Annotated in this window: 55 protein-coding genes (2 of these 55 running past the window's edge); 27 read left to right on the top strand and 28 right to left on the bottom strand. The window is 64.4% G+C overall.

Annotation, left to right across the window (positions count from 1 at the left end):
• The 5 genes in view from AC0L20_RS05080 to AC0L20_RS05060 are tightly spaced (at most 42 nt apart) and all read right to left on the bottom strand, a layout consistent with a single transcriptional unit that may run on beyond the window.
• Window positions 1-425: the 5' portion of an aspartate/glutamate racemase family protein gene (locus tag AC0L20_RS05080; RefSeq protein WP_473287853.1), read on the bottom strand. 307 nt of this gene lie to the left of the window's left edge; 425 of the gene's 732 nt are visible here — the first part of the coding sequence; it begins with the start codon at window positions 423-425; its stop codon lies beyond the left edge, outside the window.
• 4 nt (window positions 426-429) lie between these two features.
• A complete protein-coding gene (locus tag AC0L20_RS05075) occupies window positions 430-1,308 on the bottom strand; it encodes an ABC transporter permease (RefSeq protein ID WP_027567789.1) in 879 nt (292 codons plus the stop codon).
• Window positions 1,309-1,311: 3 nt separating this feature from the next.
• Entirely contained in the window at window positions 1,312-2,271 is a 960-nt protein-coding gene (locus AC0L20_RS05070; protein WP_473287672.1) for an ABC transporter permease, read from the bottom strand.
• Window positions 2,272-2,275: 4 nt separating this feature from the next.
• A complete protein-coding gene (locus tag AC0L20_RS05065; protein WP_473287671.1) occupies window positions 2,276-3,565 on the bottom strand; it encodes an ABC transporter substrate-binding protein in 1,290 nt (429 codons plus the stop codon).
• A gap of 42 nt (window positions 3,566-3,607) precedes the next feature.
• Window positions 3,608-4,594, bottom strand: coding sequence for an ABC transporter ATP-binding protein (locus tag AC0L20_RS05060; RefSeq protein ID WP_473287670.1), 987 nt, complete (start codon window positions 4,592-4,594; stop codon window positions 3,608-3,610).
• 265 nt (window positions 4,595-4,859) lie between these two features.
• Here AC0L20_RS05060 and AC0L20_RS05055 point away from each other — a divergent pair, with 265 nt between their 5' ends.
• Window positions 4,860-5,564 (top strand): GntR family transcriptional regulator, encoded by a 705-nt coding sequence (locus AC0L20_RS05055; protein ID WP_473287669.1) that lies wholly within the window; start codon window positions 4,860-4,862, stop codon window positions 5,562-5,564.
• A gap of 40 nt (window positions 5,565-5,604) precedes the next feature.
• On the opposite strand, the gene AC0L20_RS05050 is transcribed toward AC0L20_RS05055, so the two are convergent.
• A complete protein-coding gene (locus tag AC0L20_RS05050; protein WP_473287668.1) occupies window positions 5,605-6,582 on the bottom strand; it encodes a Bug family tripartite tricarboxylate transporter substrate binding protein in 978 nt (325 codons plus the stop codon).
• Window positions 6,583-6,698: 116 nt separating this feature from the next.
• On the bottom strand, window positions 6,699-7,511 hold the full coding sequence (locus AC0L20_RS05045; protein ID WP_473287667.1) for a helix-turn-helix domain-containing protein: 813 nt from the start codon (window positions 7,509-7,511) through the stop codon (window positions 6,699-6,701).
• Window positions 7,512-7,828: 317 nt separating this feature from the next.
• Here AC0L20_RS05045 and AC0L20_RS05040 point away from each other — a divergent pair, with 317 nt between their 5' ends.
• On the top strand, window positions 7,829-9,580 hold the full coding sequence (locus AC0L20_RS05040) for a CYTH and CHAD domain-containing protein (protein ID WP_473287666.1): 1,752 nt from the start codon (window positions 7,829-7,831) through the stop codon (window positions 9,578-9,580).
• Between the two features lie 133 nt (window positions 9,581-9,713).
• Here AC0L20_RS05040 and AC0L20_RS05035 read toward each other — a convergent pair whose 3' ends face one another.
• The 4 genes from AC0L20_RS05035 to AC0L20_RS05020 form a co-directional block, all read right to left on the bottom strand.
• Window positions 9,714-10,340 carry a transglutaminase-like cysteine peptidase gene (locus tag AC0L20_RS05035; protein ID WP_473287665.1) on the bottom strand — a complete coding sequence of 209 codons (627 nt, stop codon included), beginning with the start codon at window positions 10,338-10,340 and terminating at the stop codon, window positions 9,714-9,716.
• Window positions 10,341-10,671: 331 nt separating this feature from the next.
• A complete protein-coding gene (locus AC0L20_RS05030; protein WP_007602573.1) occupies window positions 10,672-11,283 on the bottom strand; it encodes a PilZ domain-containing protein in 612 nt (203 codons plus the stop codon).
• 68 nt (window positions 11,284-11,351) lie between these two features.
• Window positions 11,352-12,518 carry an MFS transporter gene (locus AC0L20_RS05025; RefSeq protein WP_473287664.1) on the bottom strand — a complete coding sequence of 389 codons (1,167 nt, stop codon included), beginning with the start codon at window positions 12,516-12,518 and terminating at the stop codon, window positions 11,352-11,354.
• Window positions 12,519-12,588: 70 nt separating this feature from the next.
• Complete coding sequence (locus AC0L20_RS05020) at window positions 12,589-13,830, bottom strand: MFS transporter (RefSeq protein ID WP_473287663.1); 1,242 nt, start codon at window positions 13,828-13,830, stop codon at window positions 12,589-12,591.
• Between the two features lie 249 nt (window positions 13,831-14,079).
• Here AC0L20_RS05020 and AC0L20_RS05015 point away from each other — a divergent pair, with 249 nt between their 5' ends.
• The 4 genes from AC0L20_RS05015 (at window position 14,080) to AC0L20_RS05000 (ending at window position 18,113) form a co-directional block, all read left to right on the top strand.
• Window positions 14,080-15,231 (top strand): zinc-binding dehydrogenase, encoded by a 1,152-nt coding sequence (locus tag AC0L20_RS05015; protein WP_473287662.1) that lies wholly within the window; start codon window positions 14,080-14,082, stop codon window positions 15,229-15,231.
• Between the two features lie 90 nt (window positions 15,232-15,321).
• Window positions 15,322-17,061, top strand: coding sequence for a serine hydrolase (locus AC0L20_RS05010; RefSeq protein ID WP_473287661.1), 1,740 nt, complete (start codon window positions 15,322-15,324; stop codon window positions 17,059-17,061).
• A gap of 10 nt (window positions 17,062-17,071) precedes the next feature.
• The gene (locus AC0L20_RS05005; protein ID WP_473287660.1) at window positions 17,072-17,485 is read left to right on the top strand and encodes a VOC family protein; all 414 of its coding nucleotides are present in this window, start codon (window positions 17,072-17,074) and stop codon (window positions 17,483-17,485) included.
• A 115-nt stretch (window positions 17,486-17,600) separates the two neighbouring features.
• Complete coding sequence (locus AC0L20_RS05000) at window positions 17,601-18,113, top strand: hypothetical protein (protein ID WP_473287659.1); 513 nt, start codon at window positions 17,601-17,603, stop codon at window positions 18,111-18,113.
• 17 nt (window positions 18,114-18,130) lie between these two features.
• On the opposite strand, the gene AC0L20_RS04995 is transcribed toward AC0L20_RS05000, so the two are convergent.
• Window positions 18,131-18,484, bottom strand: a complete 354-nt coding sequence (locus AC0L20_RS04995; protein WP_473287658.1) for a cupin domain-containing protein — start codon at window positions 18,482-18,484, stop codon at window positions 18,131-18,133.
• Between the two features lie 439 nt (window positions 18,485-18,923).
• On the opposite strand from AC0L20_RS04995, the gene AC0L20_RS04990 reads away from it, so the two are divergent.
• Window positions 18,924-20,909, top strand: a complete 1,986-nt coding sequence (locus AC0L20_RS04990) for a DEAD/DEAH box helicase (protein WP_473287852.1) — start codon at window positions 18,924-18,926, stop codon at window positions 20,907-20,909.
• Window positions 20,910-20,941: 32 nt separating this feature from the next.
• On the opposite strand, the gene AC0L20_RS04985 is transcribed toward AC0L20_RS04990, so the two are convergent.
• Entirely contained in the window at window positions 20,942-21,448 is a 507-nt protein-coding gene (locus tag AC0L20_RS04985) for a GNAT family N-acetyltransferase (RefSeq protein ID WP_473287851.1), read from the bottom strand.
• A gap of 147 nt (window positions 21,449-21,595) precedes the next feature.
• Between AC0L20_RS04985 and AC0L20_RS04980 the strand changes: the two genes are divergently transcribed.
• Entirely contained in the window at window positions 21,596-21,985 is a 390-nt protein-coding gene (locus AC0L20_RS04980; RefSeq protein ID WP_473287656.1) for a COG4315 family predicted lipoprotein, read from the top strand.
• Window positions 21,986-21,998: 13 nt separating this feature from the next.
• On the opposite strand, the gene AC0L20_RS04975 is transcribed toward AC0L20_RS04980, so the two are convergent.
• Window positions 21,999-22,553: a PAS domain-containing protein gene (locus AC0L20_RS04975; RefSeq protein WP_473287655.1), complete on the bottom strand. Its 555-nt coding sequence runs from the start codon at window positions 22,551-22,553 to the stop codon at window positions 21,999-22,001.
• Window positions 22,554-23,018: 465 nt separating this feature from the next.
• Here AC0L20_RS04975 and AC0L20_RS04970 point away from each other — a divergent pair, with 465 nt between their 5' ends.
• Both AC0L20_RS04970 and AC0L20_RS04965 read left to right on the top strand, forming a co-directional pair.
• On the top strand, window positions 23,019-23,855 hold the full coding sequence (locus AC0L20_RS04970) for a rhomboid family intramembrane serine protease (protein WP_473287654.1): 837 nt from the start codon (window positions 23,019-23,021) through the stop codon (window positions 23,853-23,855).
• Window positions 23,856-24,044: 189 nt separating this feature from the next.
• The gene (locus AC0L20_RS04965) at window positions 24,045-24,473 is read left to right on the top strand and encodes a CBS domain-containing protein (RefSeq protein ID WP_007611784.1); all 429 of its coding nucleotides are present in this window, start codon (window positions 24,045-24,047) and stop codon (window positions 24,471-24,473) included.
• 17 nt (window positions 24,474-24,490) lie between these two features.
• Here AC0L20_RS04965 and AC0L20_RS04960 read toward each other — a convergent pair whose 3' ends face one another.
• Window positions 24,491-25,534, bottom strand: coding sequence for a patatin-like phospholipase family protein (locus tag AC0L20_RS04960; protein WP_473287653.1), 1,044 nt, complete (start codon window positions 25,532-25,534; stop codon window positions 24,491-24,493).
• Between the two features lie 240 nt (window positions 25,535-25,774).
• Between AC0L20_RS04960 and AC0L20_RS04955 the strand changes: the two genes are divergently transcribed.
• From AC0L20_RS04955 to AC0L20_RS04940, 4 genes are all read left to right on the top strand, one after another.
• Window positions 25,775-26,848: a hypothetical protein gene (locus AC0L20_RS04955; protein ID WP_473287652.1), complete on the top strand. Its 1,074-nt coding sequence runs from the start codon at window positions 25,775-25,777 to the stop codon at window positions 26,846-26,848.
• Window positions 26,849-27,192: 344 nt separating this feature from the next.
• Entirely contained in the window at window positions 27,193-27,432 is a 240-nt protein-coding gene (locus tag AC0L20_RS04950; protein ID WP_456769343.1) for a hypothetical protein, read from the top strand.
• Window positions 27,433-27,516: 84 nt separating this feature from the next.
• Window positions 27,517-27,939 carry a hypothetical protein gene (locus tag AC0L20_RS04945; RefSeq protein WP_473287651.1) on the top strand — a complete coding sequence of 141 codons (423 nt, stop codon included), beginning with the start codon at window positions 27,517-27,519 and terminating at the stop codon, window positions 27,937-27,939.
• Window positions 27,940-28,475: 536 nt separating this feature from the next.
• Window positions 28,476-30,938 (top strand): putative bifunctional diguanylate cyclase/phosphodiesterase, encoded by a 2,463-nt coding sequence (locus AC0L20_RS04940; RefSeq protein ID WP_473287650.1) that lies wholly within the window; start codon window positions 28,476-28,478, stop codon window positions 30,936-30,938.
• Here AC0L20_RS04940 and AC0L20_RS04935 read toward each other — a convergent pair.
• The 3 genes from AC0L20_RS04935 to thrS form a co-directional block, all read right to left on the bottom strand.
• Entirely contained in the window at window positions 30,924-32,192 is a 1,269-nt protein-coding gene (locus tag AC0L20_RS04935; RefSeq protein WP_473287649.1) for a serine hydrolase domain-containing protein, read from the bottom strand. The two genes, AC0L20_RS04940 and AC0L20_RS04935, sit on opposite strands and share 15 nt — an antisense overlap.
• A 63-nt stretch (window positions 32,193-32,255) precedes the next feature.
• A complete protein-coding gene (locus AC0L20_RS04930) occupies window positions 32,256-32,819 on the bottom strand; it encodes a nitroreductase family protein (protein WP_473287648.1) in 564 nt (187 codons plus the stop codon).
• Between the two features lie 93 nt (window positions 32,820-32,912).
• Window positions 32,913-34,994, bottom strand: coding sequence for a threonine--tRNA ligase (thrS, locus tag AC0L20_RS04925; protein ID WP_473287647.1), 2,082 nt, complete (start codon window positions 34,992-34,994; stop codon window positions 32,913-32,915).
• Window positions 34,995-35,180: 186 nt separating this feature from the next.
• Here thrS and AC0L20_RS04920 point away from each other — a divergent pair, with 186 nt between their 5' ends.
• Window positions 35,181-36,353: an MFS transporter gene (locus tag AC0L20_RS04920; RefSeq protein WP_473287646.1), complete on the top strand. Its 1,173-nt coding sequence runs from the start codon at window positions 35,181-35,183 to the stop codon at window positions 36,351-36,353.
• Window positions 36,354-36,445: 92 nt separating this feature from the next.
• Complete coding sequence (locus AC0L20_RS04915; protein ID WP_027567818.1) at window positions 36,446-36,835, top strand: hypothetical protein; 390 nt, start codon at window positions 36,446-36,448, stop codon at window positions 36,833-36,835.
• A gap of 45 nt (window positions 36,836-36,880) precedes the next feature.
• Here the strand turns inward: AC0L20_RS04915 and AC0L20_RS04910 are convergent, their stop codons facing one another.
• Both AC0L20_RS04910 and AC0L20_RS04905 read right to left on the bottom strand, forming a co-directional pair.
• A complete protein-coding gene (locus tag AC0L20_RS04910; protein ID WP_456769349.1) occupies window positions 36,881-37,207 on the bottom strand; it encodes a hypothetical protein in 327 nt (108 codons plus the stop codon).
• Window positions 37,208-37,374: 167 nt separating this feature from the next.
• On the bottom strand, window positions 37,375-38,718 hold the full coding sequence (locus AC0L20_RS04905) for an alpha/beta hydrolase (protein ID WP_473287645.1): 1,344 nt from the start codon (window positions 38,716-38,718) through the stop codon (window positions 37,375-37,377).
• A gap of 329 nt (window positions 38,719-39,047) precedes the next feature.
• Here AC0L20_RS04905 and AC0L20_RS04900 point away from each other — a divergent pair, with 329 nt between their 5' ends.
• A complete protein-coding gene (locus AC0L20_RS04900; RefSeq protein ID WP_473287644.1) occupies window positions 39,048-40,403 on the top strand; it encodes an APC family permease in 1,356 nt (451 codons plus the stop codon).
• Window positions 40,404-40,417: 14 nt separating this feature from the next.
• Window positions 40,418-41,632 (top strand): hypothetical protein, encoded by a 1,215-nt coding sequence (locus AC0L20_RS04895; RefSeq protein WP_473287643.1) that lies wholly within the window; start codon window positions 40,418-40,420, stop codon window positions 41,630-41,632.
• Between the two features lie 19 nt (window positions 41,633-41,651).
• Here the strand turns inward: AC0L20_RS04895 and AC0L20_RS04890 are convergent, their stop codons facing one another.
• On the bottom strand, window positions 41,652-42,215 hold the full coding sequence (locus AC0L20_RS04890; protein WP_473287642.1) for a helix-turn-helix domain-containing protein: 564 nt from the start codon (window positions 42,213-42,215) through the stop codon (window positions 41,652-41,654).
• A 356-nt stretch (window positions 42,216-42,571) separates the two neighbouring features.
• On the opposite strand from AC0L20_RS04890, the gene AC0L20_RS04885 reads away from it, so the two are divergent.
• From AC0L20_RS04885 to AC0L20_RS04875, 3 genes are read left to right on the top strand one after another with little or no spacing between them, the layout of a single operon-like run.
• The gene (locus tag AC0L20_RS04885; RefSeq protein ID WP_473287640.1) at window positions 42,572-43,885 is read left to right on the top strand and encodes an MFS transporter; all 1,314 of its coding nucleotides are present in this window, start codon (window positions 42,572-42,574) and stop codon (window positions 43,883-43,885) included.
• A gap of 55 nt (window positions 43,886-43,940) precedes the next feature.
• Window positions 43,941-44,462 carry an MOSC domain-containing protein gene (locus AC0L20_RS04880; RefSeq protein ID WP_473287639.1) on the top strand — a complete coding sequence of 174 codons (522 nt, stop codon included), beginning with the start codon at window positions 43,941-43,943 and terminating at the stop codon, window positions 44,460-44,462.
• Window positions 44,459-45,412 carry a PDR/VanB family oxidoreductase gene (locus tag AC0L20_RS04875; RefSeq protein WP_473287638.1) on the top strand — a complete coding sequence of 318 codons (954 nt, stop codon included), beginning with the start codon at window positions 44,459-44,461 and terminating at the stop codon, window positions 45,410-45,412. Before AC0L20_RS04880 ends, AC0L20_RS04875 begins: the two co-directional genes overlap by 4 nt.
• A gap of 7 nt (window positions 45,413-45,419) precedes the next feature.
• On the opposite strand, the gene AC0L20_RS04870 is transcribed toward AC0L20_RS04875, so the two are convergent.
• Both AC0L20_RS04870 and yidD read right to left on the bottom strand, forming a co-directional pair.
• A complete protein-coding gene (locus AC0L20_RS04870; RefSeq protein WP_473287637.1) occupies window positions 45,420-45,632 on the bottom strand; it encodes a hypothetical protein in 213 nt (70 codons plus the stop codon).
• Between the two features lie 79 nt (window positions 45,633-45,711).
• Window positions 45,712-46,050 (bottom strand): membrane protein insertion efficiency factor YidD, encoded by a 339-nt coding sequence (yidD, locus tag AC0L20_RS04865; protein WP_473287850.1) that lies wholly within the window; start codon window positions 46,048-46,050, stop codon window positions 45,712-45,714.
• Between the two features lie 253 nt (window positions 46,051-46,303).
• Between yidD and AC0L20_RS04860 the strand changes: the two genes are divergently transcribed.
• The gene (locus tag AC0L20_RS04860; protein ID WP_473287636.1) at window positions 46,304-47,203 is read left to right on the top strand and encodes a COG3904 family protein; all 900 of its coding nucleotides are present in this window, start codon (window positions 46,304-46,306) and stop codon (window positions 47,201-47,203) included.
• 58 nt (window positions 47,204-47,261) lie between these two features.
• Here AC0L20_RS04860 and AC0L20_RS04855 read toward each other — a convergent pair whose 3' ends face one another.
• Window positions 47,262-47,717 carry an iron-sulfur cluster assembly scaffold protein gene (locus AC0L20_RS04855; RefSeq protein ID WP_085361750.1) on the bottom strand — a complete coding sequence of 152 codons (456 nt, stop codon included), beginning with the start codon at window positions 47,715-47,717 and terminating at the stop codon, window positions 47,262-47,264.
• Window positions 47,718-47,946: 229 nt separating this feature from the next.
• Between AC0L20_RS04855 and folE the strand changes: the two genes are divergently transcribed.
• From folE to AC0L20_RS04835, 4 genes are all read left to right on the top strand, one after another.
• Window positions 47,947-48,639 carry a GTP cyclohydrolase I FolE gene (gene folE / locus AC0L20_RS04850; RefSeq protein WP_247287114.1) on the top strand — a complete coding sequence of 231 codons (693 nt, stop codon included), beginning with the start codon at window positions 47,947-47,949 and terminating at the stop codon, window positions 48,637-48,639.
• Between the two features lie 27 nt (window positions 48,640-48,666).
• Entirely contained in the window at window positions 48,667-49,089 is a 423-nt protein-coding gene (gene hisI / locus AC0L20_RS04845) for a phosphoribosyl-AMP cyclohydrolase (RefSeq protein ID WP_473287635.1), read from the top strand.
• A gap of 90 nt (window positions 49,090-49,179) precedes the next feature.
• On the top strand, window positions 49,180-50,277 hold the full coding sequence (locus AC0L20_RS04840; protein WP_473287634.1) for a lytic transglycosylase domain-containing protein: 1,098 nt from the start codon (window positions 49,180-49,182) through the stop codon (window positions 50,275-50,277).
• A 204-nt stretch (window positions 50,278-50,481) separates the two neighbouring features.
• A complete protein-coding gene (locus AC0L20_RS04835) occupies window positions 50,482-51,657 on the top strand; it encodes a DUF2336 domain-containing protein (protein WP_473287633.1) in 1,176 nt (391 codons plus the stop codon).
• A gap of 122 nt (window positions 51,658-51,779) precedes the next feature.
• Here AC0L20_RS04835 and AC0L20_RS04830 read toward each other — a convergent pair whose 3' ends face one another.
• The 3 genes from AC0L20_RS04830 to AC0L20_RS04820 all read right to left on the bottom strand — a co-directional run bounded on the left by AC0L20_RS04830 (window position 51,780) and on the right by AC0L20_RS04820 (window position 53,803).
• Window positions 51,780-52,358, bottom strand: a complete 579-nt coding sequence (locus AC0L20_RS04830) for an Hpt domain-containing protein (RefSeq protein ID WP_473287632.1) — start codon at window positions 52,356-52,358, stop codon at window positions 51,780-51,782.
• Window positions 52,359-52,389: 31 nt separating this feature from the next.
• The gene (locus tag AC0L20_RS04825; RefSeq protein ID WP_007611745.1) at window positions 52,390-52,935 is read right to left on the bottom strand and encodes a response regulator; all 546 of its coding nucleotides are present in this window, start codon (window positions 52,933-52,935) and stop codon (window positions 52,390-52,392) included.
• Window positions 52,936-53,023: 88 nt separating this feature from the next.
• The gene (locus tag AC0L20_RS04820; RefSeq protein WP_007602648.1) at window positions 53,024-53,803 is read right to left on the bottom strand and encodes an NAD kinase; all 780 of its coding nucleotides are present in this window, start codon (window positions 53,801-53,803) and stop codon (window positions 53,024-53,026) included.
• 255 nt (window positions 53,804-54,058) lie between these two features.
• Here AC0L20_RS04820 and AC0L20_RS04815 point away from each other — a divergent pair, with 255 nt between their 5' ends.
• A complete protein-coding gene (locus AC0L20_RS04815; RefSeq protein WP_473287631.1) occupies window positions 54,059-55,624 on the top strand; it encodes a S10 family peptidase in 1,566 nt (521 codons plus the stop codon).
• On the opposite strand, the gene AC0L20_RS04810 is transcribed toward AC0L20_RS04815, so the two are convergent.
• A protein-coding gene (locus AC0L20_RS04810; protein ID WP_473287630.1) for a serine hydrolase domain-containing protein crosses the window boundary here: on the bottom strand, window positions 55,611-55,705 show its final stretch. It continues 1,294 nt past the right edge of the window; the window shows 95 of its 1,389 coding nt (coding positions 1,295-1,389); its start codon lies beyond the right edge, outside the window; its stop codon occupies window positions 55,611-55,613. The genes AC0L20_RS04815 and AC0L20_RS04810 overlap by 14 nt on opposite strands.

Here is a 55,705-nt window from a genome sequence, read left to right as displayed (position 1 = left end):
GCGCGGACGCGGGCGCAGCGCTCAGCCAGGCCGTATTTTCGCAAATTATGCTCGATCGGCACGATGGAGACACCGAGCGTCGTCACCACGGCGAAGCGCGCGGCGATCAGGCTTGCCATGTGGAAGGCCGCCTCGCCAATGCCGATCACCGGTGCCTTTGCCGCGGCGCGCGCGGCGTCGAGGCCGGTGTCGTCGAAGCAGGCGATGATGTGGGCATCCGCGCCGTCGCGATCGGCCTCGCGGATGCAGCCGAGCATGCCGGGGACGGCGAAGGCCTCGTCGTAAAATCCCTCGATCGAAACCGGACCCATCGCCGGCTGGCGCGCGTCGATCAATGTGTCGAGCAGGGCGATGCTGCGCGCCGCGGCGGCGATCTTCGCCGTCATCGACGCCGTAGTGTTGGGGTTGACGACGTGGAGTCGCATCAGATCAGACAAGCCCTTTGCCGGCGTCCGAGCCTTTGGCCGCCTGCCGCCTGTTCAACACGTGGATCGTGCCGAGCGCAAGGCTGATCACCGTGAACGAGACGGCGGAGATCACGGTGCCGAGCGCATAGATGTCGGGGTTGGTCACGGTGGTGGTGAGGCCCTGGAGATCGAGCGGCAACGTGTTCACCGCACCGATCGCCTGGCTGGAGCGTGCGAGCTCGTCCCAGGAGAGGGTGAAGCCGAACAGGCCGATACCGATCACCGAAGGCAGGATGATCGGCAGCACAACATGACGGAAGGCCTGCCACGGCGTCGCGCCGAGATCGCGCGCGGCTTCCTCGAGGCGCGGGTCGAAGCGGTTGAAGATCGCGAACATGATGAGCAGGCCGAACGGCAGTGTCCAGGTCAAATGTGCACCGAGGCCCGAGGTGAGCAGCCCCATCGAGGTCTCGAAATTCTCGTTCCAATGCGCCTTGATCAGATCGTCGATGATGCGGAATTCGAGCGAGATGCCGAGCGATGTGATGATCGAGGGCACGATCAGGCTCGCGATCGCCGAATAAAACAAAATGCTCTGCGCCTTGAACTTGCGGCGAAACGCCATGCCCGCGGCGACCGACAGCACGACGGTAACGATCATCACGATAATGCCGAGCAGCAGCGAACGGCGAAAGGCCGCGCCGAGATCGACGATGCCGGTGCCCTGGAACAGTTTTGCGATCCAGAAAGTCGACACACCGTTCATCGGGAAGGTGAGGCCGCCCTGCGGCCCCTGGAACGACAGCACGTAGATCGCGATCATCGGGCCGTAGAGAAACAGCGTGTAGGCTGCGAAGAAGATCGCAAGCACGTAGAAAGAGCGCGGGCGTCCTTCCTTCATGCTCTAGAGCTCCTTCTTGATGTCGACGATGCGCGACATCATGGTGATGATCAGGAACGTGATGACGAGCAGGATCACGGCGTTGGCCGCGGCGGCCGGGAATTGCAGCGCGTTCACCCGCGTCTCGATGATCTTGCCGGCTGCCGCGATCTGCTGGCCACCCATTACGCCGATGGTGATGAAGTCGCCCATCACGATGGTGATGACGAAGATCGAGCCGATCACGATGCCGGGCTTGGCGAGCGGGATGATGACGTTGACGAGCGTCTGGAAGCCGGTCGCGCCGGCGTCATAGGCAGCCTCGATCAGCGATTTGTCGATGCGCACCATCGAGTTGAAGATCGGCACCACCATGAAGAAGGTGAAGAGGTGCACCAGCGCCAGCACCACGGAGAATTCGGAGAACAGCAGCCATTCAACGGGATGGTTGATCAGCCCCGTCTTGACCAAGCCTGAGTTGACAAGGCCATTGCGCCCGAGCAGCGGGATCCAGGCGATCATGCGGATCACGTTGGAGGTCCAGAACGGAATCGTGCAGAGCAGTGACAGTCCCATCTGCCAGGTTTTGGATTTGACGTGGAAGGCGAGGAAGTAGGCGACCCAGAAGCCGATGAAGAGTGTGATGATCCACACGAGGAAGCACAGCTTCAGCGTCTTCAGATAAGTCTTGGCGATGGTGCAGAGATCGGGGAGCTGCGCGATGCAGCCCTCGAACGTGTCGGTGTAGCCGCGGCCCGAGAAGGCCGGCAGCAACTGATATTCGTTGTAGTCCCAGAACGAGACGATGACGACGAAGACGAGCGGGATCAGGAAGAAGGCGAGGAACACCAGCATCATCGGCCCGGCCTGAAGCCAGGAGATGAAGGAGGGTGACAGCCGCGCCGCTTTGCGGCGGCGCGCCGTCTCCGATCCCCGGACCAGGTCCGGGGATGCCTGTTGCAGGATGTCCTCTGACGTGTCCATCAAATTACGCCGCGATGAACTCGTTCCACTTGCGGACCATGTAGTCGTTCTCGTCCATCACGGCGTTCCAGCACGCCACGCCACCCATGCGGTCCTCGTAGGAGCCGCCGTCGCGCACGGCGCCGGCCTTTTCGAGCAGCGAGCCGTCCGGCGCCTTGATGTCTTTCTCGGCCGCCTTGCCTTCCATCCAGTAGGCCCACTCGTAAGGCTCCATATGCGCCTTTGCGGTGGAGAGCACGGCTGAGTAGTAGCCCTGGCGGTTGAGATAGGCGCCGGCGTAGCCGGACAGGAACCAGTTGACGAACTCATAGGCCCATTCGAGCTTCGCACCCGAGACGCCCTTGGAAACGCAGAAGCCCGAGGCCCAGGAGCGATAGCCTTCCTTGAGCGGCTGGAAGGTGCAGGCAATCCCCATCGAGCGGACCTTCGTCACCGCCGGCGACCACATCGACTGGATGACGGTCTCGCCCGAGGCCATCAGGTTGACGCTCTCGTTGAAGTCTTTCCAGAAGGCGCGGAACTGGCCGGCCTTCTTGGCCTCGGTCATCACCTTCATGGTGAGATCGATCTCTTCCTTGGTCATGTTGCCCTTGTCGGCATATTTGTACTTGCCGGTGGCTTCCACGACCATCGCGGCATCCATGATGCCGATCGAGGGGATGTTGAGGATCGAGGCCTTGCCCTTGAATTCGGGATTGAGCAACTCTGCCCACGAGCTGATCGGACGCTTGATGATGTCGGGGCGGATGCCGAGCGTGTCGGCGTTGTAGACGGTCGGGATCAGGGTGACGAATTCGGTCGCGGACGTCGCGAACTTCTTGGAGTCCTTGCCTTCGAGATAGAGCACTTTCCAGGGCGCGGTGCCCTGGCCGCCGATCTTCTTGCCGCCGGGCGTCTGGCCCTTGGTGAAGACCGGCGTGATGTTGTCGAATTCCTTGATCTTCCTGGCGTCGAGGGCAAGGATGTTGCCCGAGGGCACGATCTTCTTCAGCGCGAAATATTCGGTGTCCAGCACGTCGAAGGAGTTCGGCTGGGTCATCACGCGCTTGGTGACGTCGTCGGTGGTCGCGGTGATGTATTCGATCTTGATGCCGGTGTCCTTCAGGCACTGCTTGGAGATCTCGCCGCCCTCGTTCACGGCGGTGCCGAGATAGCGCAGCACCTTCGGCTCGGCCGACATCACATAGGGAAAGCCGGTGATGGCGCCGGAGCCGGCGGCAAGGCCAGCGAGACCCGCGGTGCTCTTGAGTAGCGTGCGGCGGCTAAGGCCCTTCTTCCTGGTCGTTTCGGTCATATCACTCACTCCTCTGTTGCGCATTCCGGTGATTGATCGGCGCTATTGCAGACGTTGCGCCTTGGCGGGATCCCAGGTGGCCAGCACGCGATCGCCCGGCCGGAACTGGTGGACGTCGAAGGCAGCCTCGGGAAGGTGGGAGAACAGGGCGGTCCCGTCTTCGAGCGTGAGCGAGACGGCGATGTAGGAGCCCTGGTACTCGGTCTGGGTCAGCAGCGCCGGCGCGCCGACCGCGCCGTCGGCGATCGGCACGATGCCGAGCTGATCGGCGCGCACGGCGATGAGTTTGCCTGCGTCGCTGAGGACGTTGTGACCGCCGATGAAGCGCGCCACGAATTCGGTGCGGGGATGATGGAAGATGTCGCGGGCACTTCCCTGCTGTTCGATCCTGCCCTGGTTCATCACCACGATGTGGTCGGCGAGCGCCATCGCCTCTTCCTGGCCGTGCGTGACCTGAACGAAGCTGATGCCGAGCTCGCGCTGCAGCCGCTTCAATTCGCCCCGCATCTTCACCCGCAGGAACGGATCGAGCGCAGAGAGCGGCTCGTCGAGCAACAGGATCTGCGGCTCGGTGATCAACGCGCGGGCGAGCGCGACGCGCTGCTGCTGGCCGCCGGAGAGCTGCGCGGGGAGGCGGGCCGCGTAGGGCGTCATCGCGACCAGCTCGAGCAACTCGCCGGCGCGCTTGTGCCGCGTCGCCCGGTCGACGCCCCGCATTTTCAGGGCAAACGCCACGTTGTCGAGCACGGTGAGGTGCGGAAACAGCGCGTAAGACTGGAACATCATCGCCGTGCCGCGCTTGGCGGGTTCGAGGTCGGTGACGTTCTGCGGACCCAGGATGATGTCGCCTTCGCTGACCGCCTCGTGGCCGGCGATCATGCGCAAGGTCGAGGTCTTGCCGCAGCCGGATGGGCCGAGCAGGCAGCAATAGGTGCCGGCCGGGATCTTCAAATTGACGGTGTCGACCGCCAGCGTCGTGTCGTAGCGCTTGGTGACGGCGACCAGTTCGAGGGCGGCGGGAGTGGCCATGGCGTGTCCGGGGCGAGGGCGATGCTGCGCCTCTCTCCGCAAGGTCCATGCCAATCGTGCTTGAATCGTTCTCTGCCGGCCGAATTTCAAAACAGTGCAGCGGACTCAGATCGTTAGATCGAATCTCCTGGGTCTGGCCGGCTCGTGGCCTTCGCAGTTGTGTGCACACAAAACAGGCGCGGATTGTATAAAGTTTCGCCTGTGATTGGATACAGCTGGTCGATTAGGATTCGACGCCATCTTCGGCGATCGAGTCCTCACCCGCATGGCTGCCAAGTCCCGACCGAAATCCGACGCGCCAGATGCGAGCGATCGCGTCAGCCGCATCCGGGAAGGCGTGACTGCGGCGATCCTCGAGCATCGCCTGCTGCCCGGCACGAAACTCGGCGAGGACGAGATCGGCGAGATCTACGGCGCGAGCCGAACGCTGGTTCGCACCGCGCTGCAACAGCTCGCGCATGAGGGCATCGTCAACATCGAGAAGAACCGCGGCGCCTTCGTCGCGAGGCCGACGCCTGCGGACGCCCGCGAAGTGTTCGAGGCGCGCCGCCTGATCGAGCCGACGATCGTCGATCACGCCGTTGACGCGGTGTCGCCGGTCTGGATCGGGCGTCTCCAGCGCCATCTTGCCGAGGAACGCGAGGCGGAGCTGCGTGGCGACGCGCGTGCTTCGGTCCGCCTCTCCGGCGACTTCCATCGGCTCGTCGCCGAGATGAGTGGCCACAGCATCTATCTCGGTTTTCTCAAGGAGCTGATTGCGCGCTCCTCGCTGATCATCCTGCTCTACCGCCGGCACGACACGCCGGCCTGCGGCACCGATCATCACGCCGGAATCGTCGCCGCGATCCGCAAATGCGACAGGGAGGCCGCGCGCGCGCAGATGTTGTCGCATCTGAACGAGATCGAGGCCGAGCTGTTCCTGAAGGATCCAGCCGACGAGTTGCGGCTCGCGGACGTGCTCGGGGTCTGACCTCCAGGAGGTGTCCGCACCCGGGCGAGCGCGGCGGCGGCTATTGCGGCTCCAAGCCGAGCGTCTTGATCGACTCGAGCCAGACCGGCCCTTCCTTTTCGTAGAGTGCAAGCGAGGATGCGCGGTCCATGGCCGGCTGGTCGACGCCGAAAGCATCGAGCAGCTTCTGCACGCGCTCCGTCTTGCCGCCTTCGACCATCAGCTTGGCGAGCATGTCGATCCGGTCTGCCGGCATCGCAGCGGGCGCCACCAGCGCGGTAAAGCTGATGAGCTGGAAGACATTGCCGGTGACCCCTTGCTCGGCAAATGTCTTGGTCTCGGGCAGCTTCTTCATGCGCACCGGTGTCGGCACGGCAATCGGGCGGCCGATTCCGGTATCGAGCACCGGAAGCGCGGCCTGATAGCTGCCGACCGCCGCCTGGATGACCCCGGCTGCAAGATCCTGCCACATCGGCGCTTCGCCGCGGTAATGCACGATGGAAATGTCGAGACCGAATTGGCGGTTGAGCTCGGCGATCGCAATATGCGCGAACGAGCCGATCCCGTACGAGCCGGCCGTGACCTTGTTGCCACGCGCATAGGCGACGAACTCTTCGATCGTCTTTGCGTTGGTGGCGGAATGAACCACCAGCGGCAGATGCCCCGAAGGCGTCACCGCGACGATCGTGAAATCCTTGTCCGGATCATAGGCCAGCGATTTCAGCAGCAGCCGGTTACCGAGCAAGGTGGACGAGATCGTGTACATCAGCGTGTAACCGTCCGCCGGAGAATCCTTCACCGACTGTGCTGCCAGCGCACCGCTGGCTCCGGTTTTGTTTTCGACAATGACCGGCTGGCCGAGCTTCTGCGAGATGTAGTCGCCATAGGCGCGGGCGAAGGCATCGGTGATGCCGCCTGCCGGCGTGGAGACGACGATCTTGATTGCCCGGGTCGGCCAGGCCTCGGCCCAAGCCGTTTCAGAAGCGGCTATCGTCAGGCATGCAATCGCGGCAGCCCAAATTCTCGCGGATGTCCGCACTTCGGCCTCCCTCTTTTCCCTGTGTCATTGGGCAGCCGGCAGCCACCGCAACGAGGTGTCACACGGGCAAGGAGGAGGGTCAAGAAATCAAAATATCGTTTCACTGTGTGAAATGATCATCGCCGACCTGCAGGAGAACCCGGCGCGGCAAGCTTGGCGCCGAGCGCCTCGGCAAGTGCGGAAGCGACCCTCTTCATCGGAGGTACGAAGCGGCGTATGCCTTCCTCCGGACTGACCGCTTCGCGGAGCATCATCACGTTCATGCTGCCGAACAGCCGGTTCTGAAGCGCGACGGGAACGCCAAGCGCCCAGACTGCGCCGCCGAAGATACTGCGGCTGTAGCTGTCGTCCATCACCGCGAACCCGGCTTTGCGGATCGTGCGCAGCGCCTTGGTGAGCTTGTCGGGATTGCGCGCCAGATCGTTCCAGGGCTCGGGACCGAGGGCAAGGCGAGCGGCAATGCGCTCCTGCTCGGCGGGCTCGCAGAAGGCGAGATAGGCGCGTCCCATCGAGGTGCCGAGGACGGGAAAGCGAAATCCTGGCGGGCGGCTGAACAGCAGCGATCCATCCACACGCGTCGTGTGGGCGATGACCATGGACTCCTGATCGAGCACGGCAATGTCTGACGGCCAGTGGATCTGCTTGCGGAATTTGTTGAGGATGGGTTCGGCGATGCCGCCAATCCAGGTCGGCTCATCATAGCCTGCGCTGAGCAGCAGCGCGCGTCCCGTCGGCGCGTAGCTGGCCGGCTCGGTACGGCGCACCACATAACCTTCATGCTCCAGCGTCTCGAGCATGCGGACGATCGTTGACTTGTTGAGCCCCGTCGCCTTGTGCAGCGAGCCGACGGTCGACTGCCGTTCCTGGTTGATCACCCGCAGGACCTCGAGACCCCTGGACAACGCGATGACGGGACGGAACGACGTCATGGCAGCTCCTTGTGATTGCCTGTGCCGCTAGCCGATGGCAACCGGAGGGACAGGGCAGCGCGCTCGACGCCATCGCCACCGATTGCGGGAAGGCTGGCATGAGTCAAGCTCGCTGACGCGTTCATCTCGGTTTCGAGAAGGGCGGGATTCGCAGACAATTCGATGGCTTGCTGCGCCCGGCGGCAATTTAGTTCCTGTGGTCAAGTCGCTCGTAGTCTCGTGTGGAAGTCGGGCGCTGCGACGTCACGTGACTAGTGCTCGCGAGGCGCACCGGCTATAGGATGACGCTCCGTCATCGAACTGTCATGTACCTGTAAATGCTGAAGTCAGACGCAACGCCGGTTCGCAAGCACCCGAGCGCGCGGGATGACAATCCTGTTGCGAAGGACAACAAGAGAACGCAAGTCGTCGCCGGCTTCTTCAGGCAGCGTGAACCCGCCGAGCTCGTCGCTGAACCCGTGATCGATCAGACGCCATCGCAAGACGCGGAACCGGCAACGGAACCGCTCGCGTCGAGCGCTGCGGCGCAGGCCGCCGGTGAGATCGAACTCAAGCTTCTCGTCGATGCCGAACGCATGGTGCATCTCAACGCTGCGCCCGTCATCGCGGCGAACGCGCGCAACAAGGGCACGCGCAAACATCTTAAGTCCGTCTATTACGACACGCCGGAGCGGACGTTGCGTCGCAACGGCTTGAGCCTGCGGGTTCGTCAGAGCGGTGCGCGCTTCGTGCAAACCGTGAAGACCGATGCGGTGGACGATCCGCTCCGCCGCGGTGAGTGGGAGGCGAGCGTGCCTTCGGTTGCGCCCGATCTCGCTTTGGCAATGCCCTTCATTCCCGAGAAGCTTCGCGGCCACCTGGAAGCGCAGCCGCTCGAAGCGATCTTCACCGCCGATGTCCATCGCCATGCGCGGCTGATTGAGCTGCCGTCAGGCTCGGTCGAGATCGCCTTCGACCGGGGCGAGTTGACGGCCGGCAATCGTTCACTGCCCGTGAGTGAGATCGAGCTGGAGCTCAAGAGCGGCAGCGCCAGCGCAATCTACGAGCTCGCGCTGCGGCTCGCGGAGCACGGCGACGTAAAGCCGTCGATCCGCACCAAATCGGCGCGCGGGTTCGATCTTGCCGCCGACAAGACGCCCTCGGCGCGGCGTCCGCGAAAATTTCGTCTCGATCCGTCGATCACGCTCGATGAGGCCTTCGCCACGATTCTGCGTTCCTGCTTCCTCCATTTGCTTCAGTCGCTGCCGGCTGCCGAGGATGGCCGCAATCCGGAAGGAATCCATCAGCTGCGCGTCTCGCTGCGCCGGCTGCGGTCGGTGCTGGATCTGATGCATTCGGCGGGCATGTCGAGCAACGTCGATACGCTGCGAACCGAAGCCAAATGGCTGGCGCAGGATTTGTCCGCCGCGCGCGACTGGGATGTGTTCCGGCTCGATACCCTGCCGACGATCGCAACAGCCTGTCCGTCGGTCGCGGGCTTCGATGCGCTGGGCCTGGCTGCGGCCGAGCGCCAGTCGGATGCCTATCGCAAGGCGCACGATGCGCTCGACGATCGCTGCTGCGCGATGTTCCTGATCAGCCTCGGCGGGTGGATCGAGGCGCGCGGATGGCGCAACGACGTCGCCGCGCAGGATCTCGGCCAGCTCGCCGAACCCGCCGTCAACTTCGCGCAGCGCATTCTGTCGGCGCAATACGCCAAGGTGCTCAAGCGTGGCCGCCGCTTCAAGTCGCTTCCCGCGGAAGGTCTGCACCGCCTGCGGCTCGCGACCAAGCGGCTGCGCTATCTCAGCGAGTTTCTGCTGCCGCTGTTCGCAGATCGCAAATCCGCGCGAAAATTCTCGCGCAGGCTCGCCGGCTTGCAGGAGCAGCTTGGCGCCTTCAACGACATGGCGGTGACGGCATCATTGCTCGACGGGCTCGGTGCCGAGCCCGACTGCGCCATCGCCGCGGCGGCGATCGCCGGCTGGCAGGCGCGCGCGTCGGTCGGGGTGCAGCCCGCCCTGCAAAGCACATGGCGCGATTTCACCGCCGCGCGCGTGCCCTGGTCGCGGCAGACGCCGCAGGACTAAGCGAAGCACATCCCCCAAAAAAGTTGCGGCCAGCCATTGGGGGATGGCTGGCCGCGCGCGAACCGGTCTGGGACGGGGAGGGGTGGGGATGTGACCGGGTCGCGTATCTCTTTCGTTTGTCTCTACTGATCTACTACTGGTCCCTTGCGCTGGCGGTGGAGACCGCCGGCTTGGTGTCGCCGAGCGAGACCCAGACATTCGGATCGCTCTGCGACTGGCGCTTGACGAAACGGTAGCCGGTCTCCGTCCAGGCAACGACGTTCTCGTTCTGATTGTCGAGAACGAACTCGCCCTTGTCGGTCTTCACCGTCAGCACCGCGTGTCCTTCGCCCTTCTTGTCGCGCACGACGGTGATGAGCAGGGCCTCGCGCGGCCATCCGGCATCGATCAGCATCTTGCGCTTCAACAGCACGTAGTCTTCACAGTCGCCGTAACCGTCCGACGGCAGCGACCACTTTTCGATCACGCCCCAGTGCTCCTGGTCGGTCAAAGGCTTGACGGTCTCGTTGACCCAGCGATTGACCTTGACGAGGTCGCGCCATGCAGCCTGCGACATCACGATGTCGCGCGGTTGCGTCGGTGCGCCCTGGCACTGAGCGGCATTATCCGCACAGAACTCGACCCAGCCGATCGGCGCACGCGTGGTGTCGCCGAGGCTTGCGTAGAGCAGACGGCCTTCGCCGGCCTGCGCTGCCGCGCTCATTCCGAAGAGCATGGCGGCCAGCGCCATTCCCTTCCCCCGTCCCCTGAAATCAAACATTGCGGCCCCCGTTTCTTGTTGGGACCACATTGCGCAGGGAGCTTTTGAGTTGCCGCTAAGTCAGTCAAGTCAAGTCGAGACGAATTCAAGTAAAACACGCGGCGAATTCGATCTATACTTGAGTCAAACTTGAATAAAATTCGATATGACTGCAATTGATTCAAATTTTATCGATTAACGCGGAAAGGCTGGCGGAACCGTTGTTTGCACGCACCTGCAGCCTCCGCGTTAACCCGTGCGAGGCCCGTCACGACCCATGAAAAAGGCGGCGTCCGCATCGCGGAGGCCGCCTTCAGGGCTGGAAATGCAGTGGTTTTGGTGCCTTCGCGCTTTACCGCGCGGTAACGCTCTCTTCGAGAGTTTCAATCGGCTGCGAATGCATGAACTCGAGCGCGAAGCCGTCTTCGAGGTTTCGGACCACGCGGCCCTGCACCCGGCCGAGCAGAACCGTCGATTTCAGCGGTGGCCGGTTCTCGGCGGCGATGGCGGCGCCCGAGAGCGAAAGGTCGATGATGCGGCAGGTCATCTTGGTGCCGTCCTCGAGCGTCAGCACCGCGATCGGATTGCGCGGCACGATACGATCGTGGCGGCGGTCTTCCGGCAAATTGAGGATGTCGCGGTTGGCGAGCCAGGTCAGCTGTGCCGCGAGCTTGTCGCGCTTTCGCGGTGTCGCACCGACCGTCATGGCGAAGCCATTGTCGATGATGCGGGTGATCTTGCCCTCGACGCGGCCGATATGGTCGAGATAGGCGACCACGCGGTCGCCGACATTGCCGATGCCGGGGGCCAGCAGTGCCAGCCCACCCGGCGACATGTTGATCACCTGGCAAGGGAATTCACGGCGGTCCGGCAGCATGTAGCGGCCGAGCAGGTGAACCTTCACCCGCTGGAAACGCCGACGTTCCTCGGCGGCCGGAAGAAATTTTTTGTGCGCCAACGCCATTTTCACAACCCGACCCCCCGCCTGGCGGAGTCCGGGACGACCCTAAGGTGCACAGGGTTAATGCCGCGTTAGGATCGGGCGCGGCGATGACGAACAGACACAATGCGTTCGAAAAGCCACATCAGGGGCGGGCAGGCCAGCACCGTCAGCGCGCCGAGGTCGAGCGCGACCGCGGCAGTGCCGGCCGATTTGGCGAGCCGGCCCGCCACCGCCGGCCCCAGCATCATCGCGGCATAGAAGAGAGTGTAGAACACGCCCATTCCGACCGCTCGTGTCTCCGGCGCGAGTACGCGGGCGGCCAGGCTCATGATCGGGCCGGCGGGAAGGCCGCCGATCAAGCCGCCCAGGACGAGGATCGCGATCACAGCGTCGGACCGGGTCAGCCAGGCGAGCAGACCGGCCACCACGAGGCTCGCCGCGATCGCCACGACAAAGGGGCGCTTGGTGCGATCGGCGAGATATCCGCCTGCCGGCACCGAGATCACCGACAGCCACATCACGAGGCTGATCGCCGAGCCTGCCGCCGCAATGCTCCAGCCGCGCTCGACGAGCAATGAGGGGCCGAACGAGAAAATCATGGCGAAGCCGATATTATAAAGGCCCCAGATCGAACCCGCGACGATCACCGCCAGAAGCGCGAGCGGATCAAGCCGCCCGGAGCCGGTCGCCCCGGCGGTTGCTCCCGGCGGCGATTGGTAGAAAATGATCAGCACGATGCCGATCGCAGTCAGCGCGCCGGCCACGAGGAACACGGCGCCGGCGCCATACGCCGTGCCGATCGCCGGCAGCACCAGCAGCGAGATCGCAACGCCGGCCGGCCAGGAGTTGACGAAGATCGCCATCGCGGTGGCGATCTCCTTACCCGCAAACCAGTCGGTGCCCATCTTGGTGAGCTGTACGGTCAGCAGCACGCCACCGGCGCCGGAGGCGAGCCGGCCCGCCATCTGCCAGCCCCAGACGTCGATGGTGGCCATGACGAGACTGCCCGCCGTCATCAGCAGCAGCGCCACGATCGTGGTGGGCTTGTCGCCAAGCGTCCGGCCGATCGCGCCGCCCGGCAGCGCCAGCACGATGCCCGGTGTGAAATAGAGCCCGATCAGGATGCCGATATCGGCGAGTCCGACGCCGAAGCTCTGCTGCAGCAGCGGCGCGACCGCGGCCACGCTCTGGAACTGGAACGCGATGGTGAGGCGAACGACGAACAGGATCGCAAGTATGCCCCAGCGATTGCGCAACGCTTCATCTCCCAAACCCTGTATCGAGCGTGCGGTGGGGAGACGCCGGAGTCAACCGCAAGCTCTGAGCTTACGTCTTCCTCGTCGCGCGCCCATAAAGAAGACATAGCAGTGCCAGCAGCACTGCGGCCGAGAGCCCGAGCGACCAGTGAACGCCGATCGCCGCACCGAACAGTCCAACCGTGATGCCGCTGAAGGCCCGCATCCCGAGCCCGGCCATGTTGTAGAGGCCGACGACGCGGCCGCGAATGTCGGACGGCGCGTTCAACTGCACCAGCGCCTGCGCCATGGTGTTGAACGACAGCTCGAAGAAGCCTGCAAAGAACAGCAGCACGATCGCGACCGGATAGATCCGCACCGAGGCGAAGCCGAGCAGCGCCACGCTCCACAGCATGGCGAGCATGATCGCGGTGCGCGGCGTACCCTTGAGCCGTCCCCAGGATTCCAGCGCGATACCGGCGAGCAGCGCGCCGGCCGCGTCGGCCGCGAGCAGCACGCTGTAGGAGATTCCGGGATCGCCATGGCCGAGATCGCCGGCAAAGCCCGGCATCTGGGCGTGATAGGCGTTGCCGATCATGAAGGAGGTGAGGCCGGCAAGCCAAGTCATCGCCGTCAGCACCGGCTGGGTGCCGATGGCGCGGATGGTCAGTATGATGTCGGCGAAGCCGCGCACGGCGAAGCGCCGCACCGCGACACTCTTGTCCCGCACCGGCGCCCAGAACAGCCATAGCAGCATCGGCAGATAGAACAGCGTGTTGAAGATGATGCCGTGCGAGGTGCCGAGCGTGAGCATGATGATGCCGCCGACGGCAGGTCCGACCAGAATGCCGAGATAGCGCGCCATCGCGTTCAGCCGCACCGCGCTCGGAAGGTCGGCGGGGCCGACGAGATCATAGAGCAGCAGCTGGTTCGGCGTCTGCCACAACACGCCGGCGCAGCCATGGATCACCAGCAGCAGCATGGCGTGCCACATCTGGATGGAGTCGGTGATGAAGAAGAAACCCCATCCCGCTGAGGCAACAACGAACAGCAGCATGCCGCATTGAATGATGCGGCGCGGATCGACCCGGTCGGCCAGCCCGCCGACCGCGACCGAGAACAGCAGGAACGGCAGCCAGTGCGACAGCACCGCAAAGCCCGCCAGCGCTGGCGAATGGAATTTCTGGAACACCACCCAATAGCTGATCACATGCTCGATATTGTCGGCCATCATCGCCAGCACATAAGCGATGAACTGGAGCCGGTAGGGCACCGACTTCATCGCCGCGAACGATCCGGACGCGACCACGGGATTTTGGGGGAGGGGGTTCAAGAGGGCACCTGGGTGGGACTTTCGCGCCGTGCCTACACGTTCGCCGTCGAGCGCTCAAGACACTTGGGTGTGTGTGGACCACGATCCCGTAGCCCGGATGAGCGCAGCGATATCCGGGAACGCTGGTCCCGCATGTCGCTTCGCTCATGTGGGCTACGAGGCCGCGGCTTGGCACCAGCGCGCATCTCACATACGCTTCGCTTCAGCCCGCACCGATCAATCATAACAGACGGGCATCGAGGACACGCCATGGACCAGATTCGCGTCTGCACCCACGCAGGACCAGGCAGCGAGCCTGTCATCAAAACCGTGCCGTGGCCGAAGGTCGGCAAAAAGGCGGCGCTGATCAAGGTCGGCGCGTGCGGCGTCTGCGGCACGGACCTGCACATCCTGAAAGGGCATTGGCCGAAGCCGCTGCCATGGCCGTTCACGCTCGGCCATGAGCTCGGCGGCATCATCGTCGAATGCGGCGACGAATTCACCGAGGACTTCATGAGCAAGCCGCTCAAGGTCGGATCAAAAGTGATGATCCCGCCGCTGATGCCCTGCGGCCATTGCTATTACTGCATCCATTATCCCCTGACCGCCAACAAGTGCCTGACGCCGGTCTATTACGGCCGCTATCTCGGCTTCGACAAGGCGCCTCACATGTGGGGCGGCTGGGCCGAATATGTCTATGTCGATCTCGACATGCTGCCGGGCACCAAGATCTACAAATTGCCTGACGACATGTCGCTGCGGCTGGGTGCGCTGTCGGAGCCGCTGACCTCCTGCATCCGCGCCTTCAATCGCGCGAGCCGCGCCGGCGGTTTTTCCTGGGGCGACACGGTGGTGATCCAGGGCTCGGGCCCGATCGGCATTCTCGCGGTCGCCGCCGCACAGGAGATGGGAGCAGGGCGCGTGATCTGCGTCGGTGCCCCGGAGGAGCCGCGGCTCAAGCTCGCGCGCGCGTTCGGCGCGGAGGCGACGGTGAACATCGACGAACTGAAGTCACCACAAGACCGCATCGCGCGCGTGCGCGACATCGTCGGCGGCTTCGGCGCCGATCTGGTGATGGATTGCTCGGGCCACCCTTCAGCCGGCCCCGAAGGCATCGAGATGCTGCGCGACGGCGGCACCTATGTCGAGATGGGCCAGTTCACCGACGCCGGCTCGATCGAGACGTCCTGGCACCGCATCTGTACCAAGGACCTCAATGTGCTGGGCTCCTGGGGTTTTACCGGCAACGATCTGCCGCTCGGCGTCGACATGCTCCATCGCACGGCAGGCAAATATCCCTGGCTGAAGATGCAGACGATCTATCCGTTCACCGAAGCGGGCGTCGCTCAGGCGGTGAGGGACGCGATGGCGATGAAGACGGTGAAGTCGACGATCGTGCCGTGGCCGGAATTGGTGGAGTGAAGAGCACGCTATCGCGAAAAAAACGTATCCGCGACTTCCATTTGACGTTGAACCAGCTAGCCTGCGCACCTCGCAAGGCCGGCAGGTGTCATGAACATTTCATCCGAATTTCCCGACGTTTCCCTCGCATCCCTTATCCCCGACATCGACCGACTTGCCGCTGACGCGATGGCGGTCTGGAAGGTGCCGGGCGCAGCGCTCGCCATCGTGCAGGACGGCAAGGTGGTGCTCACAGGCGCCTACGGCCAGCGCGACGTCGAGGCCGATCTGCCGGTCACGCCGCGTACCCAATTCGTGATCTGCTCGATCACGAAATCCTTCACCGCGACCGCGATTGCATTGCTTCATAATGAGGGGCTGCTCGACTGGACCAAGCCGGTCCGCGACTATCTGCCGGAGTTTCGCCTCTCGGATGCGGTCGCGACCGAACGCGTCACCGTTCGCGACCTGCTCAGCCATCAGTCGGGGTTACCGCGACACGACTGGCTTCACCTGCCCGGAGACCTCGCGCCGTCCGAGATGCTGCCGCTGATGCGGCATCTCGAACTGAGCCGGGACATCCGCGCCGCCTGGCAATACTGCAACCTCTGCTACAACGCCGCCGGTCTCCTCATCGAGCGCGTAACCGGCCAGAGCTATGAGGCTTTCGTCCGCGAGCGCCTGACAAACCGGCTCGGCATGACGGTCAGTTTCTCGCTCGATGAACTCGAAGCTGCACAGGAGCCGGCGCGGCCCTACAAGATCGACGTCGACACGCGGTCGCCGGCGCTGCGGCTGCCGATCCGCACCACGGCCGCAGGCGCCATCAACACGTCGGTGGCCGATCTTGCCAACTGGATGCGGCTGCATCTCGGCAGGGGCGAATTCGAGGGCGAACGCCTGCTGCCGGCATCGCTGGTGGACCAGCTGCACGCGCCGCTCGCGCCTGTTGGTAAGTCGGAATTTTTCGAGTTCGGCCACTGGCACTATGGATTGGGGCTTCAGTCCAACACGTATCAGGGCGAGCGCGTAGTATTGCACAGCGGCGGCTGGAACGGCTGGGGCTCGCTGATGACGCTGGTGCCAGACGCCGGCATCGGCGTGGCCGTGCTGACGAACCGCAGTCGAAACGAGGTCACATCGATCCTGACGTGGTACATCATCGACCGGCTGCGCGGCCGGGAGCCGGTCGACTGGCTCTCACGCTTCCGCAAGATGCGCGACGACTTCATCGCTCACATTCCTGCCAACAAGGAGGTGCGCGAGAAAGCGCGTCACAGGGACACAAGGCCGGCGCATGCTTTGTCCACTTATGCAGCGGACTATGCACATCCCGCCTATGGTGTCATATCGATCCGCGAGCGGGACGGCGCGCTGCACTGGTCCTGGCGCGGCATGGGCGCGCCGCTCTTACACTGGCATTTCGAGACCTTCGTCACGCCGGAGATCATCGACCAGCTCCATCCGGACAATCTGCCCATCACCTTCCAAACCGACCGCGATGGCAATATCGTGCACCTGTCGGCGCCTCTGGAGCCGATGGTGAAGGACATCGTGTTCGCACGCCGCGCCGCCGGCGATTGTATGGATCCTGCGTTTCGCGAGCGATGCGCCGGGCATTTCAAGAGCGGTGGCGCGAACCACAACGTGAGTCTCGACGCCGAAGGCCTGCTGATCCTGAAGTCCGATTTCCAGCCGGCCTATCGTCTCGAGCCGCAGCAGGGCCGCCGGTTTCGCATCGTCGAGCTGGATGGTTTTGCCGTCGAATTTCGCGGAGAAGACAATCGGGTTGACCAGATCGTCCTTCACCAGCCGAACGGCATCTTCGTCGCGGACCGCGTGGTGAAGTAGGAGACGACCCATGGAGCCGCAGTCAAACGACCCCCGCTCGCCCTTCAGCGCTATCCGCGCCATCGACTACACCGTCATCTTCGTGCGCGACATGGCGGCGATGCGTCGCTTCTACGAGGAGGTTCTCGCGTTTCCGCTGCTGCGGGAGCTGTCGCCGAACTGGATCGAGTACGGCTTGGGCCCCAACACGCTGGCTCTCGCAATACCGGGCCGGACCGCGACTGACCCGCCGATGCCGGCGGGCGGTGCCTCGCTGCAACTGGCCTTCAAGGTGTCCGCGGCCGAAGTCGATGCGTGTGCCGACGAACTGGTGCGGCACGGCGTAGCGTTGTTGTCGCCGCCGACGAACCAGTCGTTTGGGCATCGAACCCTGTTCTTCCGCGACCCCGACGGCAATCTTTTGGAGGTCTATGCGGAGATCTAAACCGCGGGAGCGGCGGGCCTGTGCACGAAAAGTTCCATCGGAAGTCCGCGAGTTATTCACGCGGGGGTGAAACTTAGGCCCGGGTTTCGGCTTTCAGTTCACGGGAGAGTTCATCGTGAAGCGAATCCTGAAACCCGTCACTTACATCCTGGCCGCCATCTACTTCCTGGTGGATGCGGTCTTCATGGCCGTGGCGAGGCCGATCTCGCGCTGGATCGGGCGGCATCTCCAGTTGAAGCGATTGCGCGGCTGGATCAGATCGCTGTCGCCTTATTGCTCGCTCGCGCTGTTTTCCGTACCCGTCATTATCCTGGAGCCGGTCAAGCCCGTGGCGGCCTATCTCGCCGCAACCGGCCAGATCGTAAGCGGGGCGGTGACGTTCATCGTCGGCGAGCTGCTCAAGCTCGTGCTGGTCGAGCGCCTGTTCCATCTCACGCGTGACAAGCTGATGAGGATTCCGGCCTTCGCCTGGGCCTATGGGAAGTTCACCGAGGTAAGGGCATGGCTGCAGGCGACCGAAGCCTGGCGCGCGGTCCGCGCCTTGGGCCGCGCGGCGAGGGACACTGTTGCGCGGGCCAGAGCCAGGCTGGCCGGCGGATTCGGCAGGCTCGTGACCTCCCGGGATTAGGGCCCGGGCGTCGCTCTCTATGCGAGCTTGCGGGCCGCGGCGGTGGCCTTGTCGCCCGTGTTCGGCGTGCCGGTCGGCTCGATGAGCAGGAGATGAACTTCCTCGCGCGCGACCGGGCGATGCTCAACACCTTTGGGCACGACATAGAGCTCGCCCGGACCGAGCGTCACCGTGCGATCCTGTAATTCGATGTCCAGATTGCCTTTCAGGACGAGAAAGAAATCGTCGGTGTCCTCGTGCTTGTGCCAGGTGAACTCTCCCTTCACCTTCACCACCATCACGTCGCAGTCGTTGAAGGTCGTGATCGTGCGTGGAGACCAGAAATCCCCAAAAGTCGCGAGTTTGTCGGCAAGCGAAATGCCGTTGGCCATGTGTCAACCTTATATTGCTTCCTCGTGAGGCACGATTTGGGATCGACGTGCTGGGGCGGCAAGACTTGGGTTCGATGGCTTTGGTCTATCGCAAAGCGTGCAGTGGCCACACAAGCGTATCCCAGCGCGCCCAATGGCGCCCAATTTGAGCCGGGTGGCTGTGAAAGCCCGCTGCTTCGGCGCAAAATCCCGCTATATGCAGCGAAACGGCCCGGAAACGCTGGATGTAGTGGGTCGAGCTGGCCAGTAAGCTTATTCTCGGCATCACCAAAGCCATGCGTCATAGGCATGGTGATTTGCCCGCACTTGGCGTAAAGAGCGTCCAAATCAAATCACCACGCGTGCGGCTGGACCATTTGCCGCCTACGCAGCTTCAGGTCGCGCGGCTCGACGTTCCGCGCCTGGACCAACCAAGGTTTATCCCGTGTCTTTTCCGACCATGAGTGCGCCGCTCGCCCGAGCTTTGGCCGAGCGCAATTACGACCGTCCGACCCCCGTTCAGCTCGCCGTGCTCACGGACGAGGCCGCTGACCGCGACCTCTTGGTTTCGGCCCAGACCGGCTCCGGCAAGACCCTGGCCTATGGGCTGGCGATGGCCAAGGATCTGTTGGGCGACGCTGAGCGGTTCGAGCGGGCGGGTGCACCGCTTGCCCTGATCGTGGCGCCGACCCGCGAGCTAGCCTTGCAGGTCCATCGCGAGCTGGCCTGGCTGTATGAGCATGCGAGCGGGCGCGTCGTCTCCTGCGTCGGCGGCATGGACCCCAGGCGCGAGCAGCGCGAGCTTGCGGCCGGCGCTCATATCGTCGTCGGCACGCCCGGCCGGTTGTGCGATCATTTGCGCCGCGGCCGTCTCGATATTTCGGAATTGAAGGTGGTCGTGCTCGACGAGGCCGACGAGATGCTCAATCTCGGCTTTCGCGAGGACATGGAATTCATCCTCAAGACGACGCCGGACACGCGCCGCACCCTGATGTTCTCGGCGACCTTCCCGCGCGGCATCGTCGCGCTGGCCAAGCAGTATCAGCAGCGGGCGTTCCGGATCGAGGTCGCCGGCGACGAAGGCGGTCACGCCGATATCGAGTACCGCGCGATCCGGATCGCGCCCGGCGATGCCGAGCACGCGGTCGTCAACGTGTTGCGCTTCTACGAGGCGCCGAGCGCGCTGGTGTTCTGCAGCACGCGCGATGGCGTCCGGCATTTGCAGGCAGCGCTGTTGGAGCGCGGCTTCTCCGTGGTCGCTCTGTCAGGTGAATTGACGCAGAACGAGCGGACCACGGCGCTGCAGTCGCTGCGCGACGGACGCTCGCGCGTCTGCGTGGCAACCGACGTCGCCGCCCGCGGCATCGATCTGCCGAGCCTCGATCTCGTCATTCATGCCGACCTGCCCAACGACGCCGAGGTCATGCAGCATCGCTCCGGCCGCACCGGACGCGCGGGCCGCAAGGGGACGAGCGTCATGCTGGTGCCGCCCGTACGGCGGCGCCGTGCGGAAATGCTGCTGAATGTTTCGGGAATCGACGCGGTCTGGGGGACGGCGCCGCAGCCGGATGAGATCCGCAAGCTCGATCACGAGCGCATGAAGGACGTGCTGTTCACGGAAGAGACCACCGCCGACGATCTGGCGCTGGCGCAGGCGCTATTGGCCGAGCGGTCGGCTGAGGAGATCGCCGCCTCACTTGCACGGCTCTATCGCGCGCGGCTGCCCTCGCCCGAAGACATCATGGATCCCGGCGAGCGAGCTGGCCGGCCGCGCGAGGATCGCGGCCGCAATGATACGCGCGCACCGCGCGACGATGTCCGCGCTTCGCGTGGCGACGATCGGCCCGAAAGGGCTCGACCCAAAGCGGGCAAATCGTCGTCGAAGCATGGCATGGCGGATGGCAGCGTCTGGTTCCGGGCCAACATCGGACGTAAAAAGAACGCGGAAGCGCGCTGGCTGTTGCCGATGATCTGCCGTCGTGGCGGCATCGACAAGAACGATATCGGCGCGATCAAGATCATGGACACCACGACCGAGTTCGAAATTTCCGAGCGGGTCGCGGAATCCTTCGCCGTGAAGATCAAGCGCCCGGACAAGGAAGACAATATCCGTCTCGAGCCGATGGCGGATGCGCCGCAACGGCAGGCGGCTTCGGAAGAGCGGCCGCACGCGCCGCGGCGCGACAGCGGCGACAGCGATCATCGCGACCGCGCGCGCGAGCCGAGCGGGTTCAAACCCCAAGGTAAACCTCAAGGCAAGCCACACGGCAAGCCGCACGAAAAGCCGTACGGCGAGCGCACACCGAAATTCGACGATGCGCCTTCCTTCGCAAAGAAGAAAAAGCACAAGAACAAGCCGGGCCACGCTGAGCCCTCGGTCACGTCGTGGTCTGAGAAGGGCGCTCCCGGGAAGAAGACGAAAATGAAAAAGAAGCATCGCGCCTGACGGCCGCCTTCCGGCGTCGACGGGGAGGGGCGTTACGTCGCAGCGAGGTCGCGCAGCATGTAGGTTGCGCTGTCGCCGTAGGTCATGAGCTTTGCCCGCAGCTCCGCATCCGCCGTGACGGGCCCAAAGCCGAGACGCTCCCACAGCGGCCGCGTGGCGTAGACCGACACCAATGCGAGCGTCGCGATTCCTAATGCGCGCGCGAGCTGTTCGATCGCCAACACATAGTCGCGCGCGCCGCCGCCGCGAAAGTCGGGCAGCACCGCGACGTCGTGCAAATAGAGGCAGTCCGCATCGCCGGGCAATTGGTCGAGCAAGCCGTCGAGCGGCGGAATCCGGTGCTGCATCCAGGGATGCGCGAGACCGTAGCCGACGATCCCGTCGTCCGTGGCAAGCACGCGGCAGCCATCGGGATAGAGCCGCATCTTTTCCGCGAACACCTCAGGCCGCTCAGGCAGATCAGGATGGATCCGCGCTGCGATCGTGCTGATCGCCGGCAGATCGGAGGCGTGCGCGGGACGCCAATGCGGCTTGCTCATGTCGACCCGTCGTTCCGTCTCCATCATCCGAGTTTATTCCGATGTGACGATGCGTGCAGCGAAAAAAATCCTTGCCGCCATCTCAGGAATACCGCGGCTCGCGCGGCGTCCTACCCAATGCAAGCCCATTGCATGACAGGAGAGACCATGACGACGTCCTCGATCCGCCTCGCGCTCACGCTCGCAATATCGCTGGCGCTGGTTCCCGCCGCCTTCGCGGCACCGCCGGCCAAGACCGGCAAGACCGACAAGGGCAATGTGCTCACCGACGCCAAGGGCATGTCGCTCTATACTTTCGACAAGGATGCTGACGGCAAGTCGGCCTGCAATGGTCCGTGTGCGACCAACTGGCCGGTGCTGAAGGCCGAGGCGAGCGATGCCGCCGCCGACGGCTACACCGTCGTCACGCGCGACGACGGCTCGAAGCAGTGGGCCTACAAGGGCAAGCCGCTCTACACCTTCGCCAAGGATACCAAGCCCGGCGACGTCACCGGCGACGGCTTTCTCAACGGCGCCTGGCATCTGGCGATGCCGTGAGCAGGGTGCACTGCTAGCGCAGCCCCTCATACACCATCAGCCCGCGTGCGATCTGCAGCTTGCGGATCGCGCGCGGCAGCAGTTTTTCCGGCTGGTGCAGATAGCGCCAGGAGGTGAGGGCGAACGGGCCCAGCGCGCCGTATTCGTCGTCGAACGGCGCGAGCACGCCCGTCACGCTTACCGGTGTATGCGGGCGGGCGTTGAACGGCAGCAGCAGCAGCTCTAGATGAGCCTTGCTGCCGTCCTCGCGCGCGGCGGTGAGGCCGGCGATTGCGCCGAGGCTCTCGTCGGCGACGATGGTCGTGATCTCCTCGATCTCGCGGCGGCTGGCCTCGTCGAACAGCGCCGCAAAGCTCGAATCCTTGAGGTCGCACCCGGCGAGCGCGCAGACGCGCGTGCCCGCGACGCGGAACGGGAAGCCGAGATTGGGCTCGCAGGACAGCACGAAGATGTCTCCGAGCAGGCCGCGCACGGCGGCCGGATCGATATCGGCCCGGTCTGGCGCCCGCGCAGTGCCGCGCTTCTCGTTCCAATAAGCGAAGAACTCGCGGCTCGACGGATGTTTCATGACTGAACGCTTACCCCGGGGCGCAACCTTGCGGGACAAACCTGTCCCGCTTCAGTGCAGCCGCGATCCCTGTGTTGTTGTGCAGGAGGGGCTTTGCAGCGTCCATGCCGCAGCGGCGTTTTCGGTGCCGCTGGCGCTGCCTTTGCGTCGTTAACGTTAAATTAACTATGCGCTTTCCGTGCGCCGCCCTGCTGCTATGGTGACCGCGGTCGCAAGCCTCGCCGCTTTTCTCCAGGTTCTCGGCGAGGCCTGTACACAGGCGTCAAACAGTTTGGTCACCGGCCGCGGGGAGGGGTGGGGATACTCCCGTCTCTCTGGGTACCGGAAGTCCGACACGGATAGGCAGGGCTTTCCCAGGGCCCTGCCTTTTCCTTTTGTGCACTTGCGCAGGGCGGGCAAAGGCGACTATCTCCAAAGCCTGTGGTCAAGACTGTCGCTCCGATCGCGCCTGAAAGCGAAGCCGCCTTGGATTCCCCGCCAAATTCTCCGCCGCAAGATCCTCCGTCGCAAGATGCTTCGCTTGGGGTGCCGGTGGACGTTGAGGAGGCTCCGCGCGAGCCGATCCTGACGCTGCCGTTCGCGCTGACCGCCTATATCCTTTTGCTCGCGGTGATCCATCTGCGGGTGCTGCTGCCGCCGGAGCTCGAGAACTGGACCATCGACGTCTTCGGCTTCATCCCCAAGCGGTACGATTCCTCGCTGCTCAATCTGGAGATTCCCGGTGGGGCCGGCGCCAAGGTCTGGACCTTCGTCACCTATTCGCTGCTGCACGCCAATCTCACCCATCTCGGCTTCAACGTGCTGTGGCTGTTGCCGTTCGGCAGCGCGCTGGCGCGGCGCTTTGGCGCCATAAGGTTTTTCCTGTTCCTCGCGGTGACGGCGGCGGCCGGCGCGCTCGCCCATCTCGTCACTCATGAGCACGCGGTGGCGCCGATGATCGGCGCCTCGGCCTCGGTGTCCGGCGCGATGGCGGCGGCGATCCGCTTCGCCTTCGTTCGCGGCAGCTTCCTGTCGTTCAGCCGATCGGATGCCGATACCGCTGCAAGAGTTCCGGCGCTGCCGCTGTCGCGCGCGTTGCGCGACGGGCGGGTGCTCGGTTTCCTCGCGGTGTGGTTTGGCGTCAACATCGTCTTCGGCGTCGGTGCGATCGGCGTCGACAGCGAGACCACGAGCGTTGCCTGGCAGGCGCATATCGGCGGCTTCCTTGCCGGCCTCTTGCTGTTCACGCTGTTCGATCCCGTGCCGCGCGCGCGAAGCGATGCTGCGGATGCGTCATCACAGGACATTTCAGACCGTATTTGAAGCGGCGCTTGCGGCGCCGCCCGAATTCATCCATCATTCCCGAGAAGAATGTTCCGAAGCGACAGGCCGCTCGCGGCGATGCTTCGCAAAGCGCCTGGGCGTGAAACCGGCGCTGAAACTGTTAGTTGAAGACTCGAAGAACAAGTCCGGACCGCGAACAGCGGACGGTTTCGATTCAGGGAGGCGACAATGACGGTACGTTCGATTCTCAACACCAAGGGCCACCAGATCATGAGCGTCGAGCCGGACGCCAAGCTGGCTGTCGCGGTCAAGCTGCTCGGTGAGAAGAAGATCGGCGCTGTGCTGGTGATGAACCAGAGCCGGCTGGAAGGCATCCTGTCGGAGCGCGACATCGTGCGGGTGATCGGCGAGCGCGGCGCCGGTGCGCTGGAGGAGCCAGTCTCGCAGGTCATGACCCGCAAGGTGGTCACCTGCAAGGAGACCGACACGGTCGCCGAGCTCATGGAAATGATGACCACCGGTAAGTTCCGCCATCTGCCCGTGGTCGACAACGGCAAGGTGGTCGGCCTGATCTCGATCGGCGACATCGTCAAGCGCCGGGTGCAGGAATACGAATCCGAGCAGGAAGCCCTGCGCGACTACATCAAGACCGCCTGATCAGTAAGACCGCCCGATCAGTCCTGCTGCTGGTCGGCTTTGGGCGCGGTGCCCTCGGGCGCCGGCGCCAGCTCGTGGATGGCCTCCTGGATGGACTCCAGCGCGCGCTCGGCCGCGCGGGTGCCCAGGGCGATGAGGTCCTCCGAGCGGTGGAAATCGAACCAGCCGAATTGACCGATCCGCGGCGTGATCAGCATATCGGGCGGATCGCCGGCGAGGCGGGCGCGGGTGATGCGGTCCTGCATGATGTTGAAGGCGTCGACCATCACCGAAGAGAGGCCGGGCCGGGCGCTGCCGCCGCCGAAGAACTCGCGCTTCACCGTCTTCTCGGGCGAGAAGAATCTCGGGAAGCGCCGCTTTGACGCCGGCTCTTCCGCCGCGGGGATCACCGGCTCGGGTATCGCGCCGTGCGAATAGACCGTCGTTGAATAGGTGAAGATGTCGCTGGAAAGATTTGCGGCGATGACGATTTCCGCACCGAGCGCGCGCGCGGCCGAGACCGGCACCGGGTTCACCAATGCGCCGTCGACCAGCCAGCGATCGCCGATCAGGACCGGAGAGAAGATGCCGGGCAGCGCATAGGAGGCGCGCATCGCGTCGACCACGCGGCCGCGCGTCAGCCAGATCTCGTGGCCGGTGCGGACCTCGGTCGCGACGGCGGCGAACTTGACCGGGAGATCCTCGATCTGGCTCTGGCCGCAGGCGGCCTCGAGCCGGGTCGCCAGCTTCTCGCCGCCGATGAGGCCGGAGCCGTTGAGGCGGATGTCGAGATAGCCGAGGATGTTGCGCATCCCTTGCAGGCTGCGGCCCCATTCTTCCAGCGTATCGAGCCGGCCGGCCGCATAGAGGCCGCCGACCACGGCGCCGATCGAGGTGCCGACCACGACGTCGGGCACGATTCCGTTGGCGAGCAGGGTCCTGATAATGCCGATATGGGCGAAGCCGCGCGCCGCGCCACCGCCAAGCGCAAGGCCGATGACCGGCCGGCGGATGCTGCCCAGGCCGACTTTCTCGGCGACCTTGTCGCTGTTCGCACCCCGCCCCTTCAATATGTCCAGCACCGAAACTCTCCTACGCCGGGACCCGCCATCAGACTAGGCACCGCACTCGCGCTCCGCCAGAACCGGGCCGAAGCATGGTTTATGCCGGTTTGGGAAGCGCACGGGGCAGGAGTATGGCGAGGCGCGGCTGCCTCTCGAGTAATCACGCAGGCGTCAACTGGGTTCCAAAACCAGTCGGGCCGTATTTCTCAGGGGTCCAGAGGCTTGAATTTGCCGCGTTTTCGGTGAAAAGCAGGTGGCATGACTCTCGGGGGTGACGGCATCATCGGATGGCGGCGCAGCGCATCGCTGCTGCCGGCGCTGATCCTTGCTGCCTGCCTCTATACCCTTGGCCAAAATGCTGCGCAGGCGCAGCTTTTCTCCGATCGTCCACCGCCGGTGCCGCCCGCTTCGGTGCCCGATCCCGGCGGCGCGGTCAGTCTGGCGCCGCCCTCCGGCCCGGGTGCCGGACCGCCGAGCCTGCCGCCGACCCTGTTGCAGCCGACCACGCCCAGCATGCCGCCGCCCGCGGTCACGACCGTGCCGTCGGCCGCGCCGCTCAACGCGGCCGTGCCCGGACAGGGCGTGCTGTCGCTGACGGCGAAATACGGCAAGGACACCCCCCCGATCACCAGCGGCCTGGTCTGGCGCGTGTTTGCCGATCGTCCCGACGAGAACGGCACCTTCAAGCTGATCCGCGAGGACCGCAATGCCACGCCGAGCATCGTGCTGCCGCCCGGCAATTACGTCGTGCACGTCGCCTTTGGCCTGGTCAGCGCGGTGCGCACCGTCAGCCTGAAGGCCGAGACCGACCGGGAGTCCTTCGTGCTGCCTGCCGGCGGCTTGCGCATCGAGGGCCGCGTCGGTACCAGCCGCATTCCGCAGAACCAGATCTCGTTCGCGATCTACAAGGGCAGCCAGTTCGAATCCGGCGAGCGCGCCTCCCTGGTGCCGAACGTCGCCGCCGGTGACGTCGTGCTGCTGCCGGAAGGCACCTACTACATCATCTCGAATTACGGCGATGCCAATTCGGTGGTGCGCTCGGACATCCGCGTCCAGGCCAGCAAGCTCACCGACGTCACCATCACCCACCGCGCCGCCGTCATCACGCTCAAGCTCGTCAGCGACAGGGGCGGCGAGGCGCTCGCCAACACCGCCTGGTCGGTGCTGACCCCCGGCGGCGACGTCATCAAGGAATCGATCGGCGCCTTCCCGCGCGTCGTGCTCTCCGAAGGCGAATACCGCGCCATCGCCAAGAACGAGGGCAAGGTCTACGAGCGCGGCTTCAACGTCGTCAACGGCGTCGACGGCGAAGTGGAAGTCGTCGCGCGGTAGTGCTTGAGCGGTGATGCTGCATGCGGCCCGACGCTGGTCTTCGTGTCTGGTGAACACTTCTCATTCAGCGCACTAATCTCCCATATCTTATTACCGCCAGTCTCGTGTGCGAACGCGGATGCTCCGCTGCTCCGTTTGATGTTGCGATTTGGTTGGTGAACAGCTCTGGCAGCGCTACCAAGCAGGACCGATCAACACCGGCATCGCTAGCTTATTCCAGCGGCGCCGCGACTTCCTCACAGCCGGTGCAAGATACCTATTTCCGATAATCAATTTTATTCGCTTTCCGTCCTGCTGCGTTATATGTCGGGCATCACTCCAACGGAGGAGGCCGGAGCAGACTCGTGCGTCTGCGAGACCGGCAAGGGCAGGGGACCAAGCTCGTCGGCATGTTTGAAGTGATCCTCACCAGGCGTAAGCGGTTCGGCTGGCGGTGGCAGGTGTGCGACCAATCCGGCAAGAAATTTGCCGATGGTTTCGAGCGCACCCGGCCGTCCGCCAAATATCATGGCGAGCGCGCATTGTTCTTTCTGTTGTCGCAGGCCCATTTGCGCAATCGCTTGGCGACGTCCAGCGAGGACTAGTCGCGACTGCGCGTGCAGTTCGGTAGGTCCCGTAGCCCGGGTGAGCGAAGCGATACCCGGGACAGCTCGCGGTCGGAATCCCGGATGTCGCTTCGCTCATCCGGGCTACAATCCCTTGCGTTGCCCGACGGGCAAAACACCCAAATGGTCGGTCAACCCGCGTGGCTCAAAATATTCCGCTTTACCGAATTTCGGAATTGCGTATATTTCGCCTCACTCCGGCCCAAGGAAGAGGGGCGTATCGCGATCGTCACGAACGCGGGCCGGATGGCGGTGGACGTTGGTCACATCGGCGCGAACGGCTTCGCAGGGCGGGCAACCGTGAGTGAAGGCCTCGCGCACACGACCGGTGTGATCGGCGTACGGCAAAATCGTGTGGTCCTGGCGCCCGGGGTCTGTGCGCCAAGCGTTGCGGTGATGCGGGTTGCCCAACCGGGCACACGCGTCAGCCATCCGCAAGGCGACGGGGGCAATAGTGCATCGCTCCCCGGGGAGAGCACGACATAAGCCGTAAAGCCACTGCGCAGGGAAGGCCGTGTGTTGGGCTTCACCTGTATGCCGCTGTGCAATCTTTTTTACGACAACCTCGCACAGTGGACCGCGGGTGCCAGCCGGCACCCGGTCTTCCCTGCGCCCTCTTTCATTTTGAGGGTGAGGCATCGAGGCAAAGCTCGGGCGAACAAGCCGCGAGATGGCGAAGGTGTGTCTGCGAGTAAGATGCGAATTTAAAGAGCGACGCTGCCACCCACAGATTCCGTCATTGCGAGCGCAGCGAAGCAATCCAGTCTGCCGCCGCGGAAAGATTCTGGATTGCTTCGCTGCGCTCGCAACGACACTGCTGATGCAGCGGTGCGCCAAAGCTTCGGTCTCACGCGCCGCCTACGCAACGCCTTCGCACAACCGTCATAGTCTCTAACGCCCACTAACCAACGCCCGACTTTAAACTGTCATAATCGCCGAACGGAACCCGCACGCGCGCGCTCTTTACACGCCGTTAAGCGCGGCTGCATTGGATGCGGCGGGAATGTGCGTTGGGGACTGCCATGAGTGCCGCGAAGAAGATGTCGGGAAAACCGGCCGCCGAAATGTTTGACGACATCCCGGTGCTTCAGCGCAAATGGCGTGCCGCGTTGAAGCCGGGCGAACGGCTGCCGCGCTACGAGGACGTGATGCTCGGCAGCCTGGGACGGCTCGCCGACCACATCGCGCTGCTCAAGGGCGACGGCGCGCTCGAACTGTCGCGCAGCGGACGCTACGTGCAGAAATGGCTCGGCGAAGAGCGCTGGGACATCCCGGTCGCCGCGCTCTCGCCCGATTGCGCCACCGCGCTGTCGGAAGCCGCGGCGAGCGCGCTCGCCAACGGGCGGCCACACCTGGCCAGCGCCCATTGCGTGCGCGACGGCATGGTCAGGACATTTGATGTGCTGGCGCTGCCGACCGTATCGCGCTGGGGCGCGACGCTGGTCGGCGCCTACATCAACGAACGCGGCGCGCAATACAATCTCCTGGACGCGATCTTCGCGTCAACCGACGACGCGGTGGTCTCGCTGGCGACGCTGCGCGACGCGGGTGGCAAGCCGTTCGATCTCCAGATCGTGCACCACAACAAGAGTGCGGCGCTGCTGCTGAAGGCCGAAGGCGCGAGCCTGCTCTGGCGCCGGATCGGCGAGGGCGACACGCTCCTGGCCTCGGTTGAAGTCATGGAATTCCTGCTCAAAGCCGTCTCCGGCGGTCGCGGCGAGCAGCTCGAGATCGAGAGCGAAGGACGCCATCTCCGGCTGAGCGCCACCGCGTTTGCCGACGTGGTCTCGCTGACGATCTCGGATGTCACTGTGTTGAAGCGGCGCGACGCCTCTTTTCGCCTGCTGTTCGACAACAACCCGATGCCGATGTGGGTGTTCGATGCCGGGAGCAAGCAGTTTCTCAGCGTCAACGACGCCGCGGTCCAGCATTACGGCTACAGCCGCGCCACCTTCCTGCGCATGAAGTTGCACGAGATCTGGCCGCAGGACGAATGGGACAGCCATGCCGAGGCGCTCGAACGCATCGGCGACGCCTATCACTCCTCGCGCAACTGGCGGCATCTGCGCGCCGACGGCAGCGAGATCGAGGTGTTGACCTTCGGCCGCCGCGTCGCCTTCGACGATCGCGACGGCTATCTGGTCGCGGTGGTCGACATCACCGAACGGCGCAAGGCCGAGGCGCGGATCGCCCACATGGCGCACCATGACGGGCTCACCGATCTGCCGAACCGCGAATACTTCCAGGAGCGCCTGAAGCAGGCGCTCGACCAGGCCAGCGGAAAGCGGGTCGGGGTGCTCTACCTCGATCTCGACCTGTTCAAGAACGTCAACGATTCCTTCGGCCATCCGGTGGGCGACCGCCTGTTGAAGGAGGTTGCCGCCCGTCTGCGCACCGCGGTCCGCGGCGCCAATCTCGCGGCCCGGCTCGGCGGTGACGAGTTCGCGGTGATCCTGGCGGCCGACGTCAGGCCCAACGAGGCCAGCGCCTGCGCGGGCTTGCTGATCGACCTGCTGAAGGCGCCCTACAAGATCGACGGTCAGGAGATGGTGATCGGCGCCAGCATCGGCATCGCGCTGTCGCCGGGCGATGGCGCGACGTCGGAAGAGTTGATGCGCAACGCCGACATGGCGCTGTACCGGGCGAAATCGGACGGCGGCGGCGTGCATCATTTCTTCGAGCGCGAGATGGATTTGCAGGCGCAGAAGCGCCGTGACATGGAGCTCGATCTGCGCCGCGCGTTTGCCAATGGCGAGTTCGAGCTGCACTACCAGCCGCTGGTCTCGATCGCCTCCGACCGCATCTCCGGCTTCGAGTCGCTGCTGCGCTGGCATCACCCCGACAAGGGCATGATCTCGCCGGCGGAGTTCATTCCGGTCGCCGAGGACATCGGCCTGATCACCCAGCTCGGTGAGTGGGTGCTGCGCGTGGCTTGCTCCGAGGCGGTGAAATGGCCCGTCGACGTCAAGGTCGCGGTCAATCTGTCGCCGGCGCAGTTCCGAAGCCGCAATCTGGTTCAGGTCGTGATCTCGGCACTGGCGCAGTCCGGCCTGTCGCCGAAGCGGCTTGAGCTCGAGATCACCGAGTCGATCTTCCTGGCCGAGACCGACGCCAATCTCGCCATCCTGCATCAGTTGCGCGAGCTCGGCGTCAGCATCTCCATGGATGATTTCGGCACCGGCTATTCCAGCCTCAGCTATCTCCGCAGCTTCCCCTTCGACAAGATCAAGATCGACCGCTCCTTCGTCAAGGATCTGGCAGGGCGGCCCGATTGCGTCGCGATCGTTCGCGCGATCTCGGGGCTTGGCCGCAGCCTCAACATCACCACGACCGCGGAAGGCGTCGAGACCGAGGATCAGCTCGCGTGGTTGCGCGCCGAAGGCTGCAACGAAGTGCAGGGCTTCTTGTTCAGCGCGGCGCGGCCCGCCGCCGAGATCGCAAAGCTGCTCGCCGATTTCGGCCAGCGTGCTTCACGGGCGGCGTAACTCGGACGGATAACAATCATAGACCAGCGCTTTGAAGGCGGGCGTGATGCGGCTGCGCTCGTTCTGAGTCTGCTGCATCAGCAGGTAGACCATGTCGAGCTTGGGATCGACGCCGAAATAGGTGCCGCTGCCACTGTCCCATTTCAACTCGCCGAGCGAGCCGGGCGGCGGCGGTTTGGCGTTGCCGGGATCGGTCCGCACCGCGAGGCCATAGCCATAGCCGAAGCCGTCGCCCGGAAAATAGAAGTAATCGCGTCCGACGCCCGAGCCCGGCCCGACGTGATCGGTCGTCATGGCCTTGAACGCGGCGGGGCTCAGATAGCGCTTGCCGTCGAACTCGCCGCCATTGAGCAGCATCTGCGAGAAGCGCTGATAGTCGGTGATGGTCGAGAGCAGCCCGCCGCCGCCGGACTGCCATTCGGGATGGTCGAGGCGCTCGCGCTCGGCGGCGAGCAGGATGTTGTCGTTCGGCAGCGGCCGCGCCATCCGCGCGAGCTCGTCCTCGGTCCCCAGCGCGAATTTGGTGCTGCTCATGCCGAGCGGATCGAAGATGCGCTGCTTGAGGAATGCGTACAGCGTCTGGCCCGAGATGATCTCGATGACGCTGCCGAGCACGTCGGTGGAATGACCGTAGCGCCACAGCGTCCCCGGCTGCCGCGCCAGCGGCAGTCTTGCGATGCGTTGGGCGAATTCCCTGTTGTTGAACTGACCTTCGAAGATATTGGCGGCCTTGTAGGCCTGCTCGACCCATTTGCCGCCGATGTAGTCGTAGCTGATGCCGGAGGTGTGCCGCAGCAGATCCTCGATGTTGACGGGACGGATCGGGGCCACGAGATCCAGATGCAACGTGCCGTCGGGATTGGTAACCTCGAGACCCACCTTGGTGTCGGCAAAGAGGGGAATGTATTTCGATACGGGGTCAGTGAGCGCAAGCTTGCCCTCGTCGATCAGCATCATCGCGCCAAGGCAGGTGATCGGCTTGGTCATCGAGTGGATGGCGAAGATCGTGTCGGGCGTCATCGCGAGGCCCGTCCTGGTGTCGCGCACGCCAAAAGTCTTCAGATAGACCGGCTTGCCGTGCTGCTGGACCAGCACCACGGCGCCCGGCAGCCGGCCGCTCGTTACCTCGTTGTCAAAGTACGCGGTGATGCGGTCGAGCCCCTCGGACGACGGCGCGGGGGTATCGGCGGCGCGGGCCCGCGCCATCGTGCCGGCCAGCAGCGCGGCTCCGACCAGAAATTCACGACGCTTCATCCGGGCTTCCTCCCTTGCCGGGATCAAAGCCGCAAGACGTCGAAGGCGTCAACACGCCTTCGATTAAAATCGCGTCACGATTTCAGAAAGGACCGGTCGCGGACGGTCCTCGCTCGGCTTGGTCGGTTTGCCGATATGGACGAAGCCGGCGAGTTTCTCGTCCGGCTTGAGGCCGAGGCCGTCCAGCACGTCGCGATCGAACGAGAACCAGCCGGTCAGCCAGCAGGCGCCGTAGCCGAGCGCGGTCGCGGCCGTGACGATGTTCATGACGCTGGCGCCGGCCGACAATTCCTGCTCGAAGGCCGGCACCTTCGGATGCGGCTTGGTGAAGCTGACGATGCCGATCACCAGCGGCGCATCCGTGAGGCGTTTGCGCTCGGTCTCGACATCGGCCGCCGCCGCGCCGGGATTCTTCCGGGCAAACACCTTCGCGATCACCTCGCCGGCGCGCTGGCGCGCATCGCCCTCGAAGATGATGAAGCGCCAGGGCGCGAGCTTGCCATGGTCGGGCACGCGCGCGCCGATGGTGAGGATGGTCTCGAGCTCGGCCGGGGAGGGGCCGGGCCCGGACATCTCGCGCGGCTTGACCGAGCGGCGGGTCTTCAGGAGTTCGATGGCGTCGGGCACTGCGGTTTCCTCTTCGGCTGGTCGTCGGGCGTGCAATCCCCACATAGGAATGCACGCCCGCAACCGAAAGCGAGTTTAGACCGATTTCAGATGTCAGGCCGCGCCGCGCGCCCGCTTCACATCCGGCGGGGTCGCCTCGTCGACGAGGGCGGCGATGGCCTCCACCGTCGTCGTCACTTGCTGACCGTCGCTGCCGAGCCGGCGGATCGAGACCGACTGCGTCTCGGCCTCTTTCTTGCCGACCACGAGCAGTGCCGGAATCTTGGCCAGCGAGTGCTCGCGGACCTTGTAGTTGATCTTTTCGTTGCGCAGGTCGATCTCGGCCCGAAGTCCCGCACGCCGGACCTGCTCCAGCACCTGCTTGGCATACTCGTCGGCTTCCGACGTGATGGTGGTGACCACCACCTGCACCGGCGACAGCCAGAGCGGGAAGTTGCCGGCATAGTGCTCGATCAGGATGCCGATGAAGCGCTCCATCGAACCGCAGATCGCGCGGTGCACCATCACCGGCGGCTTCTTGCTGCTGTCGTGGTCGATGTAGAACGCACCGAACCGTTCCGGCAGGTTGAAGTCGACCTGCGTGGTGCCGCACTGCCAGTCGCGGCCGATGGCGTCGCGCAGCACATATTCGAACTTCGGCCCGTAGAAGGCGCCTTCGCCCGGATTGATCTCGGTCTTGATGTGATTGTTCTGCGACTGGATCTCACGCAGCACCGTCGCCATCACGCGCTCGGCGTGATCCCACATCGCGTCGGTGCCAACGCGTTTCTCCGGCCGTGTCGACAGCTTCACGGTGAGATCGCCGGTGAAGCCGAAATCGGCATAGGTCGACAGGATCAGCTCGTTGATCTTCAGGCACTCGTCGGCGAGCTGATCCTCCATGCAGAAGATGTGCGCGTCGTCCTGGGTGAAGCCGCGCACGCGCATCAATCCGTGCATCGCGCCTGATGGTTCGTAGCGGTGCACCACGCCGAACTCGGCGAGCCGCAGCGGCAGGTCGCGGTAGCTCTTCAGGCCATGCTTGAAGATCTGCACGTGGCCTGGGCAGTTCATCGGCTTGAGCGCGAACCAGCGCTTGTCCTCGGCCTCCTCGCCGGCCGACTGCGCCGCGAACATGTTCTCGCGGTACCAGCCCCAATGGCCGGAGGTCTCCCACAGCGACTTGTCGAGGATTTGCGGGGCGTTGACCTCGCTGTAGTCGCCGGCCAGGCGCCGCCGCATATAGGCGATCAGCTGCTGGAAGATAGTCCAGCCCTTGGCGTGCCAGAACACGACGCCCGGGCCTTCCTCCTGGAAGTGGAAGAGGTCGAGCTCGCGCCCGAGCTTGCGATGGTCGCGCTTTTCCGCTTCCTCGATCTGCTTCAGATAAGCGTCGAGGTCCTCCTGCTTGGCGAATGCCGTGCCGTAGATGCGGGTCAGCATCGGGTTGTTGCTGTCGCCGCGCCAGTACGCGCCGGCCACCTTCATCAGCTTGAAGGCGTTGCCAACCTTGCCGGTCGAAGTCATGTGCGGGCCACGGCAGAGATCGAACCAGTCGCCCTGGTAATAGATCTTGATCGGCTCGTTGCCGGGAATGGCGTCGACCAGCTCGACCTTGAACGCTTCGCCCTTGTCGCGGAACACCTGTTTGGTCTTTTCGCGATCCCAAACCTCTTTCGTGAAAGGTTTGTCGCGCGCGATGAGCTCGCGCATCTTTTTCTCGATCGCGGCAAAGTCTTCCGGCGTGAACGGCTCGTTGCGGAAGAAATCGTAATAGAAGCCGTTCTCGATCACGGGGCCGATGGTGACCTGGGTGCCCGGCCACAGCGTCTGCACGGCTTCGGCCAGCACGTGGGCGCAGTCATGGCGGATCAGCTCGAGCGCGCGCGGATCGTCGCGGTTGATCAGCTCGATCCTGGCATCGGCTTCGATTGCGTCGTCGAGGTCGGAGACCACGCCGTCGAGCGCCATCGCGACCGTGCGCTTGGCCAACGACGGGGAAATACCCTTGGCGAGCTCGAGACCGGTGATGCTCTTGGCGTATTCGCGCCGGGCGCCGTCCGGGAAAGTGAGGGTGATTTTTTCCGGTGGGGTCACGGGTCTCAAATTGCTGAGGCTGTACTGGAAGCCGGATTCGGATTTGGGCTGCTCGGACTTGGATTGGTCCTTGGACTGGTCGTTGGGCTGGTCGGTCATGGCATGTCTCCTGAGGCTCACTCCTGCGAACGAGCGCAGGTAAGCGGGAACGAGCGATATATCAGGCGATTCGGCCTGCGCAATCCGGCATTTCCAAGAAACCGGCGCGCCAAAGCGGAGGCGCGGCACGAACTATTCCGGGCAACGCCCTTTAACTGGTCGCAAGGCGGCTCTACATGCGTTTGCATGGAAAATGCACGCGCCAGCCGTTTCGCGCCAACCGCCCTGATGCTCGGCAATCTCGTCACCGGCTGCTCGGTCTTGGCACCGGCGGGCATGCTGCCGGAATTGGCGACGGGGCTCGACGTCAGCATCCATGCGGCCGCGCTCCTGATCACCTTCGGGGCTGTCATCCTGTGCATCGGCTCGCCGCTGACGGCCTGGCTCACCAGCCGGATCGAGCGCCGGGCACTGCTCACCACGACGCTGGCGGTGCTCGCCTTTGGCAACCTCGCTTCGGCCTTTGCGCCCGACTATGCGAGCCTCCTCGTCATCCGCCTGGTGATGCTCGCGGTCGGCGCGCTCTACACGCCGCAGGCCGCCGGCACGGCGGCGCTGATCGTGCCGGTCGAGCGTCGCGGCAGCACGATTGCCTACATCTTTCTCGGCTGGTCGCTCGCTGCCGCCGTCGGCCTGCCGCTGATCACCTTCATCGCCAGCCGCTATGGCTGGCGCGCGGCCTATGGCGGGATCGGCGCGCTCGGCTGCGTCAGCTTGCTGCTGTTGCTGATGCGGCTGCCCGCGGGCTTGAAGGGGGCGCCGGTGGATTTGAAGACCTGGAGCGCGGTCGGTCGCAACAGAACGATCCTGCTGCTGCTTGCGATCACGATGTTGCAGATGTCGGGGCAGTTCGTGGTGTTCACCTTCATGGGGCCGCTGCTCAACAAGCTGACCGGCGCAGGGCCCGATGCGATCGGCATGGTGTTCGCCCTCTATGGCGTTTGCGGCTTCCTCGGCGTTGTCATCGCGACCCGCATCGTCGACACATCAGGGCCTTATCGCACCTCGCTGCTGTTCACCTGCCTGCTGCTTGCAGGAATCACCGGCTGGGCGCTCGGCGCCGGCACGCTCGCGTTGATGGCGGGTGCGGTCGCGATCTGGGGCCTCGGCTTTGCCTCGACCAATTCGATGCAGCAGGTGCGGCTGGTCTCGGCCGCACCGTCGCTGGCATCGGCGACGGTCGCACTCAACACCTCCGTCCTCTATATCGGCCAGGCGGTCGGCTCTGCCGTCGGCGGACTGCTGTTCGCCCGCGAGCTCCTGCATACGCTCGGCTTCGTCGCGGTCGGCTTCGTCGTGCTGGCGCTGATCCTGGTGGTCCTGACCCGGCCCCGGCTGGCAACTGCTGCCCCGGCCTGAGCGGAAGGGTGTCCGTGTGCGCAAGGTGCTTGGCAAACCGCGCGCCGGGAGGCTAGAAGGCCGGTCATGGGGACCAAAGAGGGTTGACTGAGATGAGGATGATTCTGGCGGTTGCCGCGGTGCTCTATTCAGCTTCCGCTTTCGCGCAAGCCGACAAGCCACCAATGATCGGGGACAAGCCGTTGGTGCAGGTCAAGCCCAAGGGCACCAAGGCAGGGACCAAGGAGGCTGCGGCCAAGCCGGCTGCGGCGCCGAAGGGCAAGCCGCAATCCATCGCAGCGCGGCTCCAGGCCTGCCTCGATCTCGACGACGGCACCAAGGACCGGCTCAATTGCTACGACGCCGTGATTGCGCCGACGCCGAAGCCGAAGCCGGCGAAGGCCAAGGGCTACGCCGATTGCCGTTTCTTCAAGGAGGAGGACGAGCGGCTGGCCTGCTTCAACGGCTTTGCCGAGAGCATTCCGAAGCTGCCAAAAACCTGACGCCCAAGACCTGAGGCCGATGGCCAAGGTCCAGCAGCCGGGCGGCTAGTCGCTGATCCGGCTTAGCACGGCCCTGAAGGCAACGCCCGGCAGTTGCAGTGCGGTGCCTTCGAATTCCGCACTGTCGCCATCCTCCCGGCCAGCGAGCGTCAGCGTGATCCGGTCGAGACCGAACAGTGCCTTGAAGCACGGGTCGTCATTGTGGCGCTCGGTCGAGATCTTGACCCTGATGCTGTCGCCTTCGCCCGTGCAGGTGCCGATGAACGCGAAAGCGGAATTGCCGCCGCGCATCTTGCCCTCGGTCACATAGACGACACCACAACCCGTCCCGTGAACCGTGTGGAAGTTGACCTTGTAGAGTCCCTGACGCACTGCATGTCCCCGCAGAATCCCAAATACAACTTGGCCGGCAAAGTATGATTGTTGCCAGTGGAAGCAATCCGGTCGGCACCGGGACCGTCGGCCATCAACATCACATTTTGATCAAGGTTCGAGAGAATTGCGGGCCGTGCAGCCAGATGCCGACGGGCGCAATATCGCTACCGGCTCGATGCGGATGGATTGGTGGAGGCCACGCGCGTGAGCGCGAGTGATGGCGTCGCTGACATCTTCACCAGGACGTCCTTGAGCGGGTCCCGCGTCCAGGCGCGGGTCACATAGTCACGATGGGTGATGCCGTCCCCGGTTTCGACGAACACCACGCTGCCCGGACGTAAGGGGCCGTCCATGTCTTCGGAGACGGTGATGCCCTTCTGCCGCAGCGTGCTCATCAGCTCGCGGTCGCGCCGCGCGGTGTAGTGGGTGTAGGAGCTGACGAAGAAGCCGGAGCGGTGGCTCTCGATCCATGAGGCGAACTTGTCCATCTCGCCATAGACGGCGTCGAGCAGCACGACGCCGCGGACGCGGTCGCTGATCCCGCCGACCTCGAGGCTCCAGGCCGTCGGCAGGAAGCCGCCGCTATAGCCGACGATCACGATCGGCATATTGGCGAAGGCGCGGGCGCTGTTGGGATCGCCGGTGAGGCGAGCGAGATGGTTCGCCGACTCGTCGATGAAGCGCTTGAGGCCCCCGGCCTGCCAGAATTTTCCTGCGCTGGAATCGGCGGCATCGACTGCCATCTGCGGTGCGAGCAGGATGGCATTGGCGCCGGAATCGGTGATCTGTTGCGGCACCAGCTGGCGGTCGCGCACATCGCGCTCGAGTGTCGCGCCATTGCCGTGGAAGAACACCACGATCACGCCCGGCTTCCGCACGTCGAAATGTTCGGGCACGTGCATCAGGACGCGATTATCGTTGTAAGTCTCGTCCTGCCAGAATACGCGCCCGGAATAGCTGCGGTGGCCGCGGCGGTCGCCCTTGGAGATGTTGAGGAACGGCGCGTCGGAGGCGGGGTTGTTGCCGAAATAGGGGAAGGCTGACGACTTCATGCTGACGAGCGTCGTCAGGTCCTCGCGCGGCGGACGCTGGTAGGGGGCCTGCGGCGCGAGCGAAGCGACCTTGTAGGGCGCCTGCTCCGGCTGCTGCGGCACGGCGCGCTTCGGTGAGAAGTCCGACATCTGCCGTTGCAGAAAACCCTCGCTCGCGGATGGGAAGCGCTCCCTGAACTGGGGGGCCGGGAAGCGATCCTCGAACGAGTCGCTGCTTGCGATTTGCTGGTTTGTCTTCGCAACGACCTGCACGTTGGCTGGGACGTTGCCTTGGACGTTGGCCTGCGAGTTCGCCGCGAGCGCCGCCGGATTGGGCGCCTTGCCGCATTGAACCAGGGTCAGCGACAACGGCACCAAGACTGAGATCAGAGCGATCCGAAGCGCACGACCGCTCGCGCCGGACGTGGTCCGGTCGGCGCGGATGTCAGCTCTCGGTTTCGGAACGGCCCCGACCATTCACCCATGACCCCAAGTCATGACCACAAGTCCATCGGCAATCATTAAGGCAATTGAGCCGATGGGCGTTTAGGCGACGTTAAGTGTCCGGAGAAACTTCCCCACATCCGGAACGCTCAAAAGGACCACGCAATCGTGTCGTGATTGTGGGGGAGGGAGGCGGGATGTCCCGGTGTTTACGAAGCTTTATTGCCCGGATCGTGGATTAATGGTGCTAGAGTACCGAAGTGGCCCCGCCTCATTTAACCCTTGTTAACCCTGCTTGAATTGACTGGACCGAGCTGCACGATGCTTCCCACGAGGCGTGACGCCTGAGGTTGAGGACGGCGATGACGGCATCAGACGCGGGTACTGCACCCTGGACCGGCCGGCTGACCGGAAGCGGGTCGGGGGTCTCCGTTCTGGTCGCAACCGCCATCGTCGTGGCCGACATGATCGGGGTCGGCGTCTTCACCAGCCTCGGCTTCCAGGTCAAGGACATTCCCTCGGGCTTCTCGATCCTCTTGCTTTGGACGGTCGGCGGGATCGTCGCGCTGTGCGGGGTGTTCTCCTACAGCGAACTCGGCGCGATGTTTCCGCGCTCGAGCGGCGAATACAATTTTCTCGGCCGTGCCTATCATCCCGCCTTCGGCTTTCTCGCCGGCTGGGTGTCGGCGACGGTTGGCTTTGCAGCACCCGTCGCGCTGGCCGCGATGGCGTTCGGCGAATACGCCAAATCGGTCGTGCCCGGTGTGCCGCCGATCCCGCTTGCCATCGCCGTGGTGTGGCTGGTCTCGCTCGTGCAATTGACCGGCGTCAGGCACTCCTCGACCTTCCAGTTGATCTCGACCATCCTGAAGGTCGTGCTGATCGTTGCCTTCCTGGTTGCCGGCTTCATCGTCGGCGTGCCGCAGCCGATTGCCTTCACGCCGCAAGCGGGCGATCTCGCGCACATCGTCAGCGCGCCTTTCGCGATCGGGCTCGTGTTCGTGATGTATTCGTTCTCGGGCTGGAATGCAGCAACCTACATCATCGGCGAGATGAACATGCCGCAGCGGGACCTGCCGCGCGCGCTGCTCGCGGGCACGCTGATCGTGCTCGTGCTGTACGTCGCGCTGAATGCGGTGTTTCTCCATTCGACCCCGGTCGGCGCGCTCGCGGGTCAGCTCGACGTCGCCAGCGTCGCCGGCAGCGCGATCTTCGGCAAGCTCGGGGGCCGGATCGTCGGCGCGATGATCTGCTTCGGCCTGATCTCATCGATCAGCGCGATGATGTGGATCGGCCCGCGCGTGATGATGACGATGGGGGAGGACATTCCGGCGCTGCGCGTGTTCTCGCGGAGATCGGTCCGCGGCGCGCCGGCCTATGCCATCCTGTTTCAGCTCGCCGTCGCCAATCTGCTGTTGTTCACGCGCAGCTTCGAGGCCGTGCTCGACTTCATCCAGTTCGCGCTGCTGTTCTGCTCGTTCTTCACGGTCGCCGGCGTCATCAAGCTGCGCATCACCGATCCCGATTTGCCGCGGCCCTATCGTGCCTGGGGATACCCGTTCACGCCGCTCGTTTTCCTGCTCGTGACAGGGTTCATGATGTACTATTTGTTGACCGAGCGGCCCGTGCAATCGCTGTCGGGGATGCTCGTCATGCTCTCGGGCCTGTTGATTTATGCTGTTTTCCGCAGGCGGCCGGTCGCCGCTGGCACTTCATGACATTGCGAATAGACATGTTTCGACCCATGAGAATTGCGGCCGTCGCTCTCGCCTTGCTGGCTGCGGCCGTCTCGTGCGCACGTGCCGCCGAGGCAACTTTCGACGACACCGCGCGCTTCCTCGCGGGCATGCAGCCTTCGGCGGATTCGCCGCTGGTGCCGCTCACAAAGGACCCGGCTTGGCAGCGCCACGCGAGATTCTTCGACGGCGCCTTCGCCCAGCTCGAACAGCGCCAGCTCTCGAAGATCCGCAACTGGGCCGACGTCAATCTGGCAGCGCCCAGGCCGACCATGTTTTATTTGTTCAGCGGCCCCGACTTCCTCTACGCCAACGCCTTCTATCCCAAGGCCAGCACTTACGTGCTCGGCGCGCTGGAGCCGGTCGGTGCGGTGGCTGACCTGACGCGCTTGCCGCGCGGCTCGGTGGGCGCCGCGCTCTACAATGTCGAGCGCTCGCTCGGCTCGATCCTGAGTTTTTCCTTCTTCATCACCAAGCAGATGAAGGTCGACCTGCACACCAACCAGGTCAACGGCACCTTGCCGATCCTCTACGTCTTCCTCGTCCGCTCCGGCAAGACCATCCGCAATGTCGAGATGGTCGCACTCGACGACAAGGGCGGGATGCATGTCGGCAACGACAATCCCGGACCGAATGCGACGCGCGGCGCCCGCATCACCTTTGCAGGCCCCGACGGCGAGGCGCGCACGCTGTATTATTTCTCGACCGATCTCTCCAATTCAGGTGCACGCGCGGCCGGCTTCCTGAAGTTCTGCGAGACGCTCGGCCCCGGCAACAGCCTGATCAAGAGTGCGTCCTATCTGCTGCACTCCGGCAACTTCACCGTCGCGCGCGATTGGTTGCTCGCCAACAGCGCGACCATCGTCCAGGACGATTCCGGCATTCCGCTTTCGAGCTACAATTCGCGGCAATGGCGGTTCTTCCCGTTCGGCCGCTATCTCGGACCGATCGGCGAATTTCCCGGCCGCTATCAGGAGCGCTACGCCGCATTGTTCACGCGCGCCCAGCCGATCGACTTCGGCGTCGGTTACCGCTGGCGGATGCACGAGTCGAACTTGCTGCTGTCGGTGAAGGTACCGGGAAGCGAGACGGCGCCGGGCGCGGAGACCACCTCGTCCGCCGAGCCGCCGCCGAAACCGCCGCGTCCGAAGCGGCCACGTCCGCCCGAGCCGGTCCCCCCGCCACCCGGGCGCTTTTTCTGGTCCCGTTAAGCTCGGTGCTCGGCCCGCGTTACGCCGCCGGGCTCTGGGCGACGACGACCAGGACCTCCGCTTTCTGTCGGCCGAGGCTCCTGACCTCGTGCGGTGTCTCGCCTGAAAAGTACAGGCAATCGCCCTTGCCGAGGACGAGTTCTTCGCCGTCGAGCTTGATCGCGATCTTGCCGTTGATGACGAACAGCAACTCTTCGCCCGCATGCGAGGCGCGCGTCGCCGATTTGTGCGGCGGGCTCAGGAGGAACGGCTCCATCATCTTGCGGGTGCGGCCGGTTGCCAGTGGCACCACGCCAAAGGTGTCCTGAAACAGCGGGACGTTGCCGCCTTCACGGCGGAACAGCGTGTAGCGCGGCGCCGGTTCGGCGTTCGGGTCGAAGAAAGTCGCGACGTTGACCTCGAGCGCGGCTGCCATCCGCAGCAGGGCGGCGAGCGAAGGGATCTTCAGGTCGCGTTCGACCAGCGAGATATAGCCGCGCGTGAGATCACTCTGCTTGGCAAGTTGGTCCAGCGTCAGGCCCTTGGCGATCCGCGCCTGGCGAATATTGGCCCCGACGGCTGCCGCTTTGCTGACATCAAGCACGCATGAGTCTCCCGAACTGCTGATGTCTCTTCTGCAACAGATGCCGCTCGACTGCCAGTCCGGCGGGTGCGCGATGTCCCTTCCGTGTACGCGCCGGGTGTATTCCAAAGGAAAACATATGCGCAGAAATTTAGAGCAAGGGCGCAGATATTGTAAGCAGAGACTCTGGTATATCGCCTAAATCAGCTCAGTTACAGTGCAATTGGCGTGCTTTGCCGCTCCGGACGGCATTTGCCGCGTTCCGCGTCGTTGATTTCCAGCAGTAAACATGATCGATTTTACCGTCCGGGGTGCCGATGAGCTCCGCGGACAGAGCCAACTGCTTTCCCTGGCGCCGGTACCTTTTGGAGACATCGATGACCGTAGCAGACGACGTAACCCTGAACGTAGCCCCGGACGAGGCGGCGAGCTTGCGGCGGATCGTGTGGTCGAGCGTGATCGGCACCGCGGTCGAATGGTACGACTTCCTCATCTACGGCACGGCGACAGCGCTGGTCTTCAACAAGGTCTTCTTCGCTGCCGGCAATCCCACGCTCGCCACGATCGCGGCCTTCGGCACTTATGCGGTCGGCTTTCTGGCGCGACCGCTTGGCGCCGCGATCTTCGGTCACTACGGCGACCGGGTGGGCCGCAAGGCGATGCTCGCGATCACGATCATGGTGATGGGCATCGGCACCTTCTTGATCGGCCTGCTTCCGACCTATCAGCAGATCGGGATCGCCGCGCCGCTGCTCTTGATCGGCCTGCGATTCCTCCAGGGCATTGGCCTCGGCGGCGAATGGGGTGGTGCAGTGCTGATGGTGGTGGAGAATTGCCCGACGCACCGCCGCGGCCTGCTCGGCAGCATGGTGCAGGTCGGCAATCCCATCGGCAATCTCGCCGCGATCGGCATGTTTGCGCTGGTGGCGAGCCTGCCGGAAAGTGAGTTCATGTCCTATGGCTGGCGCATTCCGTTCCTGATCTCGATCCTCCTGGTCGGCGTCGGTCTCTACATCCGCCTCAACATGGAAGAGACCGTGGCCTTCCGCCAGGTCCAGGCAAAAAAAGAGGTCGCAAGTCTGCCGCTGGTCGAGATCTTCAGGCACCACCGCCGGCCTTTCTTTACCGCGGTCGGGCTGAAGATCTCGGAGATCGCCTACGCCAGCATCGGCGGCGTGTTCGTGATGTCCTATGCCACGGCGAATCTTGGCTTGTCTCGTACGGTGGTGTTGAACGGCGCCTTCGCGGCATCGCTGGTCGCGTTGCTCGCCATTCCGCTGTTCGGCTGGCTGTCCGATATCATCGGCCGCAAAAAGATGTTCTATGCAAGCTGTCTGTTTTCGGCGCTGTTTGCCTTTCCGCTGTTCTGGCTGCTCAACACTCGCGACCCCACCATCGTCATCTGCACCATCGTGGTCGCGATTACTTTCGGGCAGATGGTGATGTTCGGCATCGGCGCGCCCTGGTACTCCGAGCTGTTTTCCGCGCGGCTGCGCTATAGCGGCGCCTCGCTCGGGTTTCAGGTCGGTGCTGCGATCAGTGGCGGATTGACGCCGCTGATTGCGGCGGCTCTGATGGCCTGGAGCGGCGGCGCCACCTGGCCGGTTTCGCTGCTGCTGATTGGCTGCGCCGCCATCACGGCGACCGCCACCACGTTCGCGCCGGAAACGGCGAACAAGGAACTGACCTGATCCCGCGGCGCGCCGCTGCTGGCGGCGCGCCATCGCTTCTCAAAAGGATTTTGTCATGCTTGATGAAATAGACGCCGGCTCGGCCGATAGTACAGCACGCCTCGGCTGGACTGGCTTGGTCCGCTTCCTCCATTTCGCTCCACGCGCGTTCCTGCCAATGCGCGCGATGGAGCAGCTCGTTCTCGTCGCTGGCCAAGGAATAGAGGGTGACCGCTACATGATCGGGCGCGAGGAAGGATTTTATTCGCACAAGCCCGAAGAGGGCCGGCAGGTCACCCTGTTCGAGCTCGAAACCTTGATCGCGCTCAAGCGCGACGCGGGAATCGAACTCGGTCCCGAGGAGCATCGCCGCAATGTGACGGTAGAGGGCGTGCCCTTGAATCATCTGGTCGGCCGCCGCTTCTGGTTAGGTGAGACCTTGCTGGAAGCAACCCGGTTGTCGATTCCGTGCCGGCATATCGAGGAGATCACGGGCAAGGCGATCTTCGATCCGCTTATCAACCGATCGGGCCTCAACTGCCGGATATTGCAAGGCGGCATCGTCAGGGTCGGCGACACCGTACGGAACGCGCCATGAGTGCGCGGCCCATAACGGCGATCAAGACGGTTGTCGTCGGCATCGAAGGGGCTGGTACGGGGATCAAGGTGTTCACGCTGGCCGATCCCGACCGTTGGGACCTGCCGCCGTTCAAGCCTGGCGCCCACATCGACCTGCATCTGCCGAACGGTCTCGTGCGAACCTATTCGCTGTGCAATGAGCCCGCCGACAACACGCGTTACGTCATCGCGGTCAAACGCGAGGCCGATGGGCGCGGCGGTTCGCGTGCGCTTCACGACCAGGTTGGCATAGGTGACATCATCGGCGTGTCACTGCCGCGCGGCGGGCTGGAGCCGGGCGCGGACATTGCGCGCCATGTGTTCGTCGCGGGTGGCATCGGCGTGACGCCGTTCCTGTCGATGGCACGTCACCTCCTGCGGATTGGCAATGCGGACTTTGTGCTGCACCTCATCGTGCGCGAGGAGTTGCCGCTTGCCGCCCACCTCGCGCCGCTGATCGAAGCGGGGCGTGTCGTCGTGCACCGCACCTCCTCGGCCGGGCGTCCGGATCTGGCGTCGCTGGTCGGAGAGGTCGGGGTGCAGACGATGGTCGCCTGTTGCGGGCCGGAAGGCATGACCGACGAGTTCGAGCGCCTGACCGCACCCTGGCCCGCAGCCAATGTTCACATCGAGCGTTTCGTCGCGCCGCCAGTGATTGACCCCGACGCAAAGCCTTTTGTGCTCTCGCTGGCGCGTACGGGGACGGAAATCCAGGTTCGCGCCGGCCAGACCATGCTGGCGGCCTTGCAGGAAGGAGGCATCGATATATCGACGTCCTGCTGCGGCGGCATCTGCGGCGCCTGCAAGGTTGGCTGGATCGAGGGCAAGCCCGTGCACCGCGATCGCGTCCTGTCGCCGTATGAGCGCGAACGCTTTCTCATGGTCTGCGTCGCCGGATCGGACGCGGACCGGCTGGTGCTGGACCTCTAAGTCCAGCCTACCAGTGCACGCTCTGGCTCGGCACGATGAACGCCGTCGTACTCGGCGGCGTGGCGGTGCTCGTCGCCAGATACCAGCCGGAGCCGACCGCGAGCATCAGGAGGACGATGATGGCGAGCATGTCGAGGGTTCTGGGATCGTGGCCTCGCGAACCACCCCGCGAATCCGGTCCAGACCTGAAGTGAAAATGAGGGCTGATTTTCCAGCGCATTGTTGTTTCCTCCCGCGGGAGCATCACATCAATGCGAGAAGAGAGTTTCGGTTCCACTCAAGGTAGCGACGCGTCGTGCTCAGGATGCGTTGACACCGCGCCAGCGGGCGTATCGCCAGGGCAGATACCAGCGCGAACCTTGCGGCGCGGTGAGGGGCACGTTGTCGATGCCCGAGGTGCCGAAGGGGTTGCAACGGAGCAGGCGCGCCAGCGTCATCCAGCCGCCGGCCCACAGCCCGAACCGTTCGATTGCCTCGTCGCCATAGGCGGAGCAGGTCGGCAGGTGCCGGCAATTGTAGCCAACCAGCGGCGAGAGCGTGTGGCGGTAGAGCCAGATCAACGCACGGCCGAATCTGCGTGGAAGCCGGAGTGCGCCCGCGACGGGATTGGAACAGTGCTCGCAGGCTGATTGCTTCATGGGCGCTTTGCCGAGATCGTGGGCGAGGTTCTGCGCGGTTCCGGCGCAGGGAACTCTAACCTGTTGTTTGTACGTCATATTTTGCATGCTTTTTGGGAGCAGTGCAGCAAGTGCCTATGGACGAGCTGTATTCCCCCGGATACCATTTTTGTGACGTTCATGTGAGACTCATTGGAACGTCAGAACGGGGCTTGGCTGAGTCGGCTCGCCGTAAGGCTTGGGCTAAAGCTTGGGACTTGGGGAAGGGACCAGTTTGAAACTTCTGAAGGCGCTCAAACTTCGCGGCTGGTTGCTGGTGGGAACCGCTGCTTGTGGAGTCGTGCTGGCTGGCGCCGTCGCGACGCTCGGGTCGTCGGCTCGGGCCGGTGCTGCCCTCGAAGAGCGCAAGCTGCCAATGAAGTTCGGCTGGGTCGCCTGCGAACCGAATTGCCGCGGGTGGGTCAGCGCGGTCGGCATCATCACCGCAGATACGCCCAAAGACTTCGAAGAGTTTTCCCGCGGGCGCCAGCTCGGCGGCGCCACCGTGGTGCTCGATTCCAGCGGTGGTTCCGTCAACGACGCGATCACGCTCGGCCGGCGCTTCCGCAATCTCGGACTTCTGACCACGGTCGGCATCAGCCTTCAGAACCGCGGCGGGCAGGCGGTTCGTCCGGCGGTCGCGCCCGAGGCCTATTGCGAATCCATGTGCGTGTTCCTGCTGCTGGCCGGCAAGAAGCGCTACGTGCCGGAAGCGGCCCATGTGCGGGTCCACCAGATCTGGATGGGCGATCGCGCCGACGATGCCAAGGCTGCGAGCTACAGCGCGCAGGATTTGATGATCGTGGAGCGCGACATCGGCCGGCTCGCCAAATACACGTTCGACATGGGCGGTGCCGGCGATCTGCTATCGCTCGCGCTCAGCGTCCCGCCCTGGGAAGATCTGCACGAGCTCGATGCGGGCGAGCTCAAGCTCACCAATCTCGTGACGACGGATCTCGTGGCCGAAGTGCTGCCGCATGTCGACATCTCCGCGCCGGCAATGGCGGAGCTTGCACCGAAGACCCAGGCGAGATTCGGTGCGGAGCCGGAGCAGCCCGCCAAGTCGACCAAGACGGCGGAAGCTCTGGTGCCGACGGGCGGCGTCGCCACGCCGGTTGCGGCGGCGCAGAAGTAGCCTCAAATTTCTGATCTTATTTCCGGGCCAGCGAAGAGCCCGGGATCAGCCTCCGGACTCAGCCTTGCGCCGCAGCCGGCTGCTTCGCCTTCGCCTCGATCTGGCCAATGGCATCGACCACGGCATCGAAGGTCAGGAGCGTCGAGGCGTGGCGCGCTTTGTAGTCGCGGACCGGCTCGAGGAACTTGATCTCTTCCCATTTGCCTTCGGGAGGCGCGCCGTTCTCCTTCAGCATCTTGCGAACAGTTTCGCGTAACTCACGGAGTTCGCTCGCAGTCGATCCGACGATCTGACTTGCCATGATGGATGAAGAAGCCTGTCCCAGCGCGCAAGCCTTCACGTCGTGGGCGAAGTCGGTGACCTTGTCGCCCTCCATCTTGAGGTCGATCTTGACGGTCGAGCCGCACAGCTTGGAGTGGGCGGTCGCGGTGGCATCGGGATTCGACAGCCGTCCGAGCCGCGGAATATTCCCGGCCAGTTCGATGATCCGCTTGTTATAAATGTCGTTCAGCATGTGATGGAGTCCAGCAGGATCGGCCTTGGCGTGCGCCGTCCACGGCCCTATATAGGGTCGGAACTGGCGGAAAAACAGTCCAGCGCTGCGGCAGTGGTGTGATCCAGAACCGTGCTGCCGGCGTTAATTTGAAGACCTTTTCGCCGAAACTGTTCTCTCAGGCGTCCGGCGGCTCGCCGCCCCGTCTGCCGGTGACACTCCGGCCGCAAGGCCGTCGAACGGAGTAGACATGGACGCTACCATCAAATCCATCCGCCCCAACAAGCCCTCCGACCGGCAGCCCGATGGTCGTCCGGCGGAGCTTGATCCTTCCGAATTCCTCGCCGCCGCCGTCCGCGCCGACCAGCCGCGCCCGGCGCGCGCCGAGGCCGAGCAGGCGGTCAAGACACTGCTCGCCTATATCGGCGAGAACACCAACCGCGAGGGCTTGCTCGACACGCCGCGCCGCGTGGTCGAGGCTTTCGACGAACTCTATCAGGGCTACCACCAGTGCCCGGCCGAGGTGCTTGATCGCACCTTCGGCGAGACCGCCGGCTATGATGATTTCGTCCTTGTGCGCGACATCGAGTTCACCTCGCAATGCGAGCATCACATGATGCCGTTCTACGGCAAGGCGCACATCGCCTATACGCCGGTGGAACGCGTGGTCGGCCTGTCGAAGCTTGCGCGCCTCACCGACATCTTCGCCCGCCGGCTCCAGACCCAGGAGCACATGACCGCGCAGATCGCGGCGGCGATCGACGAGATCCTCAAGCCGCGCGGCGTTGCCGTGCTGATCGAGGCCGAGCATACCTGCATGTCGGTGCGCGGCGTCGCCAAACATGGCGCCTCCACCTTCACCAGCCGCTTCACCGGCATGTTCCGCGACAATCCGGCGGAACAGGCTCGTTTTCTGTCCCTGGTGCGAGGCCTGCAGCGCTGACCTCGCGAATAGACCGGCGAGGGCACTGTGTCCGCTCACTCCCATGAAACCGAGGAAGGTCTCGCCTTCCTTCCCAGGTTCGACGCGGCCGGTCTCGTGACGGTCGTCGCGACTGACGTCGCCACCGGCGACGTGCTGATGGTCGCGCACATGAACGACGAGGCGCTGCGCAAGACCATTGCGACCGGCGAGGCCTGGTACTTCAGCCGCTCGCGCAATGCCTTGTGGCGAAAAGGTGAGACCTCAGGTCAGACCCAGCGCGTGGTCGAGATCCGCACCGATTGCGATCAGGATGCAATCTGGCTCCGCGTCGAGCAGATCGGCGCGGCGTGTCACACCGGCCGTCGGTCCTGCTTCTACCGCAAGGTCGAAGCCGAAGACCGCGGCGCCACGCTCGTCTTCGTCGATGCGGACAGACTGTTCGATCCGGACGCGGTGTACAAGAAGTAGTCCTGCCGTCACGCGCAGGGCGGAGCTGGCGATCCGAATTAACCCCGCATTAACCATACCTGTCCCACGGTGAGGCGACAGGGCGCTGAATTGCCGGCGCCCCTCAACGCCGTGCGGTGCGGGCACTTCATCATGTCGGTCGACAATTCCAGTGCCTCTCAGACGGCGGTTCTCGATCCGTCGCGGGCACGCGTCGCCGGTGCGATCAAGCAGGCCTCGAACGTCGCTGGCGTCAGCTTCCAGTACATGCTGACCACCGCCAAGATGGAATCGGATTTCGATCCCACGGCGGGGGCGACTACGTCATCCGCGCACGGGCTCTACCAGTTCATCGACCAGACCTGGCTCGGCACGGTGAAGGAAGCGGGCACCCCGCTCGGCTATGGCAATTATTCCGACGCGATCACCAGGACGTCGTCGGGCACCTACACCGTCGATGATCCCGCGATGAAGCGGTCGATCATGAAGCTGCGTGACGATCCGGAGGCCGCCTCCAGCATGGCGGCCGCGCTGACGCAGTCGAACAGCTTCAAGCTCACCGGCCTGCTCGGCCGCAGGCCGTCCGACAGCGAACTCTACATGGCGCATTTCATGGGCGTCGGCGGCGCCGCGAAGCTGATCGCCAATGCCGAGGACAATCCGCAAGCGGTCGGCGCGCGGTTGTTTCCCAACGCGGCGTCGGCCAATCGCTCGATCTTCTACGCCAAGGACGGCCGCGCGCGCAGCGTCTCCGAGGTCTATTCGGTGCTGGATGCACGCTACGCCGGCGCGGCAAATTCGAAAACCACCCGCAGCGCAATGGCGATGTATGGCGGCACGCCATCGACCACGCAGGTCGCGAGCGCCAATGGCGTACAACCTGCCGCGCCGCTGATCGACAATGCCGCGTATCTCCAGTCCTTTCCGAATACACGCGCGGTGACGCCGGTCAGCGCGACAGCGCCAATGACGGTGGCGGACAATGCACCGAGCACGCCGGTGTTTCGCTCGATCTATCAGCCCGGCGACACCACCCAGCCGGTCTCGACGACCGTGCAGAAATTGTGGGGCAACAACGCCTCGCTCACTTCGGTCGCACCTGCGACCTCGGTCGCACCCGCGACTTCGGCCGCATCGGCGACGCCCGACATCCGGCCGCCCCAGCCTCTTGATCTCTTCAGCGATCGCAGCGGCACGTTCTCAAGCTAATTCGCGCGCCGGTGTCTCGGACGCATCGCAGCGTGAACGCTGCGCGCAGGTCCCGGCGCGTGCACAGGCGCCTTTGTTCCCTTAACAAAACGTCAATAAAACCAGCCAGTTATGGTGAACGCTTTGTTAAGCGTCGTGGTTTATTTTGTGTTGCAGGTGACAAGCCGTCACCGCTTCGTCTTCGTTGCGTAAGCCGGAAGCACCATGATTGTTCGGCAGTTCATCAATTGGATCAGGACGGCGCCCGCTGGCGAGCGGGCCGAGGCGACGCGGGCGCTGGCCCGGGCCTGGCTGATCTCAGACCTTTCCCATGACGACCGTATTGCCGCTGAAGGCGCGCTTCTGATGCTGCTCGACGATCCCTCGCCGCTGGTGCGGCAGGCGATGGCCGAGGCGTTTGCGCGCAGCACCGAGGCGCCGGCGTCGATCGTGCGGGCACTGTCTGCGGACCAGCCGACCGTCGCGTTGCCCGTGCTCGAACATTCTCCGCTGCTGATCGACGCCGATCTCGTCGACATCGTCGCCACCGGCAACGACGAGGTGCAGTGCGCGGTCGCGCGCCGCATCGCGCTGCCGGTATCGGTCTGCGCCGCCATTGCCGAAGTCGGCTGCGCGGCGGCAGCGCTCGAGCTGATCGAAAATTCTCATGCCGAGCTTGCGCAGTTCTCCTGGGATCGCATCGTCGAGCGTCACGGCCATCTCGCCGCGATCCGCGAGGCGATGCTGGTGCTGGAAGATCTGCCGTCAGCCACGCGCGCTGCGCTGGTGGCAAAACTCTCGGAGACGCTGGCTCAATTCGTCGTGGCTCGGAACTGGCTGAGTGCCGACCGCGCCGAGCGGATCGCGATCGAGGCGCGCGACCGCTCCACCATGAACATCGCGGCGCGCTCGCGCGGCGAAGACATGGAAGGTCTTGTTCGGCACCTGCGCATCACCGGCCAACTCACTGCGGGTCTCATTCTGCGCGCGCTGCTGTCGAGCAATCTCGATCTGTTCGATGCGGCGCTGGCTGAGCTCGCCGAGCTGCCGCTGGCGCGCGTGTCCGCGCTGCTGCACGATCGCGGCGGCAACAGCCTGCACGCGCTGCTCCGCCGCGCCGGGCTTCCCGAGGCGACGTTTGCGGCCTTCCAGGTCGCGCTCGATGCCTGCCACGAGCAGGGCTTCGTCGACAGCGACGACAATGCGGTGCGGCTGCGCCGCCGCATGGTCGAGCGCGTGCTCACCCATTGCGAGACCGACCGCGGCGCGACCGAGCCGCTGATGGTCCTGCTGCGCCGCTTCGCCACCGAATCCGCGCGCGAAGAGGCAAGGCTGTTCTGCGACGAGCTGGTCGCGGAGGAGACAGTTGATCCGGTGTATGGCGATCTGATTGCAGCGTAACGAGACGCCGTAGGGTGGGCAAAGGCGCATTGCGCCGTGCCCACCGTCTCTCCGCACAATTCATGGCGACTGGTGGGCACGCTTCGCTTTGCCCACCCTACCACACCTCGCGAACGGCGCAGCTACCCCGCCGGCGCGATGCTTGGCGCCAGGATCACCTCGAGATGCTCGGGGCGATCGCGGTTGGCGTCGGCGAGATAGTCGTCGGCGACCTTGCGCAGGCGCCGGCTGAGCTCGGCGGAGACGCTGATGCTGTCGAGCTTGGTGTTCTCGTGCACGATGGCGAGGATGGCGTTGATGTGGTGCGTGAACAGCTCGGCCGGCACCTTTTCGAGATCGGGCGCGTGCTCGATGACGCGGCACAGGCTCTCGGCTACGCCCGCCGCCGCCGGATAGCCGAAGGTCGCGGCATCGCCCTTGATGTCGTGCGCGGCGCGAAACAACTCGTCGCGCCTGTCCTTGGTGAAGCCGTCGTGCCGGACGGCGACGTAGGCGGCCGACAGCCGGTTGATCTCGGTCGCCATCCAGTCCTTGAACTCGCCGGCGAGGCCCGCGAGCGCCTGTTCAGCGCGGGCGACCGGATCGTCCATGTCCTTGTCTTCGACGCGGCGCAGGACCGACCGCAGCGGGTTGGGCTGCGTGATGATTTGATGCGTGGCGAAGGCCGTGATCTCGATGTCTCTTGCGCTGTTCTTCGCCATGATATCGGCCTCGATCGTGAGAGACGTTGCGCTAGATGGAGGAGCGGGCCTTGTCGAGCAGCGAGGGCTGCTGCAGCACCTCGTGCTTTTCGCCGACGCGGCGCTCGGGGCCCATATAGGCGGAGTTGATGTTGCGGCGCCGGTCCGGGCCGAAATAGGTCTTGGTCTTGATGAAGGGGCGGGGACTGGCGACCACGTTGAGGATGCGCTGGTAGAGCCCCTTGGCCGAGATCGGCTTGGCCAGGAATTCGGTGACGCCGGCATCGCGCGCCACCGTGACGCGGCGCTTCTCGGAATGGCCGGTCAGCATGATGATCGGCGCGTAAGGATTGCCCTTGGATTCCGGCTGCCGGATCATCTGCGCCAGTTCGAGCCCGTCGAAGATCGGCATCGCCCAGTCGGTGATGACGATGTCGGGCACGTAATGGCTGTACATTTCCAGCGCCGTGGCGCCGTCCTCGGCCTCGTAGACTTCACGCGCGCCAAACGAATGCAGCAGCGTCCGCAGGATGCGGCGCATGTGCGGATTGTCGTCGCAGACGAGGAAACGCAGCTTGTTGAAATCGATGCGGAACATGGAGCCCGGGCCGGAGCGGTCAACTTTCGTTAACCATATCTCGTCGGGGGTTAATGAAGGGTTGCGATCGGCAGTCCGGCGAGGCGGCTCAGGAGCCGAACTGCTCGCGCAGAATGCGCTCTTCCAGGCTGTGACCGGGGTCGAAGAGCATGCGCATCGAGATGGTCCTGTCGGACAGCACCTCGACGCGGCGGACGTCGCGCACCTCGTCATGGTCGGCGACCGCCGCCACGGGGCGCTTGTCGCCCTCCAGCACCTCGATCACGACGTAAGCCGTGTTCGGCAGCAGCGCGCCGCGCCAGCGTCGCGGGCGGAACGCGCTGATCGGTGTCAGCGCCAGCAGTGCGGCGTTGATCGGCAGGATCGGCCCCTGGGCGGACAGATTGTAGGCGGTCGAGCCGGCCGGCGTTGCCACCATGATGCCGTCGGCGATCAGCTCGGACATGCGCTCGCGCTCGTCGATCAGGATCCGCAGGCGCGCGGCCTGGTAGGTCTGCCGGAACAGGGCGACCTCGTTGATGGCGTGATGCAGGTGAACGCGGTCGTTGGCGTCGGTCGCGCGCATCAGGAGCGGGTGGATCTCGGATTCCTGCGCCGCCTCGAGACGGGCCCGAAGATCGACCGTCGAGTACTCGTTCATCAGGAAGCCGACGGTGCCGCGGTGCATGCCGTAGATCGGCTTGCCCGTATGCATGTGCTGATGCAGCGTCTGGAGCATGAGCCCGTCACCGCCGAGCGCGACCACGATGTCGGCGTCCTTCGGATCGCAATTGCCGAAGTCCCTGGTGAGCTGGCCGAAGGCGGCTTGCGCCTCGCTGCTCGGGCTGGCGACGAAGGCGATCCGGTCGTATCGCGCTGGCTTGGTCATGGCTTCCGGGCAGGGCCGCTGGCTGGAGAAAGTTCCGCCGGGCTCGTCTAACGATCTCGACCGGGATTGTCGAGGATGACCGCCCTTCACACCAGACCGGCAACTGCCGATTCCGATTTGAGGATGAAACCGGGTCGATTTGTGCCCCACCGGGCTCTTCAGGCGCCGCTGGAGCCATGATCCCCCAAACCGTCGCAATTCCGCGCTAGCCTTACGGCCCGCACCGGCGGGCGTCGCCGGGCAGGGAGAACGATCATGGCCACGAACATGCCGGCGCTCCGCCGTGCGACCCTGGTGCTGGCGGTGTCGGCATTCGCGCTCGCAGGATTTGCGCGCGCCGACGATCCGCCGCAGCCGCGCGCCGAAGCGGCGGCAGCAGCCGGACCGAAGGGCGGTCGCGGCGGCGCACAAAGCGCGTCGCAGAATGCATCGTCAGCCGCCGAGCCGCACCGTCTTCCGTCGGATTCGACCACGAAGCAGACGCTCGATCTTCCCGGCCGCACGCTCAATTTCGCAGCGACCGCCGGATCGATCCGCGTGTTCGACGGCAAGGGCGAGCCGGTGGCGGACATCGCCTATACATCCTATGAGCTCGACGGCGCTGACCGGGCGACGCGCCCGGTGACGTTCCTGTTCAATGGTGGGCCCGGTGCGTCCTCGGCATGGCTCCAGTTCGGCGCAGCGGGGCCGTGGCGGCTGCCGCTCGATGGCGAAGCCCTGTCGCCGTCCGCCTCGCCCGAGGTGAAGCCGAACGCGGAGACCTGGCTCGATTTCACCGATCTCGTCTTCATCGACCCCGTCAGCACCGGCTACAGCCGCTTTGTCGCAAGCAGCGATGACGCGCGCAAATCGTTCTACTCCGTCGACGGCGACGTCAATTCGATCGCGTTGGTGATCCGCCGCTGGCTCGAGAAGCACGAGCGGCTGACCTCGCCGAAATACGTTGCCGGCGAAAGCTATGGCGGCATTCGCGGGCCGAAGGTGGTGCGCCAGTTGCAGCTCCAGCACGGCGTCGGCGTCAGGGGATTGATCCTGGTGTCGCCGCTGCTGGACTTCCGCGAGTTCACCGGCACCAGCCTCCTGCAATATGTCGCGACGCTGCCGAGCTATGTCGCGGTGGCGCGCGAGGCGAAAGGCCCGGTCAAGCGCGCCGATCTAGCCGACGTCGAGGCTTACGCGCGCGGCGAATTCCTGGCCGACCTCGTCAAGGGCGAGGCGGACAAGGAGGCAACCAATCGGCTTGCCGACAAGGTCGCCGAGCTCACCGGCATCGACCAGGCGGTGAGCCGCCGGCTTGCCGGCCGCTTCGACGTCGGCGAATTCCGCCGCGAGCTCGACCGCAAGAACGGCAAGATCACGGGACGCTACGATGCCTCGGTGCGCGGCTTCGATCCCTATCCGGATTCGAGCAGCTCGCGGTTCGGTGATCCCTCCGGCGATGCGCTGCAGGCGCCGCTGACGAGTGCTGTGGTTGACCTGTTGACACACAAGCTCAATTGGCGGCCCGATGGCTCCTACGAGGTGTTGAACGGCGCCGTCGAGGGGCACTGGGATTTCGGCCGCGGCATCAACCCGCCGCAGTCGGTCTCCGAGCTGCGCCAGATCCTCGCCACGGATGCGAAGCTGAACGTGCTGGTCGCGCACGGCCTGTTCGATCTCGCCACGCCCTATTTCGGATCGAAACGGGTGCTCGACCAGTTGCCGGCCTTCGCAACACAGCGGGTCAAGTTCCTGGTCTATCCCGGCGGCCACATGTTCTATTCGCGCGACGGCTCGCGGCAGGCGCTTCGGAGCGAGGTCGAGGCGCTCATTCGGGAGTAGGCCGTCGCTTGCGCGGCTTATATCTCCGAGCGATCTCGCGGGCTACGACGGCCGCAGGCTTGATGTTGGCGCCCGCAATCC

Source organism: Bradyrhizobium sp. Kon58 (genome assembly GCF_055807455.1).
This window is presented reverse-complemented; position numbering and strand designations above follow the sequence as displayed.

Coding starts and splice junctions, on each gene's coding strand:
- AC0L20_RS05075 (WP_027567789.1), bottom strand. CDS start 1,308: ATGAAGGAAGGACGCCCGCGCTCTTTCTACGTGCTTGCGATCTTCTTC.
- AC0L20_RS05070 (WP_473287672.1), bottom strand. CDS start 2,271: ATGGACACGTCAGAGGACATCCTGCAACAGGCATCCCCGGACCTGGTC.
- AC0L20_RS05065 (WP_473287671.1), bottom strand. CDS start 3,565: ATGACCGAAACGACCAGGAAGAAGGGCCTTAGCCGCCGCACGCTACTC.
- AC0L20_RS05060 (WP_473287670.1), bottom strand. CDS start 4,594: ATGGCCACTCCCGCCGCCCTCGAACTGGTCGCCGTCACCAAGCGCTAC.
- AC0L20_RS05055 (WP_473287669.1), top strand. CDS start 4,860: ATGGCTGCCAAGTCCCGACCGAAATCCGACGCGCCAGATGCGAGCGAT.
- AC0L20_RS05045 (WP_473287667.1), bottom strand. CDS start 7,511: ATGACGTCGTTCCGTCCCGTCATCGCGTTGTCCAGGGGTCTCGAGGTC.
- AC0L20_RS05040 (WP_473287666.1), top strand. CDS start 7,829: ATGCTGAAGTCAGACGCAACGCCGGTTCGCAAGCACCCGAGCGCGCGG.
- AC0L20_RS05035 (WP_473287665.1), bottom strand. CDS start 10,340: ATGTTTGATTTCAGGGGACGGGGGAAGGGAATGGCGCTGGCCGCCATG.
- AC0L20_RS05030 (WP_007602573.1), bottom strand. CDS start 11,283: ATGGCGTTGGCGCACAAAAAATTTCTTCCGGCCGCCGAGGAACGTCGG.
- AC0L20_RS05015 (WP_473287662.1), top strand. CDS start 14,080: ATGGACCAGATTCGCGTCTGCACCCACGCAGGACCAGGCAGCGAGCCT.
- AC0L20_RS05010 (WP_473287661.1), top strand. CDS start 15,322: ATGAACATTTCATCCGAATTTCCCGACGTTTCCCTCGCATCCCTTATC.
- AC0L20_RS05005 (WP_473287660.1), top strand. CDS start 17,072: ATGGAGCCGCAGTCAAACGACCCCCGCTCGCCCTTCAGCGCTATCCGC.
- AC0L20_RS04995 (WP_473287658.1), bottom strand. CDS start 18,484: ATGGCCAACGGCATTTCGCTTGCCGACAAACTCGCGACTTTTGGGGAT.
- AC0L20_RS04990 (WP_473287852.1), top strand. CDS start 18,924: ATGAGTGCGCCGCTCGCCCGAGCTTTGGCCGAGCGCAATTACGACCGT.
- AC0L20_RS04985 (WP_473287851.1), bottom strand. CDS start 21,448: ATGAGCAAGCCGCATTGGCGTCCCGCGCACGCCTCCGATCTGCCGGCG.
- AC0L20_RS04980 (WP_473287656.1), top strand. CDS start 21,596: ATGACGACGTCCTCGATCCGCCTCGCGCTCACGCTCGCAATATCGCTG.
- AC0L20_RS04975 (WP_473287655.1), bottom strand. CDS start 22,553: ATGAAACATCCGTCGAGCCGCGAGTTCTTCGCTTATTGGAACGAGAAG.
- AC0L20_RS04965 (WP_007611784.1), top strand. CDS start 24,045: ATGACGGTACGTTCGATTCTCAACACCAAGGGCCACCAGATCATGAGC.
- AC0L20_RS04955 (WP_473287652.1), top strand. CDS start 25,775: ATGACTCTCGGGGGTGACGGCATCATCGGATGGCGGCGCAGCGCATCG.
- AC0L20_RS04945 (WP_473287651.1), top strand. CDS start 27,517: ATGTCGCTTCGCTCATCCGGGCTACAATCCCTTGCGTTGCCCGACGGG.
- AC0L20_RS04940 (WP_473287650.1), top strand. CDS start 28,476: ATGAGTGCCGCGAAGAAGATGTCGGGAAAACCGGCCGCCGAAATGTTT.
- AC0L20_RS04935 (WP_473287649.1), bottom strand. CDS start 32,192: ATGAAGCGTCGTGAATTTCTGGTCGGAGCCGCGCTGCTGGCCGGCACG.
- thrS (WP_473287647.1), bottom strand. CDS start 34,994: ATGACCGACCAGCCCAACGACCAGTCCAAGGACCAATCCAAGTCCGAG.
- AC0L20_RS04920 (WP_473287646.1), top strand. CDS start 35,181: ATGGAAAATGCACGCGCCAGCCGTTTCGCGCCAACCGCCCTGATGCTC.
- AC0L20_RS04915 (WP_027567818.1), top strand. CDS start 36,446: ATGAGGATGATTCTGGCGGTTGCCGCGGTGCTCTATTCAGCTTCCGCT.
- AC0L20_RS04905 (WP_473287645.1), bottom strand. CDS start 38,718: ATGGTCGGGGCCGTTCCGAAACCGAGAGCTGACATCCGCGCCGACCGG.
- AC0L20_RS04900 (WP_473287644.1), top strand. CDS start 39,048: ATGACGGCATCAGACGCGGGTACTGCACCCTGGACCGGCCGGCTGACC.
- AC0L20_RS04895 (WP_473287643.1), top strand. CDS start 40,418: ATGTTTCGACCCATGAGAATTGCGGCCGTCGCTCTCGCCTTGCTGGCT.
- AC0L20_RS04885 (WP_473287640.1), top strand. CDS start 42,572: ATGACCGTAGCAGACGACGTAACCCTGAACGTAGCCCCGGACGAGGCG.
- AC0L20_RS04880 (WP_473287639.1), top strand. CDS start 43,941: ATGCTTGATGAAATAGACGCCGGCTCGGCCGATAGTACAGCACGCCTC.
- AC0L20_RS04875 (WP_473287638.1), top strand. CDS start 44,459: ATGAGTGCGCGGCCCATAACGGCGATCAAGACGGTTGTCGTCGGCATC.
- AC0L20_RS04870 (WP_473287637.1), bottom strand. CDS start 45,632: ATGCGCTGGAAAATCAGCCCTCATTTTCACTTCAGGTCTGGACCGGAT.
- yidD (WP_473287850.1), bottom strand. CDS start 46,050: ATGAAGCAATCAGCCTGCGAGCACTGTTCCAATCCCGTCGCGGGCGCA.
- AC0L20_RS04855 (WP_085361750.1), bottom strand. CDS start 47,717: ATGCTGAACGACATTTATAACAAGCGGATCATCGAACTGGCCGGGAAT.
- folE (WP_247287114.1), top strand. CDS start 47,947: ATGGACGCTACCATCAAATCCATCCGCCCCAACAAGCCCTCCGACCGG.
- AC0L20_RS04835 (WP_473287633.1), top strand. CDS start 50,482: ATGATTGTTCGGCAGTTCATCAATTGGATCAGGACGGCGCCCGCTGGC.
- AC0L20_RS04830 (WP_473287632.1), bottom strand. CDS start 52,358: ATGGCGAAGAACAGCGCAAGAGACATCGAGATCACGGCCTTCGCCACG.
- AC0L20_RS04825 (WP_007611745.1), bottom strand. CDS start 52,935: ATGTTCCGCATCGATTTCAACAAGCTGCGTTTCCTCGTCTGCGACGAC.
- AC0L20_RS04820 (WP_007602648.1), bottom strand. CDS start 53,803: ATGACCAAGCCAGCGCGATACGACCGGATCGCCTTCGTCGCCAGCCCG.
- AC0L20_RS04815 (WP_473287631.1), top strand. CDS start 54,059: ATGGCCACGAACATGCCGGCGCTCCGCCGTGCGACCCTGGTGCTGGCG.